The 57,671-nt window shown below is 56.6% G+C and carries 50 protein-coding genes, 1 other RNA gene and 1 pseudogene (2 of these 52 cut by a window edge); 14 read left to right on the top strand and 38 right to left on the bottom strand.

The features are described from left to right. A protein-coding gene (locus DEU53_RS18245) for a penicillin-binding transpeptidase domain-containing protein (RefSeq protein WP_101761978.1) crosses the window boundary here: on the bottom strand, positions 1 to 1,666 show its 5' portion. 65 nt of this gene lie to the left of the window's left edge; 1,666 of the gene's 1,731 nt are visible here — the first part of the coding sequence; it begins with the start codon at positions 1,664 to 1,666; the stop codon falls past the left edge of the window. Positions 1,667 to 1,939: 273 nt separating this feature from the next. Beyond that, complete coding sequence (locus tag DEU53_RS18250) at positions 1,940 to 4,201, bottom strand: molybdopterin-dependent oxidoreductase (RefSeq protein WP_110867978.1); 2,262 nt, start codon at positions 4,199 to 4,201, stop codon at positions 1,940 to 1,942. A gap of 196 nt (positions 4,202 to 4,397) precedes the next feature. Between DEU53_RS18250 and galR the strand changes: the two genes are divergently transcribed. After that, positions 4,398 to 5,399 carry an HTH-type transcriptional regulator GalR gene (galR, locus tag DEU53_RS18255; protein ID WP_036649453.1) on the top strand — a complete coding sequence of 334 codons (1,002 nt, stop codon included), beginning with the start codon at positions 4,398 to 4,400 and terminating at the stop codon, positions 5,397 to 5,399. Positions 5,400 to 5,550: 151 nt separating this feature from the next. On the opposite strand, the gene DEU53_RS18260 is transcribed toward galR, so the two are convergent. Continuing rightward, the gene (locus DEU53_RS18260) at positions 5,551 to 6,000 is read right to left on the bottom strand and encodes a GNAT family N-acetyltransferase (RefSeq protein ID WP_110867979.1); all 450 of its coding nucleotides are present in this window, start codon (positions 5,998 to 6,000) and stop codon (positions 5,551 to 5,553) included. Next, positions 6,000 to 7,253 carry a diaminopimelate decarboxylase gene (gene lysA, locus DEU53_RS18265; RefSeq protein WP_110867980.1) on the bottom strand — a complete coding sequence of 418 codons (1,254 nt, stop codon included), beginning with the start codon at positions 7,251 to 7,253 and terminating at the stop codon, positions 6,000 to 6,002. Before lysA ends, DEU53_RS18260 begins: the two co-directional genes overlap by 1 nt. Positions 7,254 to 7,363: 110 nt before the next feature. Between lysA and DEU53_RS18270 the strand changes: the two genes are divergently transcribed. Further along, positions 7,364 to 8,284, top strand: coding sequence for a LysR family transcriptional regulator (locus DEU53_RS18270; protein ID WP_110867981.1), 921 nt, complete (start codon positions 7,364 to 7,366; stop codon positions 8,282 to 8,284). On the opposite strand, the gene DEU53_RS18275 is transcribed toward DEU53_RS18270, so the two are convergent. Then, a complete protein-coding gene (locus tag DEU53_RS18275; RefSeq protein ID WP_101761973.1) occupies positions 8,281 to 9,444 on the bottom strand; it encodes an MFS transporter in 1,164 nt (387 codons plus the stop codon). The genes DEU53_RS18270 and DEU53_RS18275 overlap by 4 nt on opposite strands. Positions 9,445 to 9,806: 362 nt before the next feature. Between DEU53_RS18275 and DEU53_RS18280 the strand changes: the two genes are divergently transcribed. Beyond that, positions 9,807 to 10,433: a hypothetical protein gene (locus DEU53_RS18280; protein WP_101761972.1), complete on the top strand. Its 627-nt coding sequence runs from the start codon at positions 9,807 to 9,809 to the stop codon at positions 10,431 to 10,433. Positions 10,434 to 10,669: 236 nt separating this feature from the next. Here DEU53_RS18280 and DEU53_RS18290 read toward each other — a convergent pair whose 3' ends face one another. The 9 genes from DEU53_RS18290 to prfB form a co-directional block, all read right to left on the bottom strand. Beyond that, positions 10,670 to 11,341, bottom strand: coding sequence for a DUF1989 domain-containing protein (locus DEU53_RS18290; RefSeq protein ID WP_110867982.1), 672 nt, complete (start codon positions 11,339 to 11,341; stop codon positions 10,670 to 10,672). 13 nt (positions 11,342 to 11,354) lie between these two features. After that, positions 11,355 to 12,020, bottom strand: coding sequence for an amino acid ABC transporter permease (locus tag DEU53_RS18295; RefSeq protein ID WP_110867983.1), 666 nt, complete (start codon positions 12,018 to 12,020; stop codon positions 11,355 to 11,357). After that, on the bottom strand, positions 12,020 to 12,670 hold the full coding sequence (locus tag DEU53_RS18300; protein WP_008108217.1) for an amino acid ABC transporter permease: 651 nt from the start codon (positions 12,668 to 12,670) through the stop codon (positions 12,020 to 12,022). Before DEU53_RS18300 ends, DEU53_RS18295 begins: the two co-directional genes overlap by 1 nt. A gap of 3 nt (positions 12,671 to 12,673) precedes the next feature. Next, positions 12,674 to 13,321: an urea carboxylase-associated family protein gene (locus DEU53_RS18305; RefSeq protein WP_101761968.1), complete on the bottom strand. Its 648-nt coding sequence runs from the start codon at positions 13,319 to 13,321 to the stop codon at positions 12,674 to 12,676. Beyond that, positions 13,305 to 13,937, bottom strand: coding sequence for a DUF1989 domain-containing protein (locus DEU53_RS18310; RefSeq protein ID WP_101762022.1), 633 nt, complete (start codon positions 13,935 to 13,937; stop codon positions 13,305 to 13,307). Before DEU53_RS18310 ends, DEU53_RS18305 begins: the two co-directional genes overlap by 17 nt. A 2-nt stretch (positions 13,938 to 13,939) precedes the next feature. Next, positions 13,940 to 14,776: a transporter substrate-binding domain-containing protein gene (locus tag DEU53_RS18315; RefSeq protein ID WP_110867984.1), complete on the bottom strand. Its 837-nt coding sequence runs from the start codon at positions 14,774 to 14,776 to the stop codon at positions 13,940 to 13,942. Positions 14,777 to 15,038: 262 nt separating this feature from the next. Next, entirely contained in the window at positions 15,039 to 15,890 is an 852-nt protein-coding gene (locus DEU53_RS18320; RefSeq protein ID WP_101762021.1) for a MurR/RpiR family transcriptional regulator, read from the bottom strand. A 249-nt stretch (positions 15,891 to 16,139) separates the two neighbouring features. Continuing rightward, complete coding sequence (gene lysS, locus DEU53_RS18325; protein WP_101761966.1) at positions 16,140 to 17,660, bottom strand: lysine--tRNA ligase; 1,521 nt, start codon at positions 17,658 to 17,660, stop codon at positions 16,140 to 16,142. 9 nt (positions 17,661 to 17,669) lie between these two features. After that, positions 17,670 to 18,768, bottom strand: a protein-coding gene (prfB, locus tag DEU53_RS18330; protein WP_110867985.1) for a peptide chain release factor 2 whose coding sequence is annotated in 2 segments (ribosomal slippage) — positions 17,670 to 18,692 and positions 18,694 to 18,768 — 1,098 coding nt in all. Because the reading frame shifts where the segments join, the coding sequence is not laid out codon by codon here. A gap of 602 nt (positions 18,769 to 19,370) precedes the next feature. Between prfB and DEU53_RS23210 the strand changes: the two are divergent. Continuing rightward, positions 19,371 to 20,330 (top strand): annotated as a pseudogene (locus DEU53_RS23210) (S8 family serine peptidase); the annotation flags it as partial. A gap of 633 nt (positions 20,331 to 20,963) precedes the next feature. Then, entirely contained in the window at positions 20,964 to 22,082 is a 1,119-nt protein-coding gene (locus tag DEU53_RS23215; RefSeq protein WP_233501813.1) for an autotransporter domain-containing protein, read from the top strand. Between the two features lie 95 nt (positions 22,083 to 22,177). Here DEU53_RS23215 and recJ read toward each other — a convergent pair whose 3' ends face one another. From recJ to xerD, 3 genes are read right to left on the bottom strand one after another with little or no spacing between them, the layout of a single operon-like run. After that, positions 22,178 to 23,905 carry a single-stranded-DNA-specific exonuclease RecJ gene (recJ, locus tag DEU53_RS18340; protein ID WP_101761963.1) on the bottom strand — a complete coding sequence of 576 codons (1,728 nt, stop codon included), beginning with the start codon at positions 23,903 to 23,905 and terminating at the stop codon, positions 22,178 to 22,180. Positions 23,906 to 23,911: 6 nt separating this feature from the next. Then, entirely contained in the window at positions 23,912 to 24,625 is a 714-nt protein-coding gene (dsbC, locus tag DEU53_RS18345) for a bifunctional protein-disulfide isomerase/oxidoreductase DsbC (RefSeq protein WP_101761962.1), read from the bottom strand. A gap of 22 nt (positions 24,626 to 24,647) precedes the next feature. Continuing rightward, positions 24,648 to 25,541 carry a site-specific tyrosine recombinase XerD gene (xerD, locus tag DEU53_RS18350; protein ID WP_008108233.1) on the bottom strand — a complete coding sequence of 298 codons (894 nt, stop codon included), beginning with the start codon at positions 25,539 to 25,541 and terminating at the stop codon, positions 24,648 to 24,650. Between the two features lie 100 nt (positions 25,542 to 25,641). On the opposite strand from xerD, the gene fldB reads away from it, so the two are divergent. Next, positions 25,642 to 26,160 (top strand): flavodoxin FldB, encoded by a 519-nt coding sequence (gene fldB, locus DEU53_RS18355; protein ID WP_110867986.1) that lies wholly within the window; start codon positions 25,642 to 25,644, stop codon positions 26,158 to 26,160. On the opposite strand, the gene DEU53_RS18360 is transcribed toward fldB, so the two are convergent. Beyond that, the gene (locus DEU53_RS18360; RefSeq protein ID WP_233501811.1) at positions 26,157 to 26,516 is read right to left on the bottom strand and encodes a protein YgfX; all 360 of its coding nucleotides are present in this window, start codon (positions 26,514 to 26,516) and stop codon (positions 26,157 to 26,159) included. The genes fldB and DEU53_RS18360 overlap by 4 nt on opposite strands. A gap of 34 nt (positions 26,517 to 26,550) precedes the next feature. Further along, a complete protein-coding gene (gene sdhE, locus DEU53_RS18365; protein ID WP_101761958.1) occupies positions 26,551 to 26,817 on the bottom strand; it encodes an FAD assembly factor SdhE in 267 nt (88 codons plus the stop codon). Between the two features lie 218 nt (positions 26,818 to 27,035). Here sdhE and ygfZ point away from each other — a divergent pair, with 218 nt between their 5' ends. Continuing rightward, complete coding sequence (ygfZ, locus tag DEU53_RS18370) at positions 27,036 to 28,019, top strand: tRNA-modifying protein YgfZ (protein ID WP_101761957.1); 984 nt, start codon at positions 27,036 to 27,038, stop codon at positions 28,017 to 28,019. Positions 28,020 to 28,079: 60 nt separating this feature from the next. On the opposite strand, the gene DEU53_RS18375 is transcribed toward ygfZ, so the two are convergent. From DEU53_RS18375 to DEU53_RS18415, 9 genes are all read right to left on the bottom strand, one after another. Then, positions 28,080 to 28,733, bottom strand: a complete 654-nt coding sequence (locus tag DEU53_RS18375) for a hemolysin III family protein (protein WP_110867988.1) — start codon at positions 28,731 to 28,733, stop codon at positions 28,080 to 28,082. Between the two features lie 207 nt (positions 28,734 to 28,940). Continuing rightward, positions 28,941 to 29,684 carry an SDR family oxidoreductase gene (locus DEU53_RS18380; RefSeq protein WP_110867989.1) on the bottom strand — a complete coding sequence of 248 codons (744 nt, stop codon included), beginning with the start codon at positions 29,682 to 29,684 and terminating at the stop codon, positions 28,941 to 28,943. A gap of 185 nt (positions 29,685 to 29,869) precedes the next feature. Then, positions 29,870 to 32,743, bottom strand: a complete 2,874-nt coding sequence (gene gcvP / locus DEU53_RS18385; protein ID WP_110867990.1) for an aminomethyl-transferring glycine dehydrogenase — start codon at positions 32,741 to 32,743, stop codon at positions 29,870 to 29,872. A gap of 99 nt (positions 32,744 to 32,842) precedes the next feature. After that, positions 32,843 to 33,229 (bottom strand): glycine cleavage system protein GcvH, encoded by a 387-nt coding sequence (gcvH, locus tag DEU53_RS18390; protein WP_110867991.1) that lies wholly within the window; start codon positions 33,227 to 33,229, stop codon positions 32,843 to 32,845. A 23-nt stretch (positions 33,230 to 33,252) separates the two neighbouring features. Continuing rightward, positions 33,253 to 34,350, bottom strand: a complete 1,098-nt coding sequence (gene gcvT, locus DEU53_RS18395) for a glycine cleavage system aminomethyltransferase GcvT (RefSeq protein ID WP_110867992.1) — start codon at positions 34,348 to 34,350, stop codon at positions 33,253 to 33,255. A gap of 422 nt (positions 34,351 to 34,772) precedes the next feature. Beyond that, a complete protein-coding gene (ubiI, locus tag DEU53_RS18400; protein WP_101761951.1) occupies positions 34,773 to 35,975 on the bottom strand; it encodes an FAD-dependent 2-octaprenylphenol hydroxylase in 1,203 nt (400 codons plus the stop codon). Positions 35,976 to 35,995: 20 nt separating this feature from the next. Further along, entirely contained in the window at positions 35,996 to 37,174 is a 1,179-nt protein-coding gene (ubiH, locus tag DEU53_RS18405) for a 2-octaprenyl-6-methoxyphenyl hydroxylase (RefSeq protein ID WP_110867993.1), read from the bottom strand. Next, positions 37,171 to 38,493, bottom strand: a complete 1,323-nt coding sequence (gene pepP / locus DEU53_RS18410) for a Xaa-Pro aminopeptidase (RefSeq protein ID WP_110867994.1) — start codon at positions 38,491 to 38,493, stop codon at positions 37,171 to 37,173. Before pepP ends, ubiH begins: the two co-directional genes overlap by 4 nt. Before the next feature lie 50 nt (positions 38,494 to 38,543). Further along, positions 38,544 to 39,125 (bottom strand): YecA family protein, encoded by a 582-nt coding sequence (locus DEU53_RS18415; RefSeq protein ID WP_101761948.1) that lies wholly within the window; start codon positions 39,123 to 39,125, stop codon positions 38,544 to 38,546. Positions 39,126 to 39,295: 170 nt separating this feature from the next. Between DEU53_RS18415 and zapA the strand changes: the two genes are divergently transcribed. The 3 genes from zapA (at position 39,296) to DEU53_RS18430 (ending at position 40,525) form a co-directional block, all read left to right on the top strand. Then, entirely contained in the window at positions 39,296 to 39,625 is a 330-nt protein-coding gene (gene zapA, locus DEU53_RS18420) for a cell division protein ZapA (RefSeq protein WP_007890288.1), read from the top strand. Between the two features lie 39 nt (positions 39,626 to 39,664). Further along, a non-coding RNA gene (gene ssrS / locus DEU53_RS18425) (6S RNA) lies at positions 39,665 to 39,848 on the top strand. A gap of 80 nt (positions 39,849 to 39,928) precedes the next feature. Continuing rightward, positions 39,929 to 40,525, top strand: a complete 597-nt coding sequence (locus DEU53_RS18430) for a 5-formyltetrahydrofolate cyclo-ligase (protein WP_110867995.1) — start codon at positions 39,929 to 39,931, stop codon at positions 40,523 to 40,525. Positions 40,526 to 40,563: 38 nt separating this feature from the next. On the opposite strand, the gene serA is transcribed toward DEU53_RS18430, so the two are convergent. Both serA and rpiA read right to left on the bottom strand, forming a co-directional pair. Next, entirely contained in the window at positions 40,564 to 41,802 is a 1,239-nt protein-coding gene (gene serA, locus DEU53_RS18435) for a phosphoglycerate dehydrogenase (RefSeq protein ID WP_110867996.1), read from the bottom strand. A gap of 279 nt (positions 41,803 to 42,081) precedes the next feature. Further along, complete coding sequence (gene rpiA / locus DEU53_RS18440; protein WP_110867997.1) at positions 42,082 to 42,741, bottom strand: ribose-5-phosphate isomerase RpiA; 660 nt, start codon at positions 42,739 to 42,741, stop codon at positions 42,082 to 42,084. A gap of 182 nt (positions 42,742 to 42,923) precedes the next feature. Here rpiA and DEU53_RS18445 point away from each other — a divergent pair, with 182 nt between their 5' ends. Further along, positions 42,924 to 43,829, top strand: coding sequence for a LysR family transcriptional regulator ArgP (locus DEU53_RS18445; protein WP_007890292.1), 906 nt, complete (start codon positions 42,924 to 42,926; stop codon positions 43,827 to 43,829). Positions 43,830 to 43,867: 38 nt separating this feature from the next. Here the strand turns inward: DEU53_RS18445 and DEU53_RS18450 are convergent, their stop codons facing one another. Beyond that, positions 43,868 to 44,596, bottom strand: a complete 729-nt coding sequence (locus DEU53_RS18450) for an oxidative stress defense protein (protein WP_101761944.1) — start codon at positions 44,594 to 44,596, stop codon at positions 43,868 to 43,870. Positions 44,597 to 44,813: 217 nt separating this feature from the next. On the opposite strand from DEU53_RS18450, the gene DEU53_RS18455 reads away from it, so the two are divergent. Beyond that, positions 44,814 to 46,121 carry an MFS transporter gene (locus DEU53_RS18455; RefSeq protein ID WP_110867998.1) on the top strand — a complete coding sequence of 436 codons (1,308 nt, stop codon included), beginning with the start codon at positions 44,814 to 44,816 and terminating at the stop codon, positions 46,119 to 46,121. Here DEU53_RS18455 and DEU53_RS18460 read toward each other — a convergent pair. After that, entirely contained in the window at positions 46,108 to 46,806 is a 699-nt protein-coding gene (locus DEU53_RS18460; RefSeq protein WP_101761942.1) for a transcriptional regulator, read from the bottom strand. The two genes, DEU53_RS18455 and DEU53_RS18460, sit on opposite strands and share 14 nt — an antisense overlap. A 57-nt stretch (positions 46,807 to 46,863) precedes the next feature. Between DEU53_RS18460 and DEU53_RS18465 the strand changes: the two genes are divergently transcribed. After that, positions 46,864 to 49,122 carry an FAD-dependent oxidoreductase gene (locus DEU53_RS18465; protein ID WP_370445573.1) on the top strand — a complete coding sequence of 753 codons (2,259 nt, stop codon included), beginning with the start codon at positions 46,864 to 46,866 and terminating at the stop codon, positions 49,120 to 49,122. Here the strand turns inward: DEU53_RS18465 and argO are convergent. The 6 genes from argO to tkt form a co-directional block, all read right to left on the bottom strand. Then, positions 49,119 to 49,742 carry an arginine exporter ArgO gene (gene argO, locus DEU53_RS18470; protein WP_110868000.1) on the bottom strand — a complete coding sequence of 208 codons (624 nt, stop codon included), beginning with the start codon at positions 49,740 to 49,742 and terminating at the stop codon, positions 49,119 to 49,121. The two genes, DEU53_RS18465 and argO, sit on opposite strands and share 4 nt — an antisense overlap. Before the next feature lie 127 nt (positions 49,743 to 49,869). Further along, a complete protein-coding gene (gene mscS, locus DEU53_RS18475) occupies positions 49,870 to 50,745 on the bottom strand; it encodes a small-conductance mechanosensitive channel MscS (RefSeq protein ID WP_101761939.1) in 876 nt (291 codons plus the stop codon). Between the two features lie 188 nt (positions 50,746 to 50,933). After that, positions 50,934 to 52,013, bottom strand: coding sequence for a class II fructose-bisphosphate aldolase (gene fbaA, locus DEU53_RS18480; RefSeq protein WP_110868001.1), 1,080 nt, complete (start codon positions 52,011 to 52,013; stop codon positions 50,934 to 50,936). A gap of 104 nt (positions 52,014 to 52,117) precedes the next feature. Next, positions 52,118 to 53,281 (bottom strand): phosphoglycerate kinase, encoded by a 1,164-nt coding sequence (gene pgk / locus DEU53_RS18485; protein ID WP_101761937.1) that lies wholly within the window; start codon positions 53,279 to 53,281, stop codon positions 52,118 to 52,120. A 51-nt stretch (positions 53,282 to 53,332) separates the two neighbouring features. Further along, on the bottom strand, positions 53,333 to 54,352 hold the full coding sequence (gene epd / locus DEU53_RS18490; RefSeq protein ID WP_110868002.1) for an erythrose-4-phosphate dehydrogenase: 1,020 nt from the start codon (positions 54,350 to 54,352) through the stop codon (positions 53,333 to 53,335). A gap of 343 nt (positions 54,353 to 54,695) precedes the next feature. Further along, positions 54,696 to 56,687, bottom strand: a complete 1,992-nt coding sequence (tkt, locus tag DEU53_RS18495; protein ID WP_110868003.1) for a transketolase — start codon at positions 56,685 to 56,687, stop codon at positions 54,696 to 54,698. Positions 56,688 to 56,960: 273 nt separating this feature from the next. On the opposite strand from tkt, the gene DEU53_RS18500 reads away from it, so the two are divergent. Continuing rightward, positions 56,961 to 57,671, top strand: the 5' portion of a protein-coding gene (locus DEU53_RS18500; RefSeq protein WP_101761934.1) for a M48 family metallopeptidase. 42 nt of this gene lie beyond the right edge of the window; the window shows 711 of its 753 coding nt (coding positions 1–711); it begins with the start codon at positions 56,961 to 56,963; the stop codon falls past the right edge of the window.

Genomic DNA, 57,671 nt, shown 5'->3' on the forward strand with positions numbered 1-57,671 from the left:
CCGGGCCCATGATGTTGCCGAAGATCGGTGCTGCCACCGAGCCACCAAAGTGATCGCCCGCGGTGGGATGGTTGATCATTACCACCAGCGCCACTTCCGGATGGCTGGCGGGCGCGATGCCGGCGGTGTAGTTGATATAACCGCCATCGTACTTACCGCTGGTGCCCATCTTCTCTGCGGTACCGGTTTTGGTCGCCAGACGATAACCCGGCACCGCCGCTCTTACCCCGGTCCCGCCCGGCAGTACGTCGCTCTCCAGCATATGCACCACGGTTTGCACCACCTGCGGATTCGCCACCTGTTTGCCTAACACCGGCGGCGTCACTTTGGTGATCGACAGTGGACGATAAACGCCGTACGAACCAAGCGTGGCGTATTCACGCGCAATCTGCAGCGGCGTGACGCGCAGGCCGTAGCCAAAGGCAAAGGTGGCGCGTTCGATATCGGCCCAGCGCTCGCGGTGCAGCGGGAAGTACCCCACGCTCTCACCGGTCAATCCCAGCCCGGTAGGTTTACCCAAGCCAAATGCCTGATAGGTATTAACCAGCGCTTCAGCGGGCATCGCCAGCGCAATGTGCGAGACGCCGATGTCACTCGATTTCTGCAAAATGCCGGTCATGGTGAGGCGCGGCCAGTGACCAACGTCGCGAATTAAGTGGCCGTTGACGCTGTAAGGCGTGGTATCGATCACCGAATCGGCGCGCACCAGATGGCGCTCCAGCCCTTCCATCACCACCAGCGGTTTCACCGTGGAGCCGGGTTCGTAACTGTCGTTGATCGCCGAGTTACGCATCTGCGCCGGCGTGGCATTTTCATAGTTGTTCGGGTTGAACGACGGATAAGAGGCCATCGCCAGAATTTCGCCGGTATCGATTTTCACCAATACCGCCGCGCCCGAATCCGCTTTGTTAAGCAGCACGCCGTCGCGCAGTTTACTGTAGAGCGTGAATTGGTCGAACTTGTCGATACTGAGCTGCACGGTTGGCGGCTGCTGTGGCGGCTGGTAATCGATCATCGCAATGATGTTGCCTTCACCATCCTGACGATAAACTTCTTTGCCCGGATCGCCCTGCAGCACATGGTCGAAGCCCTTCTCGATGCCGTTCAGGCCGTTGCTGTCGGCCCCTACAATGCCAATCAGTGGCGCAGCTGCTTCACTCATCGGATAGAAACGGCTGTCGTTATACACCGAGCTGATACCTTTGAGTTTCAGCTCGGCGATATCTTTGGCGATGCCGAGTTCGATTTTGCGGCCCAGATAGAGGAAGCGTTTTTTCGGGTTGGCGGTGATGGCCGCGCGCAGATCTTCCGGACGCTGATTGAGCGCGGCCGCCAGATAAGCCCATTTGGCGCTGGTGAAATCGGGATTTGCCTCCAGCACGCGCATTGGATCGGCGATGATGTCACGTGCCGGAACGCTCAGCGCTAACGCCTGGCCGTCGCGATCCAGCAAGGTGCCACGGTTAGTTGGCAACGTTACGGTACGCAGCGAGCGCTGATCGGCTTCGTGCTCCAGCATCGGATGCTTGATCAGCTGCAGGTCACCAACGCAAATCAGCAACAGCACCAAACAGCAGAAAACGCCAAGGCAGATCAGGCGAAAACGAAACGGGTTAAAGGGCGCTTTTATCTGGTCTTTTCCCAGAAATTTTTTTATTTGAGGCATGGCAATCCGCTGCTGTAAGTGAATCTGAAGCTTATTGCTTGCAGTTATAAAGAAACGTAAAGCGAGTTGACAGGAAAACTGTGTTTCGATTCGTTAAGCAAAAAAAAACCTGCGCATCTGCGCAGGTCGGTGTAATCAAGAAAACTTTTTGATGTTCACCCATCAATACCTCTGGGACCCTGACTGTAGCAAGGTGGCACGCTGGGAAACCATCGCCTAAACGCAACAGTTACCGGCAAAATGTAACCAGCGATGAGATTATTCGTTGCCCATTCACATCAGATGTTTTTTGATTTCCACCAGGCAACTCATGGCGTTAGGACCCTGCGTTAACGACGAGGTGCCGATATCCAATGTCAGGACATTCGGGTTGCCGGCGCGATCCCACGGCTGCCAGGCGCGACCAAAGCCAGGATCGAACCAGGCGCCGGTGGCGATGATCACCACGCCCGGCGTTACACCGTCGGTCAGGCGCACACCGGCCAGCATGCGCCCGCGCGCATTGCTCACCTCAATCTCATCGCCATCCTGAATATCACGCGTTGCCGCATCCTGCGGATGCATATATAGCGTCTCATGTCCGGCGGTTTTGTTGCCTTGCACCGTGGCAGTGGCGTCCATCTGGCTGTGCAGACGATCGGATGGTTGAATCGAGATCATATGCAGCGGGAACTGTGCGCTGAGCGGCGCGCCCAGCCACTCTTGCGGCTCGCGCCACTCGGGATGTCCGGCGAAATCCTCCAGCTGATAATCGGCGATGGTCTGGCTGAACAGCTCAATCTTGCCGCTGGCGGTTTGAATTGGATGCGTTTCTGGGTTAGCGCGGAAATCATCCATAAACACGAACGGCTTGCCGCCTTCGGGAATCTCGACAAACCCGCGCTCCCAGAATTCCCCGAACTCCGGGAACGGAATATCGCGGCGCGCATGCGCTACCGCGCACTGCTGATACAGATGCTCAATCCACTGCATCTCATTGCGCCCTTCGGTGAACACATCACGATAGCCGAGGCGATCGGCGATATCAGCGAAGATGTCGAAATCATTGCGCGCCTGATGCTGCGGCTTGATCGCCTGATGCATCGCCAGCACGAAGCGATCGCGCGACGATCCGCCGATGTCGTTACGCTCCAGCGTGGTGGTGGCGGGCAACACGATATCCGCCATCTGCGCCGCCGGCGTCCAGACGATATCCTGCACAATCACGGTATCCGGGCGTTGCCAGCCTTCCACCAGACGATTGAGCTGCTGATGATGATGGAACGGATTGCCGCCCGCCCAGTGCACCAAATGGATATCCGGATAGTGCTGGGTTTCACCCTGGAATGCGTACGGCTGGCCGGGATTGAGCAGCATGTCGCTGATGCGCGCCACTGGAATCGACAAATTGCCCGGATTCGGGCCGGTGCTCATCATGGGTGCCGGGCCATCCTGACGCGGATTGCCGACGCTGTTCATCGAGCCATGACCAAAGGAGAAACCGCCGCCCGGCAAGCCCGGCTGACCGAGCATTGACGACAGCGCAATCATCATCCAGTACGGCTGCTCGCCGCGATGGGCGCGCTGTACCGAATAGGAGCAGGTAATAAAGCTGCGTTTGCCGATCAGCTGCTGCGCCAGCAAAGCAATGCGCGCCGCCGGAATGCCGGTAATGCTGCTGGCCCACTCAGGCGTTTTGGCGATGCCATCACTTTCACCGAGCAGATAGCCGCGCAGCTGCGGCCAGCCGGTACAGTGGCTGGCGAGAAAGCTTTCATCCAGCGCGTTACGCCTGGTGATTTCAAAACCCAGCGCCAGCATCAGCGCCACGTCGGTGTTCGGGCGAATCGGAATCCACTCGGCATTGACGAACGCCGGGCAGTCATCGCGCATTGGGCTGATGTTAATGATTGGCGTGCCTTTGGCGCTGAGCTGCTCCAGCGCCGGTTTCAGGCTGTGCTGCCCTGCGCCGCCGGACGCCACCTGCGCGTTTTTCAGCGCCAGGCCGCCGAAGGCGATAAAGATGTCGGCGTGCTGCACCACTTCCGGCCAGTCGGTGACGCGGCCGGTGAGCGGCATGTAGGTGCCAATCACGTACGGCAGGAAGAACTGAGCCGCGCCCCAGCTGTAGTTACCTTGCTGATCGACGCCGCCGCCGCCCTGAAAATAGAAGCGACGAATCAGCGTGCGCGCGTGGTTGACGCGTCCCGCCGATGACCAGCCGTAAGAGCCGTTGAAAATGCCCGCTGCGCCGTAGCGATCGCGCACGCGGCGATTCTCTTCCGCCACTAAATCCAGCGCGGTATCCCAATCTACCGCCACGAAGTCTTCCCGACCGCGTAAGGTGCGATCGCTGTTCTCGCGCGACTTCAACCATGAACGGCGCACCATCGGCTGGCGAATACGCTTATCCGAATAGACCAGTTCAGGAATGGTGTTGAGCATCGGCGAGGGATCGGCATCGGCGAAGAAGGGTTCACAGCCAATCAGGCGATCGTTTTCGGTGACGGCAGTGAATGCGCCCCAGTGCGCCAGGTGTGGCACGCGAGTTTTCATGGTTTTTGGTCCGGCAGGCAGGTGTGATTATGTCTGGCAGCATAACATGAGCCTGTAACCGAGCTAAAGCGCGGCTGTGAGCGCCTGATTTTCCGTGCTTTTGCGACAGCGCTGGCATTCTGCCGGGTTGCTACAGGGTGGGTTTTCCGTAACACTGGTGGCATGTGTAAACGTTTTCCCGGATGTCGATAATCGCATGGCTACCATTAAGGATGTTGCCCGTATGGCTGGGGTGTCGGTTGCGACCGTCTCCCGCGTCATCAATAATTCGCCCAAAGCCAGCGAGAGTTCTCGCCTCGCCGTTACGGCGGCAATGGAGCAGTTGCAGTATCACCCGAACGCCAACGCACGCGCCCTGGCGCAGCAATCCACCGAAACCCTGGGTTTAGTGGTGGGCGATGTTTCTGATCCGTTTTTTGGCGCGATGGTCAAAGCGGTGGATGAAGTTGCGGGCCAGACCGGCAACTTTTTGCTGATTGGTAACGGTTACCACAATGAGCAAAAAGAGCGTCAGGCGATTGAGCAACTGATGCGCCATCGCTGCGCCGCCTTAGTGGTACACGCTAAGAAAATCCCCGACGACGATTTAGAGATGCTGATGAAGCAGGTGCCGGGCATGGTGCTGCTGAATCGCCTGCTGAAAGGCTTTGAACATCGCTGCATCGCGCTGGATGACCGCTACGGCGCCTGGCTGGCAACGCGTCATCTGATTCAGCAAGGCCATACGCAAATCGCCTTTATCTGCTCCACGCACACCATTTCCGATGCCGAAGATCGTCTGCAAGGCTATTACGACGCGCTGAAAGAGCACGGTTTGCCGTGTAACGACCGTTTGGTGGCGTGGGGCGAACCAGACGAAGTGGGCGGCGAGCAGGCGATGACCGAATTGATGGGACGCGGCAAGCAGTTCACGGCGGTGGCCTGTTACAACGATTCGATGGCCGCCGGTGCGCTGGCGGTGCTGAGTGATAACGGCATTCGCGTGCCGGAAGAGATGTCGCTGATTGGCTTCGATGATGTGCTGGTGTCGCGCTATGTGCGTCCGCGTTTGACGACGGTGCGTTATCCGATTGTCACGATGGCGCAACAGGCGGCGCAACTGGCGCTGGCGTTAGCCAATGGCAGCGAGATGCCGGAAGTGACCAATATGTTTAGCCCCACGCTGGTAAGACGGCATTCGGTGAGTGGGCCGGGTTAAATCCTGGTGCGCGCTTTCCCTCACCCTAACCCTCTCCCGCAAGCGGGAGAGGGAATGATTAGGTGGAGTGGACCTCGGATTTACAGCTTGCTCGGGCGGCTCCTTCTCCCGCTTGCGGGAGAAGGCTGGGATGAGGGACAACGCGCACCCATCACAAATCCCGCGAATACACCTTCACCCGCACATCCGGGAACTCCAGCGCGTCGCACTGATACTGCCAGCCAAAACGTTCGTAATAGCCGCCAAAGGTAGACCATAACCACAGCTTGTCATGACCGCGCCGCTGCGCGAAATCGATCACATGCTGCTGCAGCGCTTTGCTCAATCCCTTGCCGCGCGCGGACTCCTCAACAAACAGCGCCGCCACCCACGGCGTGAGATCCTGACGGCTAATCAAATCGCAGCGCCAGAATCCCACCGTGCCGAGCGGTATGTCGCCGTCGAGCGCCACAAAGGTCACCGGAAAGTCGGCGCCGTTGAGGCTGCTGCGCACAATGCTGTGGTAAAACTCACGCGACGTACCGTCACCAAACGCCTGCCATAGCCAGTCGGTGATCTGCGTGGCGTGATGCGGCACCTCGCTAAGCGCGACGATCTTCATCAAATCAGCTCCAGCGCCAGCAGTTCCTGAATGGTCTGCGCACGACGAATTTCACGCGCCGCGCCATTCTCGAACAGCACTTCCGGAATCAGTGGACGGCTGTTGTAGTTCGACGACATCGACGCGCCGTATGCGCCGGTATCGTGGAACACCAGATAATCGCCGACCTGCGCCACAGGCAGCGCACGGGTTTCTACTTTGCCACCTTCCAACTGCGTGAACACGTCGCCCGATTCACACAGCGGACCGGCCACTACGCTCTCCACGGTGGCGTCGCCCAGCGCGCGGCCATCGACCGGCAGCAGAGAAATGTGGTGATAGCTGCCGTACATCGACGGACGCATCAAATCGCTGAAACCGGCATCGACCAGCACAAAGTGACGGCTGCCCATCTCTTTTACCGCGCGAACCTGTGACACCAGCACGCCCGATTCAGCAACCAGGAAGCGACCTGGCTCGATCTCCAGTTTCACCGGGTGACCGAGGTGCGCAGCGATACGCTCGCGCGCGTCGTTCCACAAGCCGTAATAGTGCTGGGTATCAATGGCTTCTTCGTCAAAACGATACGGAATCGACAAACCGCCACCGGCAGAAATCGCTTCCAAATCCTGCCCAAATGCCACCACCTGATCGACCATCGCGTCACACACCTGCTGCAGATGGCCATAATCCACGCCGGAACCGATGTGCATATGCAGGCCGACCAGACGCAGGCCATGCTGCTGAATCGCCGCCAGCGCCAGCGGCAGATCGCTGTGCCAGATGCCGTGTTTACTGTTCTCACCGCCGGTGTTGGTTTTCTGGCTGTGACCGTGACCAAAACCCGGATTGATGCGCAGCCACACCGCGTGGCCCGGTGACAGCTCGCCCAGTTGATGCAGCATATCCACCGAACCGGCATTGACCGGCACTTTCAGCTCGGCGATACGCGTCAGGGTTGGCTGATCAAACACATCGGCGGTGAAGACGATATCTTCGCCGCCCGGCTGATAACCGGCGGCAATAGCACGCTCGATTTCACCCAGCGACACCGAATCGACTTTGACACCCGCCGCACGCATCAGACGCAAAATGTGGATGTTGGAGCAGGCTTTTTGCGCAAAACGCACCACGTCGAAGGCGCCGAGCTGCGCAATGCGCTGCTGAATAATCGCCGCATCATAAGCCCAGAATGGGCCGGCATAACGCTGCGCCAGCGGCAGTAAGTTGGCGGCAGTTAACGCGGTTTCGGTGTTATTGAGTGGGCGTGGCATGTCAATTCTCCTGTGTCATTGAGGCTATTTAGCCACAGCGCATCAATTCAGAAAAATATCTGTTTTAGCGACGTCTATACAAATATGATATGGGTTATCTGGAGGAGACAATGGCAAAAATTAACTGGCGACATATCGAAATTTTTCACGCGGTGATGACCAGCGGCAACCTGACGCAGGCGGCGACGCTGCTGCATACCTCGCAGCCCACGGTGAGCCGCGAACTGGCGCGCCTTGAGCAGCAGCTCGGCCTGCAGCTGTTCGAACGGGTGCGCGGCCGCCTGCAGCCGACGGTGCAAGGCTTGCGACTGTACGAAGAGGTGCAGCGCTCGTGGTACGGACTGGATCGCATCATGGATGCCGCCGAAGGATTGCGTCAGTTTCGTCAGGGCGAATTGTCGATTGCCTGCCTGCCGGTGTTTTCGCAGTCGCTGTTGCCGCCGCTGCTACAACCTTTTCTTCAGCGCTATCCACAGGTCAGCCTGAATATCATTCCGCAGGAGTCGCCGCTGCTGGAAGAGTGGCTGTCGGCACAGCGTTATGATCTCGGCCTGACCGAAACCCAACACGCACCGGCGGGCACCGAACGCTTACCGCTGCTGACCTGTGATGAAGTGTGCGTGCTGCCGCCACAGCATCCGCTAAGTCAGCGCGAGGTGCTGACGCCGCAGGATTTCCACGGTGAAAACTACGTCAGCCTGTCGCGCAGCGATAGCTATCGCCAGCTGCTGGATTCGCTGTTTCATGAGCAGAATGTGGAGCGTCGTCTGGTGCTGGAGACGCACAGTGCGGCTTCAGTGTGCGCGATGGTGCGCGCGGGCGTGGGGATTTCAATTGTGAATCCGCTGACGGCGCTGGATTACGCCGACAGCGGTGTGGTGATGCGTCGCTTCAGTATTGCTGTGCCCTTCACCGTTAGCCTGGTGCGGCCGCAGCATCGACCGGCTTCGGCGCTGGTCGATCACTTCTGCGACCACCTGCAACGGCACGTGGCCGCATTTCCACAACGTATTGCCGAGCGGCTGGCTTAAGCGTTGACCGCTTCGCCCTGCCCGCCCGCTTTGCGGAAGGTGATCAGGCAGATCACCAGTCCGACCGCGGCGAGCGCAGCAGCGGCAACCGGCACCGACGTCAGGCCATAACCTTTCTCGATCACCGCGCCACCGACCCACGCGCCGAGCGCATTGCCGACGTTGAAGGCGGAGATATTCAGCGTAGAGACCAGATTCGGCGCATCTTTGCCATGGCGCACCACGTTAATCTGCAAGCCCGGCACGGTGGCGAAGGTCGCCATCGCCCACAGGAACAGCGTGATTTCCGCCAGCCACAGCGCATGGCTGGTCCAGCTGAACAGCAGCGAGAACACCGCAATCAGCACAAAGCTGAGGATCAGGCTGAACGACACTTTCCAGTCGGCCAGCTTGCCGCCGAGGATGTTACCGACGGTCAGCCCCGCGCCAATCAGGAACAGCGTCCAGCTAACACCCCGATCCGAGATACCGGTCACCTGCAGCAGCAACGGGGCAATGTAGCTAAACAGCGCAAACATCGCCGCCGCAAAGAACACCGTCATCAGCAGCGACAGCCACAGTTTGCCGTTGGCCAGCGCGCTGATTTCACTCGCCAGATGCACCGGCTTCTCTTCTTTGTTGGTCGGCAGGCTCACCATCAGCGCGATAAAGGCGAAGATGCCGATGATCGCCACGCCCCAGAAGGTGGCGCGCCAGCCAAACATCTGACCAAACCAGGTGCCGAGCGGCACGCCGAGCACGTTGGCCAGCGTCAAACCGGTGAACATCAGCGCCACGGCAGAAGCTTGTTTACCTGGTGCGACCAGGCTCGCCGCCACCACTGCACCGATGCCGAAGAACGCACCGTGACACAGCGCCGTCACCACACGCGCCAGCATCAGCAGGTTGTAGGTGTAGGCCAATGCACAGAGCACGTTACCGATGATGAAGATGATCATCAGCAGAATCAGAGTACGTTTACGCGGCAGTTTGGCGGTCAGCAACGCCATGATCGGCGCGCCAATAGCGACGCCCAGCGCATAGCCGCTGATCAGCCATCCCGCAGAAGGAATGGTCACTTGCAGATCGCCCGCCACCTCGGGCAGCAATCCCATAATGACGAATTCCGTGGTGCCGATGGCGAACGCACTCAGCGCCAGCGCCAGTAATGCAACAGGCATAACACACTCTCCCAATAATTTTTTGCAGGCGGGCCGCACTGCGAACGCAGTACGGTGACAACAGACGCTTATTAAAATTTGAACTGCGTCACATTGTTATTAAAGCATAGCCCTTCCATGCCAACCACCCTGCGCGCCGCAAGACTATTTTGCGCCCGTAGCAATAATCCCTGCGCGCGAAAATGTCACTGACTAACCATTGAGACAGATGGAGGTTTCCGCGCTACGCTTGAAAAGGATGTGATCGTTATCACAGTGAGTCAGCTTTTGACGCAAAATCAAACAGTAAAGGATGGACGTGCACTGCCGATACCTCAATGGATTGCCCGGTTATGGGGTGTCAAAAATCGAGGGGAAAGCGTATGCGATGGCTCATCGCGCTAACGGTTGGCTGCCTAAGCGGCTGCTCTGTTGGGCATTACGAATACAGCAAAGAAGCAGCAAAACGCGTCGATATGACCGTCACCGGCATTCCAACGGTGCTGGGCATTGGTGCGCTTGGCACCACCATTCCTCTCACGCCCGAATACAGCCTGACGGCGGCCCACGTGGCGAAGTATTCACTCTATCGGGTGAAAGCCTGGCATCCCGAATGCGATATTGCTGTGGTGTACCATAAAAACAGCGAAGCCAATTTGCCGCCGCCGTTCCGCAATAGCCATATCGGCGACGACGTGAATCTGTATGGCTACAGCTTTATTTCCGCGATGCCGGTAGCGTCAAGCGGCAAGAATCTGATCAATACCACGCTGGCGAATGACTGGAACAAAGCCAGCTGTGTGGTGGTGGCGGCCAATGCCGGCGTGGTGAAAGGCATGTCCGGCGGCGCGGTGTATAACGCCAGCGATGATACGCTGGCGGGGGTGATTGTCGGTTACAGCAGCCAGATTGATGACAATAAAAGCGGCAAAACGCTGTTTAAGAATGTGGCGCTGTATGTGCCGTACGCACGGTTTCAGGCGTGGCTGGATGGGGTGGTGAAGTCTTAGGATTGTGCCTGCTGTCCCCCATCCCGGTCGGTGCTGGCTGTCCCCCTCCTCGGTCGGTGCTGGCTGTCGGTGCTGGCTGTCCCCCTCCTCGGTCGGTGCTGGCTATCCCCCTCCTCGGTCCTCCCCCATAAATGGGGGAGGAAGATGCTGCAAAATGTGAGTTCTGAAGCCGCATGTGGCAGCGTCTCCTTCCCCCATTCATGGGGGAAGGCCGGGATGGGGGACAGCGTGCACAGTCAAGCCGGAACCCACGCCCCCTGCAACTGCACCTGCGGGAAACCGCTGGTCAGAATACGCAGTTCGGCATCGCGCGGGGTGTTGTCGCCCTGCCCCTGAATGCTGACGATATCCTGCGGACAGGCGGAAAACGCCACAAAACAGTCCATCTCGGCGCGCAGCACAATATAGTCGCCCGGCTTCGTCACCACCGGCAGCGTCTTCAGCGTGATGCCATCCGGCTGCACCTGAATATTCATAAAGATATTAAACGAGGCCAGATTGCCATGCGGCAGCGTCACGCCCAGCTCACGCATGCCTTCAAACAGATTGTCATGGCAGTTGCGATGCGGTTCGGTGCAGCCGAGCAGCTCATAACGACGCGCATCGCAGGCCGCCATAAAGGTGTCGTGCACGCCTGGCGAGGTATCCGCCACCAGCGTCAAAATCGGATGGCGCTGGCTGGTGATAAAGCTGTCGCCCACTTTGGGATTGAGACGCTGATTCCACACGCGCGTCGCCTCCATACACATATATTCACTCACATCCTCAGCGTTGTACGCCCAGCAATCCACCACCTGCGTGCCGTGCAGGTTAATCACCTGCACCGCTTCACCTCTCTTCAGGCGCACCGCTTTACCGTAGCGTGCCGGGATGGTCACCGCTTCGCGATGCTGAAATTCAGCCGACATGTTGTTCTCCTGATTAATGCTGCATGGCACGACGATAGCGCGTCATGCGAGATTCAAGGCCGCGCGCCAGCCAGTCGATGACGCTGTTGAGCAGCCAGTAACAGAGCGCCACCGTGAGATAGATCTCCAGCGGCGCGTAGGTATCCGAAATCGCCTGTTTGGCGGCGTACATAAACTCCTGCACCGAGACAATCGACAGCAGCGCGGAGTCTTTAATCAAACCGATCATCAGCCCGACCAGCGGCGACAGCATCTGCGGCAGGGTTTGCGGCAGCACCACGTCTCGCAGTTGTTCGCTGCGGCTCAGGCCCAATACGCGGCACGCTTCCCACTGCCCTTGCGGCAGCGCATTAATAGCCGAGCGGATCACCTGCGCAATGTAAGGCGCGTAGTAGAGCGTCAATGCCAGCACGCCCACCACCGGCGACGACAGCGTGATGTCATATTCCGGCAGCACAAAATAGAGCAGATAGATCACCACCAGCAGCGGCAGCGCGAGGGTTAACCCGCTGTAAAGATTGAGCAAACGCAGCCAGAACCGCGATGCCCGCATCAGCAGCACGGCCAATAGCGCGCCCCACAGTAGCGAGCAGAGCGCCGCCACCAGACAAAGCTGCAAGGTGGCGAGCAGGCCGTCACCGAGCGACGGCAGAGAGGTGATAATTGCCTGCCAATCCATTACGCCAACCTCCGCTTCGCTTCTAAACGACGCGCCGCCGCAATTAACGGCATGGCGATCAGCAGATAACCGGCCGCCACCAGCAGCAGCACCTGCGTGGCTTCGTAGGTGCGGGCGATGACGATCTGTCCGGCGTAGGTCAGTTCGGTGAGCGCCACCACCGACGCCAGCGGCGTGGTTTTCAGCAGAATGGTGAATTCATTCACCAGCATCGGCAGACTGGCGCGCATCACTTGGGGATTGATGACGTACCACCACGTCAGCAGGCGGCTCAGACCCAGCGTGCGCGACGCTTCCAGCTGTCCGCGCGTCACCAGGCTGCGATTCACGCGCAGGATTTCCGCCACGTACGCGCCGCTGTTGAGGCCAATGGCAATCACCGCCGCCAGCATCGGCTGACCGCCCAATCCCAGCCGCGGCAAGGTGAAAAACACCACAAACAGCTGCACAATCGCTGGCGTTCCGCGCATCACGCTGACATAGAAACGCCCGATGGCGCGCCAGATCCAGGCACGACGCAGCTGCAGGAAGCAGCCGAGCTGCCCCATCACCACGCTGACTAATGACGCCAGCACGGTGAGCACCAGCGTCATCAGCAGGCCGTGTCCGAGTTCCGGCAGCGCGGCCACTACCTGTTGATCCAGCCCCATGCGTTACTCCGCGTTAAAGTCGTGCAGATTTTCCGCCACCGACAGCAGCAGCGGCGCGGGACGATCATTGCCCTCAATGCCGGTGTTACAGGCGGAGACGATGAACTGCGTGTCCATCACCACGCGACAGGTAATGCTGTCGCCAGCTTGGGTCAGGTTGGTTTCCGGCAGAATCTCGCCTTCTCGCGTCAGCTTGACGTGCATAAACAGATTGATGGGATCCGGCAGCTTCGGCACCACCATGCCCAGACGCGCCAGCTCGCCGCGCAGCGCATCGAGGCAACCTTCGTCCGGATAACCGCGCTCAGCGAGAAACGCCGTGGTGGAGGCCGGCAACAGCAGGTCGTGACGCTTCACGCTGTCTTTGCCCAGCACCATCATCGGACGACGACGGTTGTTCACCAGACGCATGCCGGAACCGAGCAGGTAGCTGTTGCTAAACACCCGCGTGTGATGCACCGACAGCCACACGGCGGGATCGGCCAGGCTAAAGCCAAACAGCGAAGCCACCGCGCCGTCGCCCTGAGCGGTGATGCGCAGTAACTGGCCACGCAGCACGCGAATCGAACCGATGCTGCCCGCTGCAACCTGCACCGGTTCAGCCAGCGTGCGCACGGCGGTTTCCTGATAACTTTCACGCATTAACAGCATGATTCATCTCCTGAGCGTGAAAATGGTCGCTGACCACGATGTCGATTGGCGTCACCTGCAGGCCGTTGCCGGGAATAATGTCCTGCGGGCAGGATGAGACCGCGCAGATCAGATCGCACAGCGCTTCAAAGGTGATGCTATCGCCCGCTTTGCTGTTGGGATCGGTCACTTCCATGCGGCCATCGGCGGTGACCGGGCCGTTCTGAAATAGGTTGAACGGTTCCGGCAGCGAGAAGTAGGTGACGCCAAACGCCTTCATCCCCTCCAGCAGGTTATCGACGCAGTTGCGATGCCCTTCGACACCGAAATCAATGCTGAAACGGGTGCGATCGCAGGCCGGCACATTGGCGTCGTGGATGCCGATACTGTCGGCAAGAATGCGCAGCATCGGGCGGTTTTCACTCGACCACAACGCGTCACCCGGCTTAAAGAACAGCGAGCGCAGCTGCTGACGCGTGTGCACCGGCGACAGCTTCTCGTTCAGGTCATCGGCATTCACCGCGACAAAATCGGCCGCCTGCTGCCCTTCGCTGTCAATCACGGTAATAAACTGGCCCTTGCGCACGCGGAAGGTTTTGCCAAAGCCGGCAGGCACCGTCAGGTTGGACTGGCACATAATTACTCCTGCGGAATGAAGTCGCTGGCGGGCACGGTAAAGGTGGTGCCGAGATATTGCTGCTGCAGTTTGGTCAGTTCGCCGTCTTTCTGCATCGCCAGTATATGGTCGCTAATGGCTTTGTTCAGGCTGCCATCTTCTTTACGTGTCGCCCAACCCATCCACTGCGACGGGCCGACTTCGCCCACCTGCGCCACTTTGCCGGCATATTTTTTTGCTACCGGCGCCAGTACCGAGATGTCGTCATAAACGAAGTCGGCGCGTTTGGTCATCAAGGTGCTGACGGTTTGATCGAGTGAATCGACATTGATGATGGTGATCGGTTTTTTACCCTCCTTCTTCAACTGTTCGTTGAAGCCCTTCAACAGCTGCTCTGGCACGCTGGCGGTTTTCACCGCACCGCGCAGACCCGACAAGCTTTCCGGACTCAGGGTTTTGCCGCTGAAGGTTTTCGCTTCGGCTTCACGCACCAGCACGCCGTTGACGGTTTTGCTGTACGGCACGGTAAACAGCACTTTTTTCGCGCGTTCCGCCGTGACGTTGAGGGATGAACCTTCGGCATTGAAAGAGCCCGAAATCAGCCCCGGCAGAATGCCGCTGAAGGCGGTTTTCTGAAACTCCAGTTTCACACCGAGATCGTTGGCAAAGGATTGCATGATCGCCACGCTGTAACCGGTGATCTCACCTTTGTCATCGGTGTATTCGTAGGGAGGAAAGGTTGGATCGATACCGACGGTAATTTTGCCGCTGCTTTTGATGTCGGCCAGCGTATCGGCTTGTGCCTGCGCCATGGTGCCGACGAAGAGAAGTGCGGCAATCAGCAGTGCTGTTTTTTTCATTATGGTGTTTCCCTGGTGTTGGTGAAATGTCATTTTCTACTGAGCATATTTTGTGCCAGCTTTTTCACTACCATGCAGGGAGACCTGATAAAAACCATATTTTATCGAATAAAATCAAATGGAAACATTTGTTTCTTAATTTTTATTTTTAGTTTCTGTTATTTCACACACGGTAAGACGGGGATAATTGGATGGGTGGGCACTGGACAGAATTGCACCGTTTTGGTGATTTTTCTGGCGCACAATGCGCCAGCAAGGCGCATTATTCCAGTTCGTCGAGGGATTGGTGTAGCGCTTCGATTTGCGCGAGATGATCGTTGCTGGCTTTACCCATTTGCCGGGCCACCAGTGAACAGAGCAGATTACACACGCCAGAGAGCGCGGCGGTGCTGTCGAAAATCAGGCTGCTGTCGGTGTGACAGCGGATTACCCACTGCGCATGGCGCGCCGGTTTGCCGGAAAGCACGTCGGCAATATACAACATCGGCACATTGCGCTCGGCCAGCGCGTTCATCGCCGCCTCCAGCGCGGGCATGCGACGACGCAGACCGACGCAGATCACCACATCCTCGGCGGTCAACGCCGCTACATGTTCCGCCAGCGAATCGCCGGGACGCGGCAGCAGACGCACATCGGAGTGAATATGGATCAGGTCTCGATAGATCAGATGCGCGATGGTTTGGCTGTGGCGCCAGCCCATTACCACCACGCGTCGCGCCTGGCTGATGGCGCTGACCGCCTGCTGCAGCTGTTCGCTGTCCAGCGTGCGATAGCTGTTGACCAGGTTGGCGATCTCTCTTTCCAGATGCTGCTGCATGATGCTCGCCAGCGGCGACGCGCTAGGTGCCGGTTGCAGATAGAGCGGTGAACCGCTGCTTTGCATGTCACGCGCCTGGCGACGTGCGGCTTCATAACTTTCATAGCCGAGATGGCGGAAGAAGCGCGTGGTGGTGGCTTTGGACACGCCCGCGCTGTGTGCCAGTTCGGTGGCGGTGTTCATGGCTAACTGGCCTGGTGCGGCGAGTAGCACATCGGCAAGTCGCTGCTCGTGGCTGGAGAGTTGATCCCAGTGCTGACGAATCCGGCCCTCTAACGTTGCCGCTTTTGCACTCATGGTGATTCCCTGAAAAAGAAAAAAACCATCCTGCACAGAGCGTGCCGGGTTGTCATCAGGAATTTTGTGTTGGGGGGGAATGTGCTGGCTGTCCCCCATCCCGGCCTTCCCCCGCTAGCGGGGGAAGGAGATGCTGCCACATGCAGCTTCAGAACTCACATTTTGCAGCATCTTCCTCCCCCATTTATGGGGGAGGACCGAGGAGGGGGACAGCGAGCACGGACCGGGATGGGGGGCAGCAGCTCCGTACTACTTACCGGTCGGGCGCAGTGCCGGGAACAGGATCACGTCGCGGATGGTGTGGCTGTTGGTGAACAGCATCACCATACGGTCGATACCAATACCCAAACCTGCGGTTGGCGGCAGGCCGTGCTCCAGCGCGGTGACGTAGTCTTCGTCGTAGAACATCGCTTCATCATCGCCAGACTCTTTCGCATTCACCTGCTGCAGGAAACGCTCAGCCTGATCTTCTGCATCGTTGAGCTCTGAGAAGCCGTTACCGATTTCACGGCCGCCGATGAAGAACTCAAAGCGGTCAGTGATTTCCGGGTTCTCGTCGTTACGACGCGCCAGCGGTGATACTTCAGCCGGGTATTCGGTGATGAAGGTTGGCTGAATCAGGTGCGCTTCAGCGGTCTCTTCGAAGATCTCTGTAACGACGCGGCCCAGGCCCCAGCTCTTCTCAACTTTGATGTGCAGTGATTGGGCAATCGCTACCGCTTTATCAAAGTCTTCCAGATCGCTCAGGTCAGTTTCCGGACGGTATTTCTTGATCGCTTCACGCATGGTGAGCTTCTCGAACGGCTTACCGAAATCGAAGCTGTGATCGCCATACGGCACTTCCGTGGTGCCCAGCACATCCTGCGCCAGCGTACGGAACAGGCTTTCGGTCAGTTCGATCAGATCTTTGTAATCCGCATACGCCATATAGAGTTCCATCATGGTGAACTCTGGGTTATGGCGTGGCGAAATCCCTTCGTTACGGAAGTTACGGTTGATCTCGAACACGCGATCAAAACCGCCAACCACCAGACGCTTCAGATACAGCTCTGGCGCAATACGCAGGTACATATCGATATCAAGCGCATTGTGATGGGTGATGAACGGACGCGCAGACGCGCCGCCAGGAATCACCTGCATCATCGGGGTTTCCACTTCCATAAAATCGCGGTTAACCATGAACTGACGAATGCCGGCCATGATTTGTGAGCGAATTTTAAAGGTTTTGCGCGAATCGTCGTTGGAGATCAGATCGAGATAACGCTGACGATAACGGGTTTCCTGATCGGCCAGGCCGTGGAATTTGTCCGGCAGCGGACGCAGCGCTTTGGTCAGCAGACGCAGCTCAGTGATGTGGATCGACAGCTCACCGGTTTTGGTTTTGAACAGCTTACCGCGCGCACCGAGGATATCGCCGAGATCCCACTTCTTGAACTGCTCGTTGTAGACGCCTTCTGGCAAATCGTCGCGTGAGACGTAGATCTGAATCTGGCCGCCGACATCCTGCAGGGTCGCGAATGACGCTTTACCCATGATGCGGCGCGTCATCATACGACCGGCCACGCTCACCTCAACACCCAGCGCTTCCAGCTCTTCATTCTCTTTCGCGTCATAGCTGGCGTGCAGCACATCGGACGTGGTATCGCGGCGGAAATCGTTAGGAAACGCCACGCCTTTTTCACGCAGCGCGCTGAGTTTTTCGCGACGCGCTTTCAGTTCGTTGTTTAACTCAAGGGCGGCATCAGCGCTCTGCGGTTGTTGTTCAGACATGTCGGTTCCTTATAGCCCTGCTTTTAAACTTGCTTCAATAAAACGATCGATATCGCCATCCAGCACCGCTTGGGTGTTGCGGGTTTCTACGCTGGTACGCAGATCCTTGATGCGTGAATCGTCGAGAACATAAGAACGGATCTGGCTGCCCCAGCCGATATCAGATTTGTTATCTTCCGCTGCCTGCTTATCCGCGTTTTTCTTCTGCATCTCATATTCGTACAGCTTGGCGCGTAACTGCTTGAAGGCCTGATCTTTGTTCTTGTGCTGTGAACGGTCGTTTTGGCACTGCACCACAATGTTGGTCGGCAAGTGGGTAATACGCACCGCAGACTCGGTTTTGTTAACATGCTGGCCACCAGCACCGGAGGCGCGGTAAACGTCGATACGCAGATCGGCAGGATTGATATCGATATCGATGTTGTCATCCACTTCCGGGTAGATAAACACCGAACTGAATGAGGTATGACGACGGCCGCCGGAATCGAACGGGCTCTTACGCACCAGGCGATGAACGCCGGTTTCGGTACGCAGCCAGCCAAACGCGTAGTCGCCGATGATTTTAATGGTGGCGGATTTGGTTCCGGCCACTTCACCGTCTGACTCTTCAATAATTTCGGTTTTATAGCCTTTGGCTTCCGCCCAGCGCAGATACATGCGCAGCAGCATGCTGGCCCAATCCTGCGCTTCGGTGCCGCCGGAACCGGCCTGAATATCCATGTAGCAGTCGGCGCTGTCATATTCGCCTGAGAACATACGACGGAATTCCAGTTCGCCCAGCTTCACTTCCAGTGCATCAAGCTCGGCAACCGCTTCGTTGAAAGTCTCTTCGTCGTCAGCTTCCACCGCCAGATCCAGCAGGCCCTGCACATCTTCCAGGCCTTGCGTCATGTGATCTAAGGTTTCCACTACCGCTTCCAGTGAAGCTCGTTCTTTACCCAGCGCTTGCGCGCGCTCAGGTTCGTTCCAGACGTCAGGCTGCTCCAGCTCGGCGTTTACTTCTTCGAGGCGTTCTTTCTTGGCATCGTAGTCAAAGATACCCCCGAAGAACGTCGCTGCGCTCACTGAGGTCCTGGATACGATTTTTGACCGGATTAATTTCAAACATGGCTTTTCAGTCTTTTTTGACGATTCGGTGAAAGGAGATAAAAACTAACGAGCTAGTTTACCCGAAAGTGTGCGCACTTTGTAGCATTGCACGCCGCCTGAGTGAGCGCGCCTCCGCCGTAAGAAAAAAAGTTCTTATCCTTCTGGAAAGCTTTACCCGCTACGCTTTCCCAAACACCCCCGCAAATACCTCGCCTTCAGAACCTTCTTAGGAGTTTTCCTGCAAAAATTAGGCAATTGGCGCCAGATGACGTCATTAAAGATCATGATTTATAACGATAAATCATTAAGAATTGTCTTGTGAGAAATTTCCTGCAAGAAAGCAGACACGTCTCAAATAACGCCATTAAGCAGCTGATATTCAGCCTATCGATTTATTAGCGCCCTTTTATCATTTTGCTCAGTGACTATCCCCCCGATGGACATCACTGACGTCCAGACCGTTTGTCACCACGATCGCCAGGAATGCGCAGCTTCGACAGGGAATGACACAGTAATCAGCGCCCGTAAACGTGAGCGGGCACAACATGTCCTGAGAGACATGAAGGAGTATCGATGTTTATTCCCGGTTTGCGCACTTCACCGCGCCTGCTTGCCTTGTTAATGCCTTTGTTACTTGCCGCCTGCGGTGGTGGTGGCGGCGGAGGTGGCGGAAGCGCGGCAACCTCGCCCACCACCGGCACGCCTGAGACACCCACGCCAGCTCAGCCCAGCGCTTCAGGCAATGCCAGCAAAGTCGGCATTATTGATTCAGGGTTATCGCCCGATCGCAGTGAAATCAATTATGCCAACGTGCAGTTCACCAGCTACGTCGGCGGCGGCAGTAGTTTGAATGATAATCAGGGCATTAACGGTCACGGCACCGTGGTGGCGCTGACGTTATTAGGCCTGTCGCCGGGCAGCACACTGTATGTGGCGCAGGCATCGCAGAACAATATCTTTCAATACGACGATACCGCCCGTGCGGTGAGCGGCCTGCTGAGCCAGGGCGTGCGGGTTTTCAATATGTCGTACGCCTCCAGCGAGCGCTTAACCTCCGCACAGGCGCTATCCGATGCGCAGCCGCACTATTAGGTGCTGGTGCAAAGCATGCGTGAGATTGCAGCGGCTAACGGTTTGGCGGTGGTGATCACCGGCAATGGCGGCACTGCAACACCGTCCCCTAACGCGCAGCTGCCGTTGATTTATCAGGACAGCGCGTTGCAAAAGAATATGCTGGCCGTTACCGGCGTGATGGACAGCACCTCATACGACACGGCGAACCGCGCGGCGTTAACCGGGCCGTTTGATGCCTGTGGTAACGCCGCGGCATGGTGCCTGAGCGCACCGGGATACACCGATTATCGCTTTCATAACGCCGATGGTACCTGGGTAAATGCGCGTAGCTACGGCACCTCGTTTGCCGCGCCGCGCGCCGCTGCGGCCGCTTCGCAAGTGTTGCAGCGCTTTCCGTGGATGAGCGGCTACAACCTGCAGCAAACGTTGCTGACCACCGCCACTTATCGCAGCGATGCTTACGCAGGCGCTGCGGATAGCGCCAACGGGCGGCCTTACAACAACACCTTCGGCTGGGGCGATCTCAACCAGGCGAAAGCGCTCAACGGTCCGGCAATGTTCTGGGCCAATGATTTTCACGCCAGTCTGGATGCGGGTAGCTATGTCTTCTCGAATGCCATCAGCGGCGATCGTGGCCTGATACTCGACGGCGCCAATAATGGCGGCGTGCTGCGGTTAACCGCTAACAACAGTTACCTCGGCCAGACCAGCGTTGCCGCCAATACGTTGCTGATTGAGGGTGCGATTGCTGGCAGTGCCAACGTCAGCGGCAGCGGCACTTTAGGTGGCAGCGGTGTGATTGGCGGCAGCTTACTCAATCAGGGAACGGTCAACGGCGGTTTGCAGGTGCAAGGCGATTACCAGCAACGCAGTAATGGCGTGCTCAATATCGCGTTAAACAGCCCGCTGCGTGTAGCAGGCCACTCTACGCTGGACGGCACGCTGAACCTCGCGCCACCCTCATCAACTTATGTGGTGAAACAGCAGGAAACGCTGCTGACCAGCGATGCGGGTGTTAGCGGCCAGTTCAGTCAGGTCAATACTGGCGTGTTTCTTGATGGTTCGGTCAGCTACAACGCTAACAGCGTCACTGGCCAACTGACGCGTAAAAATACCGCAGCAGTAGCGGCAGCGCTGGGCATGAACAGCGCCAGCACTCAGCAAACGGCCGCGAATCTGGAGCAGGCGTTTAGCGTAGCGGACAGCTGGCAGCAACAGGGTTCACTGAGCAGTGCGCAGCAGTCAGCGCTGGGCGCAGCAGGAGCGTTTCAGTCGCTGGCAGATGCCCGCAGTGCGCAGGCCGCCATCAATTCACTTTCCGGTCAGGCGCACGCTTCCAGCAACGCGGTACTGTTTAACGCGCTGGATTATCAAAGCCGCCTGTTGAGTAACCGTATCGCCGATGCCAGCGCTGACAATCGTTACGGTTTCTGGCTGGAGAGCGGTCAACTGCGCGGTTCACTGGATCAAGCGGGCTACCTCGGCACCAATTACCGCAACACGCTTACCGCACTGGGCGTGGATAGCGATTTGGGTATTTCTGGTCTGCGCGTGGGCGTGGCCTGGACGCAGAATCAGATCGACTCCACCTACGACCAAACTGGCGGCACCAGCCGTAATCGCCTGCAAGGCGCGATGCTGTATGGCCGCTACGATTTGACGCCAGCATGGTATCTGCAGGGCAATCTCAGCTATCAACATGGTCGCGATGAGTTAAAGCGTCTGGTGTTGCTGGATGAAGCTTCGCCGGTGTCATCGACCACCAGCAGCAACAGCTGGCAGGCGGCGCTGCAAAGCGGCTATCGCTGGACAATTGAGGAGAATTATCGCCTCGAACCCTATCTCGGCTGGCGTGAAACGGGGCTGGATACCGGTGCGTTTGAGGATAAGGGCAGCGCGTTTGGTCTAAGCGGCGACGGCGACAGCTATCGACGCAGCGTCGGTTATAGCGGTTTGAGTATCAGCGCACGGCAGGATTGGTCGGCTGGATTGTGGAGCATGCTGAGTCTTTATGGCGAATACCAGTACGCATTCAACAATCCGTCGATGGATGTCAGGGCGCGCTGGGGCGGATTTGGCGATGACCAGAACCGTTTCACGATTCCCGGCATGCAGCTCGATCGCCGTTCGCAGTGGTTAGGTGTGCGGTTGGATGTGGCGCAGACGTCACGCGCGCGCCTGTTCCTGCGCGCCGATCAGCACTTCGCCGATCGCGGTGACGAAAAAGTGCTGCGCGGCGGTGTGGATGTGAGTTTCTGATAAACGTTTAACAGGTCAACTGAGCGCGATAGATCGCGCCGCTACGGATACGTGCACAGGTAGCGGCGCGATGCATTGCGCGTTTTGGTAGTGAACTACAGCGGCCAAAGGTGATCGATGATCAATTGCACCGAACGATTGCCGCGGTATTCGTTGATATCCAGCTTATAGGCCAGCTGCACCTGACGCACGCTGCTGTCTGGCCACAGCGTGGTATCCACGTTGAAGGCAATCCCATCCAACAGCGGGCCGCCGCCGAGCGGCTCGACCATCACTTTCAAATGACGCTCGCCCACTAACCGCTGTTGTAACAGCTTGAACTTGCCATCGAACACGGGTTCCGGGAATGCCTGGCCCCACGGACCGGCCTCGCGCAGCATTTCGGCAGTATGCAGGGTAAACTCCTGCGCATGCAGTTCGCCGTCCGACCAAATCACGCCCTGCAACGCTTCGCCATCCAGCCACTCATCAATCAACGCGGCAAATCGCGCACGGAACTCCTCGTACTTCGCGGTTTCCAGTGACAATCCGGCCGCCATGGCGTGACCACCAAATTTGATCATTAAGCCAGGGAAAAGCGTGTCGAGACGCTCCAGCGCATCGCGCAGATGCAAACCCGCAATTGAGCGGCCCGAACCTTTCAGCGTGCCGTCTCCGGCGGGAGCGAAGGCGATCACCGGGCGATGGAAGCGCTCTTTCAGGCGCGACGCCAGAATCCCCACCACGCCCTGATGCCACTCGGGATGGTAGAACGCCAGTCCAAGCGGCAGATCGGTATGCTGACGCTCCAGCTCATCGCACAGCGCCAGCGCTTCGCTCTTCATGCCCTGCTCAATCTCTTTGCGCGTCTGATTCAGCGCATCGAGTTCATTCGCCAGCATGCGCGCCTGGGAAATATCTTCGGTGAGCAACAGCGCCACGCCGACCGACATATCATCCAGACGACCGGCAGCATTCAGGCGCGGACCCACGGCAAAACCGAGATCGCTGGCGGCGAGTTGGCGCGCATCGCGGTTGGCAATCTCCAGCAGCGCGCGAATCCCGGCACGGCATTTGCCCGCGCGAATACGGCTCAAACCTTGCCACACCAGAATGCGGTTGTTGGCATCCAGCGGCACCACATCGGCCACGGTGCCCAGCGCCACCAGATCCAGCAGCTCCGCCAGATTTGGCTCGGCTCGGCTCTCACTAAACCAGTTTTGCTGACGCAGGTGCGCACGCAGCGCCAGCATCAGATAGAAGGCCACGCCAACACCCGCCAGCGAACGTGAGGGGAATTCGCTGTCGTTGAGGTTCGGATTAACAATCGCTTCGGCGGCGGGCAAGGTTTCGCCCGGCAAGTGGTGATCGGTAACCAGCACCGGAATGCCGTGCTGATGCGCGGTATCCACTCCGGCATGTGATGAGATGCCGTTATCGACGGTGAGGATCATCTCCGCACCGCGCGCTTTAGCCTGCTCGACCACTTCCGGACTCAAACCGTAGCCATCTTCGAAACGGTTTGGCACCAGATAATCCACATTACCGCCGAGGCTGCGCAGCGCCAGCACGGTTAACGCGGTGCTGGTGGCGCCATCGGCATCGAAATCGCCCACCACCACGATACGTTTGCCCGCCAGCAGCATCTGATGCAGCAACGTCACGGCGGCTTCGATGCCGCCCAGCGTTTGCCACGGCAGCAGGTGTTTAGCGCCGCGTTCCAGTTCCAGCGCCTCTTTCACGCCACGTTGCAGATACAAGCGGCGCAGCAAAGGGGGCAAATCAGCGGGTAAGCTGGCTTCGGTCTCGGCTTCGCGCCGACGCAATTCAACTGAATGAATCACTGTGCGTTAACCGCCACGCTTCTGGCCGTCAAGCACCTGCTTCAGCTCTTGCGGTCCCTGATAGCCAGGAATCATCATGCCGCTATCCGTGAGAATGGCTGGCGTACCCTGAATGCCAAACAGGATGCCGAGTTTGTACTGCTGCTCGATATTGATTTTGCAGGTCGCTGGCGCATCCATCTGCGGTGCATCGCCTTTCATTGCTGCATCGAAAGCTTTGTTACGATCGGCGCTGCACCAGATGGCGCGCATGGCTTTTTCTACCTGACCATTCAGACCTTCACGCGGGAAGGCCAGATAGCGCACGGTGATGCCGAGCGCATTGTAGTCGGCCATCTGCTCATGCAGCTTGCGGCAGTAGCCGCAGGTGATGTCGGTGAACACGGTGATGACGTGCTGCTCTTTCGGCGCTTTATAGACAATCATGTCTGGCGCCAGCGCAGTAACTTTTTTGTCCAGCAGCTGGTTGGTAACGTTGATCGGCTGGGTGCCGCTGACATCATACAGCGGGCCCTGAATCATGTGCTTGCCGTCTTCGGAGACGTAAAGCACGCCGCTTTCGGTCAGCACCGTTTTAATACCCGGCAGCGGGGACGGCTGGATTTCAGCCTGCTGCAATCCCAGTTTTTTCAGCGTTTGCTGAATAGCGTTGTCATCGGCATGCGCCAATCCAGTGAATGCACTGACCAGCAGAGCCAGCATCGTTAGCTGCTTTTTCATCTTAAATCCTTGTTACCGCATCTCAAGCGCGCGGATGATGCTGTTGATGTAACAGACGCAGGCGCTCAGTGGCGACGTGCGTATAAATTTGGGTGGTCGAGAGGTCGCTGTGGCCCAGCAACATCTGTACGACGCGTAAATCGGCGCCGTGGTTCAGTAAATGTGTGGCAAATGCGTGGCGCAGCACGTGCGGCGACAGCTTTTCGCTATCGATACCGGCAAGGGTCGCATAGTGTTTAATGCGATGCCAGAAGGTCTGCCGCGTCATTTGCTGTGCGCGCTGGCTGGGAAACATCACGTCCAGTGTTTGCCCGTTGAGCAGCCACGGCCGACCATGTTCCATATAGTATTCAATCCAGTAAACCGCTTCTTCACCTAACGGCACAAGACGCTCTTTGTTGCCTTTACCGATTACGCGCACCACGCCCTGACGCAGGCTGATATCGCTGATGGTCAAACCCACCAGCTCCGTTACGCGTAAACCGGTAGCGTACAGCAGCTCCAGCATCGCCTTGTCGCGCAGTTCGAGCGGCACATCAATGCTCGGTGCCTGCAGCAAGCGTTCGACCTGGTTTTCACTGAGATCTTTCGGCAGACGCTGCGGCAGTTTCGGTGCCGACAGCAGCGCGCTGGGATCGTCGCTGCGCACTTTTTCCCGATAGAGATATTGGCACAAGCGGCGAATGGCGCTGAGGGTGCGCGCCGAGCTGGTGGCTTTGTAGCCGCCCTCAACGCGTTCGGCAAGAAACTGCTGCAAATCAAGCGCTTCAAGCGTTAATAGCGTGCGATCGTGGTGATGCAGCCAGCCGGTGAGCGTTTGGAGATCCTGCCGGTAAGAGGCGAGCGTATTCTGCGCCAGATTACGCTCAATCCAAAGCGCATCCAGAAACTGTTCGATCAGATCGCTGTCCTGCACTGTACTCTCCGCCCGTGTGAAATCGTGCTCATTATGCCTGAAAGTAGCCTGCTTCTGGTACAATTGCCCCCGAGTCAGGTTCAGACAGAGCATTAATTGCATGAATATCGGTTTGTTTTATGGTTCGAGCACCTGTTACACCGAGATGACGGCGGAAAAGATTCGCGACTTTATCGGTGAAGAATTAGTCACGCTGCACAATTTGAAAGATGACGATCCGTCGCTGATGGAGCAGTACGATTTGCTGATCCTCGGCATTCCGACGTGGGATTTTGGTGAGTTACAGGAAGATTGGGAAGCGATTTGGCCGCAGATTCCGGCGCTGAATTTGCGCGGAAAAATCGTGGCGCTGTACGGCATGGGCGATCAGGCCGAATACGCCGAATGGTTCCTTGATGCGCTGGGCATGCTGCACGAACTGCTGCAGCCGATGGGCGTGCAGTTTGTGGGTTACTGGCCGCTGGAAGGCTATGAGTTCACCAGCAAAAAACCGCTAACCGCCGATGGCACGCAGTTTGTCGGTTTGGCGCTCGACGATGTTAACCAGTTCGAACAGAGCGATGAGCGCATTGAGCAGTGGTGCGAACAGATTCTGACGGAAACCGCAGCGCTGCTTTAAGGCAGCGTTTGACCATCCCTTAGAAAACAGCAGGCGCGCAGCGTGCGCCATTCACCGGGCGGCAGGTTGTCATGCATTAACCACAGCCGCCAGCGTTTTCCCTGCTGATTACGCAGCACCAGCAAAACGCCATACGGCAACCAATCCGCCTTACGTTCCGCTCGCCAGCGCACGCCGCGCCACAGCCAATTGCCCTTCACGTCCAGCACCAAATGACCTACGCGCTGAACCAAACGGCGCTCGTTACGCCAGCACTCCGCCAGCAGCAGCACTAACACCGGCGCTTTGCTCCACGCCCACGCGTCAGGCCACTCCAGCGCCAGCAGCAAACCGGTGCACAGTAGAGAAAGCGTCACATTCAGTGCGCGCGCACTGCGTGACGCTCGCAGATCACATTGCCACCGGACCGCGTTCACGGTTGCGCTGCTGAATCAGTTTCACCATACGTTTGAACTCGGGATCAACCGGTTCACCGTGATTCATCAACCAGTTGAACAGATCGGGATCGTCACTCTTTAGTAGCGCAATAAAAACCTGCTTATCGGTGTCGTTCAGCGAATCATATTCAAATTTGAAAAACGGCATGATAGCCATATCCAGCTCCAGCATGCCGCGACGGCATGCCCATTGGACGCGGGCTTTGTCGTTAATTTCCATGTCTCAGGTTCCATGACTAAAAACAGTGGGGCTCAGTGTACCTGCTTTTTTTTCTCGCTGCAGGCGCTGTGCTTAACCCTGTGCAATACCTCGGCGTTACATCCCCCAGTTTGCAATGGGTATCACGCGATTTGTGCGCCATATTCAGTAAACAGGTTGCAAAGCCGCACTGCTCTTTTACCATTGCTACCTATTACCTCATTAATCAGGAAAGAGACATGTCGATTTTTACCCTTCCACCTCGCCAGCCTGCTGCATCGTCACGCCTGCCTTTAACCCTGATTTCGCTCGACGAATGGGCGCTGGTTAAGGTGCAAGGCAACGACAGCACGTCTTATCTGCAAGGTCAGCTGACGCTGGATGTCGCGGCGATGGGCGAGACGCAGCATCGTCCCGCCGCGCACTGCGATGCCAAAGGCAAAATGTGGAGCAACATTCGTCTGTTCCATCGCAGCGAAGGTTACGCTTACGTGGTGCGTCGCAACCTGCGTGAGCAGCAGCTTACCGAACTGAAGAAATACGCGGTGTTCGCCAAAGTCACCATCGTGGCTGACGATGAAGCGGTGCTGCTCGGCGTTGCCGGTTTCCAGGCGCGCGCCGCGCTGGCAGGCGTATTCAGCACACTGCCGGATGCGGAAACGCCGGTAGTACAGCAAGGTGAGAGCACGCTTTTGTGGTTTGATCAGCCAGCCGAACGTTTCCTGCTGGTGACCACGCCAGAACAGGCGAATGCGTTGAAAGAGAAACTGGCGGGAGAAGCGCAGTTCAACGACAGCCTGCAATGGCTGGCGCTGGATATCGAAGCCGGCATTCCGGTGATTGAAAGCGCCACCAGCGCGCAGTTGATTCCACAAGCCACTAACCTACAGGCGCTGGATGCCATCAGCTTCAAAAAAGGGTGTTACACCGGCCAGGAAATGGTGGCACGCGCCAAATTCCGCGGTGCGAACAAACGCGCACTCTATTGGCTGGCAGGTAAAGCCAGCAAAGTGCCGGAGGTTGGCGGTTCGATGGAGCTGCAGATGGGCGATAAATGGCGTCGCACCGGCACCGTATTGAGCGGCGTGCAGCTGGATGACGGCAGCGTTTGGGTGCAGGTGGTGATGAATAATGATTTGGAGCCGGATAGCGTATTGCGCGTGGAAGGCGACGAAAGTGGCAAATTGACCATTCAGCCGCTGCCGTATTCATTAACCGAATAATTGCGGGCCGGGTCCGTACTAAACACGTAAGGTCGCCATTTTCGGCGACCTGGATTGAGCTTACATCACGTAAAAATAAATCGCGCAGAAGTGCAACACGCTGCCGCCGAGCACAAAACCGTGCCAGATGGCGTGACTGTAAGGAATACGGCGCGAGACGTAGAATATCACTCCTAGCGAATAGACAATGCCACCGGCAGCCAGCAGCCAAATCCCGCCCGGCGACAGTTTGATCGCCAGCTGATAAATCACCACCAGCGACAACCATCCCATACCGAGATAGGTCACCAGCGACAGCGCTTCAAAGCGGTGGGCAAAGGCGATTTTAAACAGAATACCGGCCAGCGCCAGGCTCCAGATCACCACCATTAAGCCTTGTGCCAGCGGCGAATTGAGCCCCACCAGCAAGAACGGCGTATAAGTGCCAGCAATCAACAGATAAATGGCGCAGTGGTCAAATTTCTTCAGCCAGTATTTGGCTTTTTGATGGGGAATGGCGTGATACAGCGTTGAGGCGAGATAGAGCAAAATGATGCTGCCGCCGTACAGGCTGTAACTGGTGATCGCGGTAACGTTAGCTTGGGATTCAACGGCTTGCGTCAACATCAACACCAGGCCAATGATGCCGAAAATGCAGCCGATTCCGTGGCTGATACTATTGGCGATCTCTTCGGCCAATGAGTAGCCCTGGGCAATAACTGGGGTTTGAACCATGAGGGGATTCCTGAACAACGGAAAAAGCGAGTGTGCTATTTCTGAGCAACCAGAGTAACCGGGATAATTTTCAGAGTACACATGTACGCTAAAATAAATCTGTGAGTGGGTGTGACAGGCGAGGGGTTGAATGAGTCGGTCGCCATGCAAGGCGACACTCCGCACGGATACTGTTTTATGGGGTCGGTATTGATACCGGCTTGGTGATTATCGTCCGCCAGCCGCATCGATAAAGGTGCCCGTCACATAAGACGCGGCATCGCTCGCTAGCCAGACAATTGCTGCAGCAATCTCTTCTGCCTGGCCGCCGCGTCCCATTGGCAATGCGCTCGCCAGGCGATCGACCCGACCCGGCTCGCCGCCATCGGCGTGCATGTCGGTATAAATAAGGCCAGGACGCACGCTGTTGACGCGAATGCCTTGCGATGCCACTTCCAGCGACAGCCCTTTAGTCAGCGTATCCATCGCCCCTTTTGAAGCGGCGTAATCCACATATTCGCCTGGCGCACCGAGACGTGACGCAGCGGATGACACATTGACGATGGCGCCCCCTTTGCCGCCATGATGCGTGCCCATGCGTTTTACCGCCTCACGACAGCAGATGAACGTGCCGGTAACGTTGGTGGCGAACACGCGCTGAATACGTTCGGCATCCAGATCTTCCACCCGACATTGGGTAAACAAAATACCGGCATTATTCACCAGCACTCGCAGCACGCCCTCTTGCTGGTCCAATTCGGCAAACATACGTATGACCTGCGCTTCATCACCAATATCGGCCTGCAGCGCAAACGCACTGCCGCCCTGCGCTTCAATCTCTGCCACCACGCTTGCCGCTTCGGCTGCACGCTGACGATAGTTGATCGCCACGCGATAACCCGCCTGCGCCAGCGATAGTGCGGTTGCGCGTCCAATGCCGCGACTACCGCCGGTAATCAAAGCCAGATCCATTTTTGCCTCCACAAAAAAGGGCCGAACAATCGGCCCTTTCATAAATATCACCCGCTACTTTAGCCTAAATAATTTGAGATACAGCAAGGCGGCAAGTTCATTCATCCCCGGGAGCTTACATCAGTAAGTGACCGGGGTGAATGAGCGCAGCCAACGCCGCTGTGGCTCAAAGTATGACGGCTAAATTATTGGTATTCGCTCATTGGTACACACGAACAGAAGACATTGCGATCGCCAAATACATCATCCAGACGTTTCACCGTCGGCCAGTATTTATTGGCGCTACCGGCCGGGAATACGGCCAGCTCACGGGTATACGGATGCGCCCAGTCGCCGACGATTTCTGTCTGCGTGTGCGGTGCGTTCACCAGCGGATTATCTTCCAGCGGCCATTCGCCATCGGCAACGCGATCGATTTCCATGCGAATAGCCAGCATCGCATCAATAAAGCGATCCAGCTCGATTTTGCTTTCCGATTCCGTGGGTTCAACCATCAGCGTACCCGCAACCGGGAATGACATCGTTGGCGCGTGGAAACCGTAATCGATCAGACGCTTAGCAATATCCAGCTCGCTGATACCGGTCTGCTCTTTCAGCGGACGAATGTCGAGAATACATTCGTGCGCCACGCGGCCATCGCGGCCGGCATACAGAATCGGATAGGCCGATTGCAGACGGCTGGCAATGTAGTTGGCGTTCAGGATCGCCACCGAACTCGCTTGCTTCAGACCTTCTGCGCCCATCATACGGATATACATCCAGCTGATTGGCAGAATCGATGCGCTACCAAACGGTGCGGCAGAAACCGCGCCTTGCTGTGTCAGCACGCCATCAATTTGCACCACGCTGTGACCTGGCACGAACGGTGCAAGATGCGCTTTCACGCCGATTGGGCCCATACCCGGACCGCCACCGCCGTGCGGGATACAGAAGGTTTTGTGCAGGTTAAGGTGCGATACATCCGCGCCGATGTAACCTGGCGTGGTGATACCGACCTGCGCATTCATGTTGGCGCCGTCGAGATACACCTGGCCGCCGTGCTGATGCACGATCTGGCACACCTCGCGGATGGTTTCTTCATAAACGCCGTGTGTTGACGGATAGGTCACCATGATGCACGACAGCTGATCACCCACCTGCGCGGCTTTCTCACGCAGATCACCAAGATCGATGTTGCCTTGTTTATCACACGCCACCACCACAACTGACATGCCCGCCATCTGCGCCGATGCCGGATTGGTGCCGTGCGCCGAGCTCGGGATCAGGCAAACATTACGGCCGCCTTCGTTACGACTTTCGTGATAACGACGAATCGCCAGCAGGCCGGCGTATTCGCCCTGCGCACCCGAGTTGGGCTGCATGCACAGCGCATCGTAGCCGGTCAACTGCACCAGCCATTGCGACAGCTGGCCAATCATCTGCAGATAACCCGACGCCTGCTCAGCCGGGCAGAACGGATGCAGTTCGGCAAATTCCGGCCAGGTGATCGGAATCATCTCCGCCGCGGCGTTAAGTTTCATGGTGCACGAACCGAGTGGGATCATCGCCTGGTTCAGCGCCAGATCCTTTTTCTCAAGGCTGTGCATGTAGCGCATCATCTCAGTTTCGCTGTGATGACGATTGAACACCGGGTGCGTCAGGAAGGCGCTTTCACGCACCTGACCAGCCGGAATCGCACTGTTTTCCGCAGCAACGGCGGCATCCAACGCATCAATGTCCTGACCGTGCGCATCGCCCAACAGAATGGCGAACAGCGCCAGCACATCTTCACGGGCGGTGGTTTCATCCAGCGTAATGCCAACCGCATTGTGGATATCGCTGCGCAGGTTGACGCCGAAGCTCTGCGCGCGGCTCAGCACCGCCGCTTTATCGGCCACTTCAACCGTCAGCGTATCGAACCAGCTGTTGTGGCGCAGCTTGAGGCCACCGTTTTGCAGGCCCGCGGCCAGAATGCTGGTCAGACGGTGAATACGTGAGGCAATGCGTTTCAGGCCAACCGGACCGTGATACACCGCGTAGAGACCGGCGATATTCGCCAGCAGCACCTGCGATGTACAGATGTTGGAGTTGGCTTTCTCACGACGAATATGTTGCTCGCGGGTTTGCATCGCCATACGCAGCGCGGTGTTCCCGGCGGCATCGCGCGATACACCAATAATGCGACCAGGCATCGAGCGTTTGTGCTCGTCGCGGCTGGCGAAGAACGCGGCGTGTGGTCCGCCGTAACCCATCGGCACGCCGAAACGCTGGGCAGAACCAAAGACGATATCTGCGCCCTGCTTGCCTGGCGCCTCTAGCTGCACCAGCGCCATGAAATCTGCGGCTACGCTCACCACCACTTTGCGGCTTTTCAGCTCGGCAATTAGTGAGCGGTAATCGTGCACTTCACCATGCGTACCCACCTGTTGCAGCAACACGCCGAACAGATCATCGTGATCCAGCGCCTTGTCAGCACGATCAATAATCAGTTCAAAACCAAAGGTTTCTGCGCGGGTGCGCACCACATCCAGCGTCTGTGGATGGATGTCATCGGCGATGAAGAATTTGGTGGCGGTTTTCAGTTTGCTAACGCGCCTGGCCATCGCCATTGCTTCGGCAGCAGCGGTCGCTTCGTCCAACAGTGACGCGGAAGCGATGTCCAGACCGGTCAGATCCAGCGTCAGAGTTTGGAAGTTGAGCAGCGCCTCAAGACGGCCCTGCGACACTTCTGGCTGATACGGCGTATACGCGGTGTACCAGCCTGGATTTTCCAGCATATTTCGCAGGATGACGGGCGGTGTGATCACCGCGCTGTAGCCCATGCCGATCCAGGATTTATAGCGTTGGTTCTGACTGGCAATGGCTTTCAGCTCTGCCAGCGCTTGCTGCTCGGTCGCCGCAATGCCTACTGCAGGCGGGCCTGGCAGTTGGATGTCGGCAGGCACAATAGAACTGATCAATGAGGAGAGCGAACTGGCACCAATCGCTTCCAGCATTAAGGCCTGTTGTTCCGGCGTAGGACCGATGTGGCGCTCAATGAAAGCACCGTTGTGTTCAAGCTGGCTGAGAGTCTGGGTCATTTGCAGTAAATCCTGAATCGGGCTGGGTTACAAAAATGGCGTTAAATCAGGCAGATAAAAAAGAAGGCGACGCAGCGCGCCACCTTCTGCCACTACCGGTTACTCGTCGATTGCGGCTTTATAGGCATCGGCATCCAGCATCGCGTCGAGTTCTGATTCGTCGCTGGCTTTGATGCGGAACAGCCAACCATCGGCGTACGGCGCGCTGTTCACCAGCTCTGGCGAATCGCCCAGATTGTCGTTCACCGCAACAATCTCACCGCTCAGTGGCGCGTAGATGTCTGAAGCCGCTTTCACCGACTCCGCAACGGCGCAGTCATCTCCGGCCGCGAAGGTGGCACCGACGTCTGGCAGATCGACAAACACCATATCGCCCAGCAGTTCCTGTGCGTGTTCGGTGATACCCACAGTGAAGGTGCCGTCGGCTTCTTTACGGACCCATTCGTGGCTATCGCGGTATTTCAATTCATTTGGCACATTGCTCATTGGCCATTTCTCCTGAAAAAAAATTACTGGGCAACCGGCTTACCGGCGCGAACAAAAATCGGTTTGGTGACTTTCACTGGCATTTCACGGTTGCGGATTTCCACAATCGCCTGCTCACCAATGCCGGCTGGCACACGCGCCAGCGCGATGCTGTAACCCAGGGTTGGTGAGAAGGAACCACTGGTAATAATACCTTGCTGCGGCTGACCTTGTTGATCGGTGAAGCGCACCGTTAACCCGTTACGCAGCACCCCTTTTTCGGTCATCACCAGGCCAACCAGCTGTTCGGTGCCGTGCTCGCGCTGCGCTTGCAGAGCATCACGGCCAATGAAATCGCGATCGGCAGGTTCCCAACTGATGGTCCAGCCCATATTGGCGGCGAGCGGCGAAACGCCCTCATCCATCTCCTGACCGTACAGGTTCATGCCCGCTTCCAGACGCAGCGTGTCACGCGCACCGAGTCCAGCCGGTTTAACGCCTGCGGCCAACAGCTGCTGCCAGAAAGCGGCGGCTTCAGTCGCTGGCATGGCAATCTCATAACCCGCTTCGCCGGTGTAGCCGGTGGTAGCGATAAACAGGTTTTCGGCCTGCACGCCAAAGAAGGGTTTCATGCCGGCAACGGCATCACGCTGAGCGGCGCTCAACAGCGTTTGTGCTTTCTGCTGCGCGTTTGGACCTTGCACCGCAATCAGCGCCAGATCGTCACGTTCGGTCAGCTCAACGCCAAACGGCTGCGCATGCTGTTTAATCCAGGCTAAATCTTTCTCTCGCGTAGCGGAGTTCACCACCAGACGGAAGAAATCTTCGCTCATAAAGTAAACAATCAAATCATCAATGACGCCAGCAGAGGCATTCAACATGCCGGTATACAGGGCTTTGCCCGGCTGGGTCAGCTTGGCGACATCGTTTGCCAGCAGATAGCGCAGGAATTCGCGGGTGCGTGCGCCGTGCAGATCGACGATGGTCATGTGGGAAACATCAAACATGCCGGCATCGTTACGCACCGCGTGATGCTCATCCATTTGCGAGCCGTAATGCAGCGGCATCATCCAGCCGTGGAAGTCCACCATGCGTGCACCGCTTGCCTGATGCTGTTCGAATAGAGGCGTTTGCTGAGTCATAACCATCCTGTGAAGACAAGTGAGTGTGACGCGCCTGCGTCGCCTAATGAGGCTGACGCAAACGTTCTCTTTGTGCTGAAGTTATCACCTAATGTGGCAATTAACCATGAGGAAAACGAGGGCGAAACACTACCACCTTTCATCAAATCATCGAACAGCGCCCAGCATAAATCACTGCATTATTGTGATTAGCCTCGCACAAAATACGACTAAATTACTTTCATGCAGCAAATTGAGGGAATACACGCCACAGGATTAAGAAATGGTCCGGCATGCGCAGGGCTATGACATGAATTAATCTAATGCGAATTAAGGCGTCAAATTAGAATAAATCAAACGAGGCGCGATTGCGGTGCATCACTGCATCATTGGGGTGCAGCAAAGAAAAACGGCGCCCAATTGGGCGCCGTCAGCTGAGATGATTAGCGTATCCATCTGGGTAGATCGTTAAGCCCCATCGCCTGTTTCAGCATCAGCGGTTTAACGCCAGGTAACGTGTCGGCGAGTTTGAGGCCAACATCACGCAGCAGCTTTTTCGCGGGATGGGTGCCAGCAAACAGCTCGCGGAAACCCTGCATCCCCGCCAGCATCATCGCCGCACTGTGCTTGCGGCTGCGCTCATAGCGACGCAGATAGAGATGCTGACCAATGTCTTTGCCTTCCTGATGCAATCGACGAATTTCACCAATTAATTCAGCCGCATCCATAAAGCCGAGATTTACGCCCTGCCCGGCCAGCGGATGGATGGTGTGGGCGGCATCGCCGACCAGCGCCAAACGGTGCGCGGCAAAGTTACGCGCATAACGTGCCGTCAACGGGAAGGTTTTACGTTCACTCTCGACCTGACACAAGCCAAGACGCATATCAAACGCCACCGACAGCTGCTGATTAAATAGCGCTTCCGGCATTGATTGCAAGCGTGCCGCTTCCTGTGGCGCGAGCGACCAGACGATCGAGCATAAGTGTGGATCCTGCATCGGCAGGAACGCCAGAATACCGTCGCCGTGAAACACCTGACGCGCAATCGCATCATGCGGCATATCGGTGCGGATGTTCGCCACCAGCGCGTGATGCTCGTAATCCCAGAAAGTCAGCGGGATATCCGCTTTATCGCGCAGCCACGAATTGGCGCCGTCGGCCGCCACCAGCAAACGTGCGCTCATCATGCTGCCATCCTGCAACGTAATGAAGGCTTCGTTGTCGCCAAACGCCACTTGCTGCAGCTGCGCCGGGGCAAACAGCGTAATATCGCTGCTCTGACTGGCACGCTGCCACAACGCGCTATGGATCACTTCGTTTTCAATAATATGGCCAAGATGCGATAAACCCTGCTGCTCATCATCAAAGCTGATTGAGCCAAAGCTGTCCTGATCCCACACTTCCATGCCGTGATAGGCGCTGGCGCGCAGCGCCAGGATGCTCGACCAGACATCGAGCTTTTGCAGCAGACGTTCACTGGCAGCGTTGATGGCGGAGACGCGAATCGACGCATTGGCCGCCGGATCAAACTGTGGCTCGGGTGCTTTTTCCAGCACGGCAACGCGTAAGCCGCTGCCTTGAAGTCCGCAGGCGACGGCCAAACCCACCATGCCGCCTCCGGCAATTGCCACATCAAAAGTTTGCATTGCTGCCCCTTAATTCGTGCTTAACGCTTAACCCAGCCGAGCGTGCGCGCGGCAAGTGGATTTCGTAGCCAAGGCAGATGGTCCATCGCCACCAGCCCAAGATTTCGTCCTGCTACCAACGGCGCATAGCGGTTAGCAAACAGTCGGACTAAACCGTCAGTGACGCCAACAGTGGCGGCACGATCGGGCTGACGTCGCGCGGCAAAATGCTGTAATACCGCGAAACTGCCGGGATCTTGCTGCTGACGATATGCGCCTGCCAGCGTTTCCGCCAGCGACATCACGTCGCGCAGACCCAGGTTGAAGCCTTGTCCGGCAATGGGATGCAGCGTTTGCGCCGCGTTGCCCACCAGCGCCAGACGATGTGTCACCTGACGTTCAGCGGTTTGCAGCGCCAGCGGATAATGCTCGCGTTGACCGGTATGCGTGAAGCGCCCCAGACGCCAGCCGAATGCGCGCTGCAGTGCTTGCAGGAAGGTCGCATCGTCCCACTGCTTAATCGTTGCTTGCGCCTCAAGCGGGTGGCACCACACCAGCGACATGCGGTTGCCGGACATCGGCAACAGCGCCAGCGGGCCGTATTCGGTAAAGCGCTCAAAGGCGCGGCCCTGATGCGGCAACTGCGTCGACACGTTGGCGATAACCGCCAACTGCTGATAATCGTCGCGCTGCCAGGTGATACCGCAGGACGCGCCTAAAGGTGAACGCGAACCGTCGGCGGCCACCAGTAATGCGCCTGCCAGCTGTTCGCCGTTGTTCAACATCACCTGCACATTATCCGCCGTACGCGCTACCGAAGTTACATGATCCGGGCAGCGCAGCGTGACGCCTGGCGCTTTCTGCAGGCGTTGAAACAGCCGCTGGCCGACATCAAACAGTTCAACCACCTGACCGAGCGCAGGCACCTGATGATCTTGCGCTTTAAGCGAAACGAAGCCGGTATGACCGCGATCGGAAACGTGAATATCGGTGATGGGCGTGGCGCAATCGGCCAGCGAGCGCCACAGATCGATATCCGCTAACTGCTGACAGGTGCCAGCCGCCAGGGCAATCGCGCGTCCATCGAAACCGGGATGCGCGCGGCTGTCGGGCTGGCTGCGCTCAATCAGGGTAACCGGCAGTTGGCCTTGCGTCAGATGTGAAATCGCCAGCGCCAGAGTCGCACCGGTCATGCCGCCGCCGGCAATCAAAATGCTCATGCGTGACGTGCCGCCGCCATCAAGGCTTCAATCGCGTCAGCGTCTTTGACTACGCTGTCGGTGAGATTTTCGTTGCCGTCGGCGGTGATGACGATGTCATCTTCGATGCGAATGCCAATGCCGCGATATTGTGGCGGTACTTTGGCATCTGGCGCGATATACAAGCCAGGCTCAACCGTCAGCACCATGCCCGGCTCTAGCACGCGGTCGCGGCTTGGCGTGCCATAATGGCCGACATCGTGCACATCCAGCCCCAGCCAGTGACTCAAACCGTGCATGAAGAACGGACGATGCGCCTGCTCTTCAAACAGCGTATCGATGTTACCATCCAGAATGCCGAGATCGACCAGGCCGGTAATCATTATGCGCACCACCTCGTCGTTAACGTCATGGATGCTGATGCCCGGACGGAACATCGACAACGCTTTGTAGAGCGAAGCCAGCACGATGTCGTAGATGGCGCGCTGCGGCTCGCTGAAGGTGCCGTTGACCGGGAAGGTGCGGGTGATATCGCCCGCGTAGCCGTGGAATTCACAGCCTGCGTCAATCAGCACTAAGTCGCCATCGCGCATTTCCGATTCGTTTTCGGTGTAGTGCAGAATACAGCCGTTTTCGCCCGAACCGACAATGGTGTTGTACGAGGGGAAACGCGCGCCGTGGCGATTGAATTCGTGATGAATTTCGCCTTCCAGCTGATATTCGAACATGCCCGGACGACAGGCTTGCATCGCTCGCGTGTGCGCCAGCGCGCTGATTTTTCCGGCGCGGCGCAGAATCTCAATCTCTTCTGCGCTTTTGAACAGGCGCATGTCGTGCACCCACGGACGCCAGTCGGTAACTGTGTCGGGCGCGCTAAGGTTTTGACGGAAGCCGCGACGCAGTTTGTCCAGCGCGCTGAACACCAGCCGATCGGCTTCTGCGTATTCGCCCTGCGCGTGGTAAACCACATCTAGGCCGTTGAGCAGTTGATGCAGCTGCTCGCCGAGGTCATCCCACGGCAAAGCGCGATCGACACCCAGTTTCGCCGGTGCGGCATCCTGGCCAAGGCGGCGACCAAACCAGATTTCGGCCGTCAGGTCACGCACGCGATTGAACAGCACACTGTGATTGTGCTTATCATCACTTTTGATTAAGACCAGCAGCGCCTGCGGTTCATTAAAACCGGTGAAGTACCAGAAGTCGCTGTTTTGACGAAAGCTGTATTCGGTGTCGTTGCTGCGCGTCACTTCAGGTGCAGCAAAAATTAACGCCGCACTGCCTGGCGCCATGCGGGCAATCAGCGCCTGACGACGTTGTTGAAACGTATCCAAGGTAATCATGTTTGCACTCCCTGTTGAAGACGGGCCACAACGCACCCGCATTGACGCGCTTAATGTAGCGTAGGTTTCTGTACTTCTGGTGCCGTTGGCTGATGCGGACGCGTGAAGGTGTCATGGCACAGCAGAGCGGCAACGCGCACGTACTCAATCACCTCTTCGAGTGACTGCTCCAGCTCTTCCTGATCTTCATCTTCGTCATAGCCAAGTTGTGCGATGGTGCGCAGATCGTCAATCGCTTCGCCAGTTTCGCCGGTCACTTTCTCCAGCTTCGGCTGCGTGACACCCAAACCGAGCAGGAAGTGGTTTACCCAACCGGCCAGCGCATCCGCGCGATCGAATACCGTGATGTCATCATCTTCCGGCAACATCAGCTGGAACATAAAACCTTCGTCTTCCAACGTGGTCGCCAGGCTTTCATGCAGCGCCTGCAGCGGCTGAGACAGGCTCTGCGAAAATGCCATGCCTTCGTTGGTGAGATCGTGAACCATGGTTTTCCAGCTGGTATCCTGATTGCCGCCGCACAGAATCCCGGAAAGGAGACCATGCATTTCGGCTGGCGTCATGCCCACGCCCTGCTGTGAAAGGGCCGCGGCCAGCGCGTTGTAACTCGGCGTTGCGTTCTGTAAAGACATAAGCTTTGGTCGTCGTTGGCAGAATAAGTTCGTGTTATGCTACCACCAGGTGCCTCTGGGTTTCCAGAAAAGGGGTTGTAACTTATAACTCGGGTATATATAGTTTCGCACCTCCCAACCCATTGACCGGTAAGGGAGATGCGATCGAAGTAATCAGTTAGGATGGTGGCATGTCTGCACAACCAGTAGATATTCAAATTTTTGGTCGTTCGTTAAGAGTGAATTGCCCGCCTGAACAGCAAGATGCGCTGAATCTGGCCGCAGAGGATCTCAATCAACGGTTGCAAGATTTAAAAGTTCGCACTAGAGTCACCAATACAGAGCAACTGGTGTTCATCGCCGCGTTAAACATCTGCCACGAGTTGGCACAAGAGAAAGGTAAGACGCGCGACTATGCAGCAAACATGGAACAACGTATCCGCATGCTGCAGCAGACCATTGAACAAGCGTTAGTAGAGCAAGGTCGCATAACTGACCGCCAGGGCCCTAATTTTGAATAAAGCTTCATGGTCCTCATGCTAGAGTGACGGTGAAGTAAATTTTCTCTGAGATGTTTGCAAGCGGGCCAGTCCCCTGAGCCGATATTTCATACCAACAGAATGTGACGCTCCACAATTTGTGCGCATGCTCGGTCCGTCCGAGAAGCCTAATAGTTGTGACGGCATGTTCACCTTGAACCAAGGGTTCAAGGGTTACAGCCTGCGGCGGCATCTCGGAGATCTCCATTTAGTAGCAAGTCTGTTTCCCCGGTTCGCATGATATAATCGCTTTTAAGAAGCGATTATTCCGGGGATTTAGATATCATGCCAGCGCCCTCCCTTCTCGACCGTCAAGACATCCGTCAGCATGTGCGCCATTTGCGCCGTAATCTCACGTCTGAGCAACAGGAACAAGCCGCCGATCAGTTGGCTGAACACGCCATTAACATTGCACCGATCGCTAATGCCCAACGCATTGCGCTGTTTTTATCTGTCGATGGAGAGATCAACACCCGCCCACTGATCGCCAAACTTTGGCAGCAAAAAAAGCAGGTTTATTTACCGGTGCTTCATCCCTTCTCGCCGGGCAATCTGCTGTTTATCCGTTACACGCCAGAAACGCCACTCGCGCCAAATAAACTTCACATCCCGGAACCGCCGCTGGATATCACGCAACTGGCCACGTTGGATCAGCTGGATGTGATGCTGGTGCCGCTGGTGGCGTTTGACTATGCTGGCCAACGTTTGGGAATGGGTGGCGGATTCTACGATCGCACGCTGCAAAACTGGCAGCAGCATGGTTTTCTTCCGCTGGGCATCGCACATGATTGTCAGCGCGTAGAAGCATTGCCGGTTGCCGCCTGGGATGTGCCGCTCCCCGCGATACTGACGCCATCGAAACTGTGGCAGTGGGAAGCGTGAGCAGGAAAAACAAAGGGCGCCAATGGCGCCCTGTTTAATCAGTACAGCAAACGGGCGCGGATGGTGCCCGGAATCGCCTTCATCGCCTGCAGCGCTTTATCCGCTGCATCCTGCTCAGCATCAATATCGATCACCACGTAGCCCATAATTGGCGTGGTTTGCAGATACTGCGCGGCGATGTTGATGCCCTGCTCGGCAAAAATCTGGTTGATAGCGGTCAGCACACCCGGACGGTTTTCATGGATGTGCAGCAGACGGCTAGCACTTGCCGCATGCATCGGCAGTGAGACTTCCGGGAAGTTAACCGCAGACAGCGTAGAACCGTTGTCGGAGTATTTCGCCAGCTTGCCAGCCACTTCGATACCGATGTTTTCCTGCGCTTCCTGCGTTGAACCACCAATGTGCGGCGTCAGGATCACGTTATCGAACTCGCACAGCGGTGAGTTAAACGGATCGCTGTTAGTCGCAGGCTCGACCGGGAAGACGTCGATAGCGGCACCGGACAGATGTTTATTCGCCAGGGCATCACACAGCGCCGGAATATCGATCACGGTACCGCGCGCGGCGTTGATCAGCAGCGCACCCGGCTTCATCAGCGCCAGCTCTTCCGCGCCAATCATGTTCTGAGTGGATGGCGTTTCAGGAACGTGCAGGCTGACCACGTCGCTCATGTTGAGCAGATCGGAGAGATGACGCACCTGAGTGGCGTTACCCAGCGGCAGCTTGCTTTCGATATCGTAGAAGAACACGTGCATACCGAGGCTTTCTGCCAGTACACCCAGCTGCATGCCGATGTGGCCGTAACCGATGATGCCCAGTTTCTTGCCGCGAGCTTCAAACGAACCGTTGGCGACTTTATTCCAGATGCCACGGTGCGCTTTGGCGTTGGCTTCCGGAATGCCACGCAGCATCAGCAGCATTTCGCCAATCACCAGCTCTGCAACAGAACGGGTGTTGGAGAACGGCGCGTTGAACACCGGCACACCGCGTTTCGCCGCTGCAGCGAGATCAACCTGGTTAGTACCGATACAGAAGCAGCCGACTGCTACCAGCTTTTCTGCGGCAGCAAAGATCTCTTCAGTCAGTTGGGTACGGGAACGGATACCAATGAAGTGCGCATCGCGGATGGAGGATTTCAGCGACTCCGCATCCAGCGCCCCTTTGTGAAACTCGATGTTGGTGTAGCCTGCTGCACGCAGGTTTTCCAGCGCACTCTGGTGAACGCCTTCCACCAGCAGGAACTTAATCTTGTCTTTTTCCAGTGATACCTTTGCCATTTCCCGACCCTATTCAGAATTCAATGAGGACTACCATAAGGTAGCCTTCTGTCAAAATATCAAAAATTTCGTGCGCAGCAATACAAACGATTGCCTGGGAGCCAGCACGCGCCCACGCGGAGACAGCACAATGCCGTACAAAATCGTGACATCCTTAATGGACGAAGTACGAACTTACTGCTGATGAATCTTTTGTGACATAAGTCACTAAATTTCAGCCTGGTGAGAAAAGATGTTTTGCGGATGGAAATAACCGGCGCATTACGCGCGCCGGACAGATCATTTTACGATGGTTTTCACGCCTTCTGCGGTACCAATCAGTGCGACATCCGCACCACGTCCCGCAAACAGGCCAACGGTCACTACGCCTGGCAGCGCATTGATGGTTTTTTCCAGCTCAATGGGATCGAGAATACGCAGATTATGCACGTCGAGAATAATGTTGCCGTTGTCGGTAATGACGTTCTGGCGATACTCCGGCAAGCCACCGAGTTTGACCAGTTCACGCGCCACATACGAACGCGCCATCGGAATCACTTCAACCGGCAGCGGGAAATGGCCCAGCACATCAACTTCTTTCGATGCATCGGCAATGCAGACAAATTTCTTCGCCACCGCCGCAACGATTTTCTCACGCGTCAGCGCTGCGCCACCGCCTTTGATCATCTGCATCTGCGGATTGATCTCATCGGCGCCATCAACGTACACCGACAGTTCATCAATTTCGTTGAGATCGAAGATGTGAATGCCCAGCGCTTTCAATTTCTCCGTTGAGGCTTCCGAGCTGGAAACCGCACCTTCAATCTGATTCTTCATGGTGCCGAGTGCATCAATAAAATGCGCTGCTGTCGATCCCGTGCCTACGCCGACAATGGTGCCGGGTTCTACGTACTGCAGGGCTGCCCAACCTACCGCTTTTTTCAGTTCATCCTGGGTCATGGTATGTTTAAAACCTGTGCGACATCGAAGTGCGCGTAGTATAAAACAAGGCGCTGTAAAAAAGCGCGACTGTTAGACAGCCGAATTAACGCTTTGGAAGCCAGCCCGCAAAAAATGCGCCGCAGCACAATTTGACAGTTTTATGGCATAGTAATGTCCACCCTGAACGAGAGAGAACAACAATGAAACGCCCGGATTATCGAACGCTTCAGGCGCTGGATGCTGTGATTCGCGAGCGCGGCTTTGAGCGTGCGGCACAAAAACTCTGCATTACCCAATCGGCGGTTTCGCAGCGTATTAAACAGCTGGAAAATTTATTTGGTCAGCCGCTGCTGGTGCGCACCGTGCCGCCGCGTCCGACCGAGCAGGGACAAAAGTTACTGGCGTTGTTGCATCAGGTTGAACTGCTGGAAGAGGAGTGGCTGGGTGATGATAACGGTGGAACCACGCCGCTGTTGCTGTCGCTGGCGGTCAACGCCGACAGCCTGGCCACCTGGCTGCTGCCCGCGCTGAAAGACGTGCTGGCCGATTCGCCAGTGCGCCTGAATTTGCAGGTAGAAGATGAAACCCGCACGCAGGAACGTCTACGTCGCGGTGAAGTGGTCGGCGCGGTGAGTATTCAGCCGCAGCCGCTGCCAAGCTGTCTGGTGGATCAACTGGGTGCGCTCGATTATCTGTTCTGCGCCTCACCTGATTTTGCTGCTCGCTATTTCCCGAACGGCGTAACACGCTCTGCGCTGCTGAAAGCGCCGGCGGTGGCATTTGATCATCTGGACGATATGCATCAGGCGTTTTTACAGCAGAACTTTGACCTGTCGCCGGGCAGCGTGCCTTGCCACATCGTTAACTCGTCAGAAGCCTTTGTGCAGCTGGCGCGTCAGGGTTCGGTGTGCTGTATGATTCCGCATCTGCAGATTGAGCGCGAGTTAGCGCAAGGTGAACTGGTGGATTTGACGCCAGGCCTGTATCAGCGTCGTATGCTGTACTGGCACCGGTTTGCGCCGGAAAGTCGTTTGATGCGCAGCGTGACCGACGCGCTGATTGCGCACGGACATCGCGTGCTGCGTCAGGATGTGTTGCCAGCGTAAAGATCAGGTCGCCCTTCATGGCGACCTGATATCAAACCTTACGGCGTGTTTGGTTTGATTTCAAAGACGACATCTACCTGGTCGTCAAAGTGAATGCTCTGCTGCTCGTAAGTTTGCTGCGCGGTGGTATCAGCTTGTACTGCGGCGGCCTTATACATGCGCGCCATCGGCATCGGTTGATAGTTCGCCACGTGATAGCGGATGCTGTAAACCGAACCTAACTTAGCGTTAAACCCTTCTGCCAGCGCGTTAGCCTGCTGCGTAGCATTAGCGATGGCTACTTTACGCGCCTTCTCTTTGTAGCTGTCCGGATTCGCCACACCTAACTCGACCGAACGAATTTCATTCAGGCCAGATTTTAACGCGCCATCCAACAGCTCGTTGAGTTTGTCCAGCTGGCGCAGCGTTACCTGTACCTGACGCTCGGCACGATAGCCTTTCAGTACCGACTTACCTTCTTTGGTGTAATCGTACTCTGGCTGCGTGCTGAGGTTTGCCGCATCAATATCTTTTTTCTCGATACCGTTCTTTTGCAGGAAATCGAAATATTGCGCCACGCGATCATCAGCTTGTTTCTTCGCTTCTGCCGCGTCTTTCGACGAAACATTCACCACAATCGCGAGCGTCGCGAGATCTGGCGTGGCATCAACGCTTGCCTGTCCAGAAGTCACCACATGCGGTCCATTTGGCAATTCGCCTGCCTGAACTAAACCGGACAGTGCGCCCGTGCTCATTACGGCGGCCAGCGCCAGTGCTTTCAGTTTCACGAAAGTCCTCCTTGAGGGATTCAATTTGCAGGTCGCCATTATGGCTAAACCCAAAACACATTAACATGTGTGCTTATCTGATTAGTAAACGGCTCAAAAGTTCGAGCAATCTCCTTTTTAACGTAGCCGCGATCGCAAATTTAGCTGTACGGATTCGCCAATAAAACACTTATTCGTTTCTATTAAAGAAACACCTCTGAGTTCGGGAGAGTTGCCAATGACAGAACAGCCACTTAGCCAAACCGTTGCCAGCGCTCGCGCGGGACGCACGCGCTTTCTGATGCTCGGTCTGGTGTTTATTAACATCATTATCAACTATATGGATCGCACTAACCTGTCGGTTGCCGCTACGGCAATGGCTGGCGAATTGCGCTTCTCGCCCATGGAGATGGGATTGATCTTTTCCGCCTTTGGCTGGATCTACGCTGCGCTACAGATCCCCGGCGGCTTCCTCATCGATCGTCTTGGCGCGCGCGTCGTTTATGGCGTCGGTTTATTTGCCTGGTCGCTGATCACCGCGCTGCACGCGCTTGCTAACAGCTTTGGCGCGCTATTTGGTCTGCGGCTCGGCGTCGGTGCTTTTGAAGCGCCGGTGATGCCCTCGAACAACCGGGTGATCTCCAGCTGGTTTCCGGTGCAAGAGCGCGCCAGTGCCATCGGCATTTACTCCTCAGCGCAGTTTGTCGGCCTGGCGTGTATGACGCCGCTGCTGTTTCATCTGCAGGATGCTTTTGGCTGGCGCGGACTGTTTTTGATCACCGGACTTGCGGGGATGATTTGGGCGCTGGTGTGGTATTGGCTCTACCGCGAGCCGAATCAGCATCAAGGCGTGTCAAAAGCTGAGCTCAGCTATTTGCGTGACAACGGTGCGCTGCTGGAGAGTCGACAAAATTCGCAGCAGCCCATAGCGCGCTGGGGCGATTTGGCGCAGATGTTCCGCAGTCGTAAATTGGTCGGCATCTACATTGGCCAGTTCACAATTTCCGCCACCTTCTGGTTCTTCCTCACCTGGTTCCCGACGTATCTGGTGGAGTATCGTCACATGGGCTTCATCAAAAGCGGCTACGTTGCTTCGGTGCCCTACTTCGCCGCCTTCTGCGGCGTGCTGCTGGCCGGATTTGCCTCAGATCGCATGATACGTCGCGGTATCTCCGCCAGCGTGGCGCGCAAGCTACCGGTGATTCTCGGCCTGTTCCTGACGCTGTTTATCCTTGGCGCCAATTACACCAACGATTCCACGCTGATTATTCTGTTTATGTCGCTGGCGTTTTTCGGCAACGGCCTGGCGACCATTACCTGGGTGTTTGTCACGGCGTTGGCGCCGCGCCACTTGATTGGTCTGGCGGGCGGCGTATTTAACTTTACCGGTGCGCTGTCATCCATCGTGGTGCCGATTGCCATTGGTGCGTTAATCGACGGCGATAACTTCGCGCCAGCCCTGGCATTTATCGCCGTGCTGGCCGCGATTGGCATCTGCAGTTACCTGTTTATTGTCGGGAAAATCGATCATGTTAGCGCGGGGTGAACACGGTTTGCGCCAGCGATTGCAATTGTTGCAGGCGCTGCGCGAGGTGCGCCTCATCGTCCTGCCAGATTTTGGCGAACGCCAATGCCGCGCGATTGTGATCAATCGGCTGCGCCATGCTGATTTCGCCATCATCGCGGTGCCAGATCAGGTAACCCTCAGCACGCTTACGCGCCAGCAGCGGCGCGATTTGCAGCCACTGTTCTTCGCTAAAACGCGGGCGCAGCGCCTCGTCACTTTCCGCCGCCAGCAACGACACGCCAATCACCGATTGCCACGCGGGCAGCATACGGAAACCGGCCAGCGCCTGGCTGGCGTTGATGCGTTCACCGGGTTCCGAGTGCCAGATATAGATCACCTGATCCTCCCACAGCACGCCCAGCGCCACCACGATATCGCGCGGCGCGTGGCGTTCCAGCTGCGGCAACGCCTGCGCGAACAGCGAAGATCCGCGAATCGCCTGTGCCGCCAGCGCGTGAATACCGGGGCCAGGCAGATAGCGTCGATGCTCATCCTGCGTCGTCAGTCCAATCGACGCCATGGTCATCAGCAGTCGATTCACACGCGTGCTGTTCATCCCCATCTGGCGCGCCAGTTCACGGCAACCCACGGCCTTATCACTGGACACCAGATATTGCAGACAGCGAATACCGTCAATCAGGCTTTGGTTCGGTTGAGAAGACATAGATCACCTGCGGCGGGCAAACTCCAATCTTAGCCTTAGAGTCAGAGGAATGAAATGATGCAGACTTTCTCTACGCAAAATGAGCGCCACTTTCCGCAACAACGACTACAAGCGGAGTTATTGATCGTCGGCGGTGGACTGGCGGGCGTGTGTGCCGCGCTGGCCGCCGCACGCGATGGCCTTGATGTGGTGCTGATTCAGGATCGCCCGGTGCTGGGCGGCAACGCCTCCAGCGAAGTGCGCTTGTGGGCCAACGGTGCGACCTCACACATGGGCAATAACAATCGCTGGGCGCGCGAAGGCGGCATCATGGGCGAGATCATGGAGGAGAACCTGTGGCGCAATAAAGAGGGCAATCCGGTACTGTTCGATATGGTGCTGCTGGACATCGTACAGGCGCAGCCCGGCCTGACTTTGCTGCTCAATACGGTGGTGACCGATATCGAAAAATCTGGCCGCCGTTTGCTGTCAGTGCAGGCGTTCAATGCCATTAATCAAACGCATTATCAGGTTTCGGCTACACAATTTATCGATGCCAGCGGCGATGGCGTATTGGGCTATCTGGCCGGTGCGACGCATCGCGTGGGCGCGGAATCGGTGGAGGAGTTTGGCGAGAAGATGGCGCCGGGCGAGAATTTCGGCCACAAGCTCGGTCATTCCATTTACTTCTACACCAAGCGCACGGCACAACCGGTACGCTTCATTGCGCCCTCTTTCGCACTGAAAGAGATCACCGCCATTCCGCGCTATAAACGGCTGAGTTCAGAGCTGAACGGCTGCGATTTATGGTGGCTGGAATGGGGCGGACGGCTCGATACCGTGCATGAGAGCGAAACCATCAAGTGGGAACTGTGGAAAATTGTCTGGGGCGTGTGGGATTACATCAAAAACTCCGGTGAATTTCCCGATGCCGATAACCTCACCATCGAATGGGTTGGCCTGATTCCCGGCAAGCGCGAGAGCCGGCGTTTTCTCGGCGAGACGATGCTGTGCCAGCAGGACATCATCGAACAACGCGACCACTACGATGCAGTGGCATATGGCGGCTGGTCGATTGATCTGCATCCGGCCGACGGCGTCTACAGCGAACACGATGGATGTCGTCAGTTCCACAGCAAAGGGACTTACACCATTCCCTTCCGCGCGCTCTACAGCCAGTCGCTGGACAATCTGCTGCTCACCGGCCGACTGATCTCCGCTACGCACGTCGCCTTTGGCAGCGCACGCGTCATGTGCACCTGCGGCGTGCTGGGCGAAGTGGTGGGCCGCGCGGCGGCGCTGTGCCAGCAACAGCAGATCACGCCCGCCGAACTGGCGCAGCCTGAGCGCGTTGGGCAACTGCAGCAGCATCTGCTGCGTCAGGGTGCGTTTATCCCGCGACATCCGTTGGCCAACCCAGCGCGCCAGGCGTATGTCACGGTGAGCAGCACCTTAGAGTTGCGCGCCCTGCCCGCCGATGCCGGTTGGCAGCCGCTGCAATCTCGCTGTGCGTTGCTGCTGCCGCTCAAAGCGGGCGAACGCTTGCCGGCAATCAGCGTGCAGCTGCGTGCCGCCAACGCGCAGAAATTACAGGTATCGCTGCTCACCAGCGCTAATCCGGCCAATACCTGTGGCGACTGCCAACTGAGCACGCAAAGTATCACGGTTACTGAGCAAGGCACTTATCGACTGAGCTTTGATTATCGCGCCGAATGCGATCGCTATGTATTTATCGCCTTTGAGGAGAACGCTGCGATTGAGGTTGCATTAACCAGCCAGCGTTTGCCGGGCGTGATGATGGTGTTCAACAGTCTCAATCCGCGCGTGGCGAAACGCACACGCCAGATTAACGATGGCGATTACGGCGTTGATGAGTTTGATTTCTGGCTGCCGCGCCGGGCTCCACAGCAAATCCTGCTGGCCTTTGCGCTGGAAACGCCGCTGCAGCTTTGGCACCGCGACTATCTGCTCAACGGCAAGCTGCGCCCGGAACAGCACACTAACTGCTGGGTGCCGGCGCAGGATGACACGCATCCCAACGTCAGCTGGCATTGGAATGAACCGCAGCAGGCGAAACACATTACCTTGCTGTTTGACAACGACTTCGACCATGCGATGGAAACGGTGCAAATGGGCCACGCACAGGCTGTGACACCGCACTGCACCACACATTATCGCGTATGGCTGGATGAGATGCTTTTGGCAGACGTGACGGAAAATCATCACTCGCTGTGTCATCACGCGGTGCCAGAAGGCGTGATTTTTAGCCAGATTCGACTGGAGTTGCTCGCCAGTGCGGGCGCGCTGCCCGCACTGTACGGATTACATCTGCATTAGAGTGCAGCAATGCCCTGACGCGCCAGCTGAATGGCGATAAACCACATCACGCCGCCGACCAGCAAATTGATAATGCGCTGCGCCCGCACGGTGCGCAGCCGCGGCGACAGCCACGCGGCCAGCAGCGCCAGGCCGAAGAACCAGATAATTGAGGCACTCACGGTGCCAAATGCAAACCAACGACGCGCGTCTTCAGACGGAAGCTGGCTACCGAGGCTGCCGAGCACCACAAAGGTGTCGAGATAGACGTGCGGATTGAGCCAGGTCACCGCCAGAATAGTAGCGATGATGCGCCAGCGCCCTTGCTTTATCTCCGCATCAGATGCCAGCGACACATCACCTTGCCATGCAGCGCGCAGCGCGCCCCAACCGTACCACAGCAAAAACGCCACGCCCGCCCAAGTGATCAGCATCAGTAAGAGAGGCGATTGATTCAGCAACGCGCTGCCGCCAAAAATCCCACCACAGATCAGCGCAATATCGCTAAGGGTACATAGCGATGCGGTCATCAGGTGGTAATGGCGCTTAATGCCCTGATTCATCACAAAAGCATTTTGCGGGCCTAACGGCAAAATCAGCGCAGCACCAAGGGCAAGCCCTTGTAAATAAACAGATAACACGGAAATACCTTAATTACTGGGGAGGTGCGATGCAGTATAGTGACGCGAAGATATTAGAGGAAATTGAAATATTTAATAGGCTATTAGCATGAGTAATAAAAAAGGCACCCGCAGGTGCCCTTCTCTATTATTCGCTGCGTGCAGGCTGTTGTTGCTCGCTCTTCACCTGATGCAGATGCACATCCATCTGCGGGTAAGGAATGCCGATGCCGTTCGCGTCCAGCGTACGTTTGAAGTTCTTCATCAGATCCCAATAGACGTTTTGCAGATCGCTGCTTTTACTCCAGCAACGCACCACAAAGTTGAGCGATGAAGCCGCCAGTTCATTTAGGCCGATCTGTACGCCGAGGTCTTGCAGTACGCGCTCGTCCGCATCAACCACTTCACGCAACAGGCTAATAACCTGATCGACATCCGCATCGTAAGCCACACCAATAATGAACTCGTTGCGACGGATCGGTTCACGTGAATAGTTAACGATATTGCCGGCGATAATTTTACCGTTGGGTACCACCACGATTTTGCCATCAGCGCTTTTCAGCGTAGTGGAGAAAATCTGCACGTTCTGTACGGTACCCATCACGCCGCCGAGATCGACAAACTCACCGGTTTTGAACGGGCGGAAGGTCACCAACAGCACGCCAGCAGCCAGGTTGGACAGCGAACCTTGCAGCGCCAAACCCACAGCCAAGCCAGCAGCACCCAGCACGGCAATCACAGAGGCGGTTTGTACGCCAACGCGTCCCAGTGCAGCAATGACGGTAAAAGCGATAATTCCGTAGCGCACCATTGCAGAAAGGAAATCTGCCACAGTGGCATCAATATGACGCGCCAGCAGAACGCGGTTAATCGCATTGGAGACGATGCGCGCAATGAACATACCAATGATGATGGTAATAATCGCCGCCACAATATTGACCGCATAGCTCAGGATCAACGCCTGATTACGTATCAGCCATCCACCAGCACTATTAATGCCATCAACGACATGTAAATCTTCCATTTGTTAGCCCTGTTGTTGAGTTTCCCGCGGGAAATTGCCAAAAACTGCCAGATTGACTCCGACACTCCGAATACAAGGGTAAACAAAAATAAGGCGAAGCGCCAAAAATGGCCTGAATTCGTGGGATTTTCTGAATGAGACGCATAAAAAAAGGCCCTTGCGGGCCTTTTTTGTACTGTACGGAAAAATTACAGTACGTCGACAGCGTTAAGCTCTTTGAAAGCCTGCTCCAGGCGAGTCACCATGGAAGCCTGCGCTGAGCGCAGCCATACGCGTGGATCATAATATTTCTTGTTCGGGCTATCCACGCCTTTAGGGTTGCCTAATTGGCCTTGCAGATATGCTTCGTTTTCTTTGTAGAACTTCAGAATACCGTCCCATGTTGCCCACTGGGTATCTGTATCGATGTTCATTTTAATTACGCCGTAACCAATTGATTCTTTGATTTCTTCTGGAGATGAACCTGAACCGCCGTGGAACACGAAATCGAGCGCGTTATGCGGCAAGTTGTGTTTTTTAGTCACGTATTCCTGAGAATCACGCAGGATGGTCGGCGTCAGTTTCACGTTGCCTGGCTTGTACACGCCGTGCACGTTACCGAATGAAGCAGCGATGGTGAAACGTGGGCTGATTTTGCTCAGCTCGGTGTAAGCGTAATCAACGTCTTCTGGCTGAGTGTACAGCGCAGAAGCATCCATGTGGCTGTTGTCCACGCCGTCTTCTTCGCCACCGGTACAACCCAGTTCGATTTCCAGGGTCATATCCAGTTTGGCCATGCGCGCCAGATACTTAGAAGAAATCTCGATGTTCTCTTCCAGTGACTCTTCAGACAGGTCGATCATGTGAGAAGAGAACAGCGGCTTACCGGTTTTCTTGAAGTGCTCTTCACCCGCGTCCAGCAGACCGTCGATCCACGGCAGCAGTTTCTTGGCGCAGTGGTCGGTATGCAGGATTACTGGCACACCGTACTGTTCAGCCATCAGATGCACATGGTATGCACCCGCGATAGCGCCGAAGATAGCCGCGCCCTGCGGCTTGTCGGTTTTGAAACCTTTACCGGCGATGAAGGCAGCACCACCATTGGAGAACTGAACGATGACCGGCGCTTTCACTTTGGCCGCAGCTTCCAATACCGCGTTAATAGAATCCGTGCCGACGCAGTTAACTGCTGGCAGAGCGAATTTGTTCTCTTTCGCTACCTGGAAAATTTTCTGAACGTCGTCACCAGTGACAACGCCGGGTTTTACGAAATCAAAAATTTTAGACATGTTTGTGTCCCGTTTCGTTACCGTTCATCCCCGAAGGGATTGCGATTTGTTTGCCCCATAAAGGGCTAGCCTTCAGGCGACGCCCAAGCGTCGCCCCCAAAGAGTTACTGCTTCGCGCGCTCTTCCAGCATAGCAACTGCTGGCAGTTTTTTACCTTCCACGAACTCGAGGAATGCGCCGCCGCCGGTAGAGATGTAAGAGATCTTATCTTCGATACCGAACAGATCGATTGCAGCCAGCGTATCGCCGCCGCCTGCCACCGAGAATGCATCGCTATCGGCGATAGCATTTGCCACGATTTCGGTACCTTTACGGAAGTTCGGGAACTCAAACACGCCAACCGGACCGTTCCACAGAATGGTTTTCGCGCCTTTAAGAATCGCGGCCATCGCCTGTGCGGTTTCGTCGCCGAAGTCCATAATCTCTTCGTTATCCGCCACTTCGGAAACCTTTTTCACGGTTGCCGGGGCAGTTTCAGAGAATTCCGTGCCTACGCGAGAATCAGTAGGAACCGGGATACCAAACTGATCACGCAGACCTTTTGCCGCTTCGACGAAGTCTGGCTCGTACAGTGATTTACCGACGTTGTTATCGATAGCCACGAAGGTATTCGCGATACCGCCGCCGACAATCACGGTGTCAGCAATCTTCACCAGCGACTGCAGCACATCAAATTTGGTCGACACTTTAGAACCGCCAACCACAGCAACCAGCGGACGCTCTGGATTACTCATCACTTTGCCCAGCGCTTCCAGCTCAGCTGACAGCAGCGGACCGGCACACGCGATTGGGGCAAATTTGCCCACGCCGTGGGTAGAAGCCTGTGCGCGGTGCGCGGTACCGAAGGCATCCATCACGAACACGTCGCACAGTGCGGCATATTTCTTCGACAGCCCTTCTTCGTCTTTTTTCTCGCCTTTGTTAAAGCGCACGTTTTCCAGCACAACCAATTCACCCGCGCCGACTTCAACGCCGTCGAGGTAATCTTTTGCCAGGGTAACGTTGGTGCCGTTCAGTTTATCTTTCAGGTAGTTAACAACCGGCAGCAGGGAAAACTCTTCGTTGTATTCACCTTCGGTCGGACGCCCCAGGTGAGAGGTAACCATCACTTTCGCGCCCTGTTTCAACGCCGCTTCGATGGTAGGCAGAGAAGCACGAATACGTGCATCTGACGTCACTTTCCCTTCTTTCACTGGCACGTTGAGATCGGCACGGATCAGAACGCGTTTACCAGCAAGATCCAGATCGGTCATCTTAATTACAGACATGGTGAACCCTCTCGTTGATTCTCATAAGTTTTGCCAGACGCAGTCCGCGTCTTACCTGAAACCGCTTGCGGCCATTGCTAACGTGGTGTCGATCATGCGGTTAGCAAAGCCCCATTCGTTGTCACACCAAACCAGCGTTTTGATAAGGTGATGACCACTGACCCGCGTTTGCGTGCCATCGACTATGGCACTGTGCGGATCATGGTTAAAATCTACTGAGACTAACGGTAATTCCGTATAGTCAACTATACCACGAAACGCCCCTTCTGACGCGTTTTGCAGCAACGCGTTGACCTCACACGCCTTCACCGCTTCGCGCACCGACACGCTCAGATCAATGGCTGTCACGTTGATGGTGGGCACGCGCACGGCAATCGCCTCAAAGCGATCGTTAAATTTCGGAAAAATACGGGTAATGCCAGCAGCGAGACGCGTATCTACCGGAATGATCGATTGGCTGGCGGCGCGGGTACGACGCAGATCGCTGTGATAGGCGTCGATCACCTGCTGATCGTGCATCGCCGAGTGAATGGTGGTCACGGTGCCCGACTCAATGCCAAAGGCGTCATCCAGCAACTTGATCACCGGAATAATGCAGTTGGTGGTGCAGGATGCGTTGGAGACAATGCGGTCAGTTTGTTTAAGAGCTTGTTCGTTAACACCGAATACGACTGTGGCATCGAGATCGTTGCCGCCCGGATGCGAGAACAACACTTTCTTCGCGCCCGCCGCCAAATGGGCTTCGCCATCAGCGCGGCTACCGTACACCCCGGTACAATCCAGCACGATATCCACATTCAGTTCGCGCCACGGCAGCGCATCAATTTCAGCCTGATGCAGGATGCGAATGGTGTCGTCGCCAACAAACAGTTGATCGCGCTCCTGGCGCACGTCCAAAGCAAAGCGACCGTGGCTGGTATCGTACTTCAGCAGATGCGCCATACCGGCGGCGTCTGCCAGCTCGTTAATGGCGACCACGGTGATCTCAGCCCGGCGACCGGTTTCATACAGGGCACGCAACACATTACGCCCGATACGACCAAAACCATTTATTGCTACGCGAACGGTCATCTCTACCTTCAACCACACCCGAAAAAACGTGCCGATTAGCCTGAGCGTTTCACACCGGTTTGTACAGGGAATTATTGCTTACCCACATGAGTGAGATGCACGATTTCGCTCACAACTGAAACGGTTCAGCTAGAGTAATGCAAGAGAGGAATAACGGGAATGATTGCGATCAAGTGAGTGGCTGAATATTGGATCTACGTCACAAATTTTGCACTGGCGGATTATTACTGCAGGAATAATTGAACCGTTTCAGGTTAGATACGCCTGCATTGCAGGTGTACGCGATGAATCGCGCCGCTACAGGCTGTGCTTAACCGGTAGCGGCGCAATTTACTGCGCAAAGTTACAGAATAGATTTCGCCGTTTTCACCACATTCTCAACGGTGAAGCCAAACTCCCTGAACAGCTGATCCGCAGGCGCCGACTCACCGAAGGTGGTCATACCGACGATCGCGCCGTTCAGGCCGGTGTATTTGAACCAGTAATCCGCGATACCCGCTTCAATCGCCACGCGTGCGGCAACCGCTTTTGGCAGCACGGATTCACGGTACGCCGCGTCCTGCTTGTCGAAGGCGTCGGTGGATGGCATAGACACCACGCGCACCTTGCGGCCTTCCGCCGTCAGCTGATCAAACGCCGCCACCGCCAGTTCCACTTCTGAACCGGTGGCGATCAGGATCAGCTCTGGCGTACCTTCGCTGTCCTTCAGCACGTAACCGCCGCGCGCCACGTTAGCCAGCTGCTCAGCGCTACGATCCTGCTGCGCCAGGTTCTGACGCGAGAAGATCAGCGCCGACGGGCCGTCAACGCGCTCAATCGCGTACTTCCAAGCCACCGCTGACTCAACCTGGTCGCACGGGCGCCACAGGCTCATGTTTGGCGTCACGCGCAGGCTGGCCATCTGCTCAACCGGCTGGTGCGTCGGGCCATCTTCGCCCAGACCAATCGAGTCGTGGGTGTACACCATGATCTGACGGATCTTCATCAGCGCGGCCATGCGTGCGGCGTTGCGCGCGTACTCGACGAACATCAGGAAGGTGGCGGTGTACGGCAGGAAGCCGCCGTGCAGCGCGATACCGTTGGCGATGGCGGTCATACCGAACTCGCGCACGCCGTAATGGATGTAGTTGCCCGCCGCATCTTCATTGATCGGCTTCGAGCCGGACCACATGGTGAGGTTGCTCGGCGCCAGGTCAGCGGAGCCGCCCAGATATTCCGGCAGGATTTTACCGAAGGCTTCGATGGCGTTCTGCGAGGCTTTACGGCTGGCGATTTTCGCCGGACTGGCCTGCAGCTGCTCAATGAACTTCTGCGACTCGCTGGCCCAGTTCGCCGGCAGCTCGTTGTTGACGCGGCGCTTAAACTCGGCAGCCAGCTCCGGATGCGCGGCGGCGTAGGCGGCAAACTTCTGGTCCCACGCGGACTCCTTCGCCTGGCCGGCTTCTTTGGCATCCCACTGCGCGTAGATGTCTGAAGGGATTTCAAACGGACCGTGGTTCCAGCCGAGCTGCTTGCGGGTCAGCGCGATTTCATCGGCACCCAGCGGCGCGCCGTGCGAGTCGTGCGTACCGGCTTTGTTCGGCGAACCAAAACCGATAACGGTTTTGCACATCAGCAGTGAAGGCTTGTCGGAAACCGCTTTGGCTTCTTCCACCGCTTTTTTAATCGCGTCCGCATTGTGACCGTCCACGCCGCGCACTACGTGCCAGCCGTAGGCTTCGAAACGTTTGGCGGTATCGTCGGTGAACCAGCCGTCAACGTGACCGTCGATGGAGATGCCGTTGTCGTCATAGAAAGCAACCAGTTTGCCCAGCTTCAGCGTACCGGCGATGGAGCAGACTTCGTGTGAGATGCCTTCCATCATGCAGCCGTCGCCCATAAACACGTAGGTGTTATGGTCTACGATGTCATGACCCGGACGGTTGAACTGCGCCGCCAGCGTGCGCTCGGCAATGGCAAAACCCACTGCGTTAGCGATGCCCTGACCCAGCGGGCCGGTGGTGGTTTCAACACCTGCGGTGTAGCCATATTCCGGGTGGCCTGGAGTTTTAGAGTGCAGCTGACGGAAGTTCTGCAGCTCGCTCATTGGCAGATCGTAGCCAGTGAGGTGCAGCAGGCTGTAAATCAGCATTGAGCCGTGACCGTTCGACAGCACAAAGCGGTCGCGGTCTGCCCACAGCGGGTTAGTAGGGTTATGGTTCAGGAAGTCACGCCACAGCACTTCGGCAATGTCCGCCATGCCCATTGGGGCACCCGGATGTCCCGAATTGGCTTTCTGTACTGCATCCATACTTAACGCGCGAATGGCGTTGGCAAGCTCTTTACGAGAGGGCATCTTCTACTCCAGGTCGGATTAATGCTCCGCCACGCTTAACTTATTGTAATTAATCAGTTATAAGGCGAAGCGAGAAAAAAGTCGCACATCAATGTACATGAAAATCAGGACAAAAGTACATGCATCTGGGTGCTAAATCACGGGTAACCGTTTGCATTTCCGGGCTTGTCTGCTAGTCATTGAACAACATGCGAGCTATAACCAAAGCGTTTAAACACCTGGGCCAGTTTCAGGTGTTTGTTTTCTTTACCTTGTTACCCAAAGGATGCCGATATGAAAATGAGAGCCACGATTGTTGCTCTGGGAATGGCTTCGCTGCTGAGCGGCTGCGAAGGGTTTGATAACAACGCGCTGCTACAATCGGGTGCGCAGGCTTATCAGGCCTATGCGCTGAACGATACGCAGGTGAAAGAATTGAGCGATCAATCCTGTGCGCAGATGGATAAAGACAATCAGGTTGCGCCCGCTAACAGTGAATACCAGCAGCGCCTGAACAAAATCGCGGCGGCGCTAGGCGACAACATCAACGGCGTGCCTGCCAACTACAAGGTTTATCAGACCAAAGACGTTAACGCCTGGGCGATGGCGAACGGTTGTATCCGCGTCTATAGCGGGTTGATGGATATGATGACCGATAACGAAGTCGAAGGTGTGCTGGGCCATGAAATGGGCCACGTCGCGCTGGGCCATACGCGCAAAGCGATGCAGGTGGCGCTGACGACCACCGCAACGCGCACCGCTGCGGCTTCCGTCGGCGGCGTAATTGGCTCGCTGTCACAATCACAATTGGGTGAAATGGGCGAAAAGCTGGTGAATGCGCAATTCTCGCAAACTCAGGAAACACAAGCCGATGACTACTCGTTCGACCTGCTGAAAAAGCGCGGCATCGATCCGATGGGATTAGCGACCAGCTTTGAGAAGCTAGCGAAACTGGAGCAAGGAAGACAGAGTTCGATGTTTGACTCGCATCCGGATTCGGAAGCC

The organism is Pantoea sp. AG1095 (assembly GCF_003208415.1).
GTDB lineage: Bacteria > Pseudomonadota > Gammaproteobacteria > Enterobacterales > Enterobacteriaceae > Pantoea > Pantoea leporis.

Excerpts from the sequence above, each read along its gene's own strand:
- DEU53_RS18275 (WP_101761973.1), bottom strand. The coding sequence starts at position 9,444 with ATGCCTGTTGCATTACTGGCGCTGGCGCTGAGTGCGTTCGCCATCGGC.
- DEU53_RS18290 (WP_110867982.1), bottom strand. The coding sequence starts at position 11,341 with ATGTCGGCTGAATTTCAGCATCGCGAAGCGGTGACCATCCCGGCACGC.
- DEU53_RS18445 (WP_007890292.1), top strand. The coding sequence starts at position 42,924 with ATGAAACGCCCGGATTATCGAACGCTTCAGGCGCTGGATGCTGTGATT.
- ubiI (WP_101761951.1), bottom strand. The coding sequence starts at position 35,975 with ATGCAAACTTTTGATGTGGCAATTGCCGGAGGCGGCATGGTGGGTTTG.
- DEU53_RS18375 (WP_110867988.1), bottom strand. The coding sequence starts at position 28,733 with ATGGTTCAAACCCCAGTTATTGCCCAGGGCTACTCATTGGCCGAAGAG.
- DEU53_RS18310 (WP_101762022.1), bottom strand. The coding sequence starts at position 13,937 with ATGTGCCAGTCCAACCTGACGGTGCCTGCCGGCTTTGGCAAAACCTTC.
- gcvT (WP_110867992.1), bottom strand. The coding sequence starts at position 34,350 with ATGACTCAGCAAACGCCTCTATTCGAACAGCATCAGGCAAGCGGTGCA.
- fldB (WP_110867986.1), top strand. The coding sequence starts at position 25,642 with ATGAATATCGGTTTGTTTTATGGTTCGAGCACCTGTTACACCGAGATG.
- DEU53_RS18300 (WP_008108217.1), bottom strand. The coding sequence starts at position 12,670 with ATGGGGCTGGATCAACAGGTAGTGGCCGCGCTGCCGGAACTCGGACAC.
- zapA (WP_007890288.1), top strand. The coding sequence starts at position 39,296 with ATGTCTGCACAACCAGTAGATATTCAAATTTTTGGTCGTTCGTTAAGA.
- sdhE (WP_101761958.1), bottom strand. The coding sequence starts at position 26,817 with ATGGAAATTAACGACAAAGCCCGCGTCCAATGGGCATGCCGTCGCGGC.
- DEU53_RS18320 (WP_101762021.1), bottom strand. The coding sequence starts at position 15,890 with ATGAGTGCAAAAGCGGCAACGTTAGAGGGCCGGATTCGTCAGCACTGG.
- lysA (WP_110867980.1), bottom strand. The coding sequence starts at position 7,253 with ATGCCACGCCCACTCAATAACACCGAAACCGCGTTAACTGCCGCCAAC.
- DEU53_RS18270 (WP_110867981.1), top strand. The coding sequence starts at position 7,364 with ATGGCAAAAATTAACTGGCGACATATCGAAATTTTTCACGCGGTGATG.
- ygfZ (WP_101761957.1), top strand. The coding sequence starts at position 27,036 with ATGTCGATTTTTACCCTTCCACCTCGCCAGCCTGCTGCATCGTCACGC.
- gcvH (WP_110867991.1), bottom strand. The coding sequence starts at position 33,229 with ATGAGCAATGTGCCAAATGAATTGAAATACCGCGATAGCCACGAATGG.
- DEU53_RS18455 (WP_110867998.1), top strand. The coding sequence starts at position 44,814 with ATGACAGAACAGCCACTTAGCCAAACCGTTGCCAGCGCTCGCGCGGGA.
- DEU53_RS18415 (WP_101761948.1), bottom strand. The coding sequence starts at position 39,125 with ATGTCTTTACAGAACGCAACGCCGAGTTACAACGCGCTGGCCGCGGCC.
- dsbC (WP_101761962.1), bottom strand. The coding sequence starts at position 24,625 with ATGAAAAAGCAGCTAACGATGCTGGCTCTGCTGGTCAGTGCATTCACT.
- DEU53_RS18430 (WP_110867995.1), top strand. The coding sequence starts at position 39,929 with ATGCCAGCGCCCTCCCTTCTCGACCGTCAAGACATCCGTCAGCATGTG.
- DEU53_RS18380 (WP_110867989.1), bottom strand. The coding sequence starts at position 29,684 with ATGGATCTGGCTTTGATTACCGGCGGTAGTCGCGGCATTGGACGCGCA.
- DEU53_RS18315 (WP_110867984.1), bottom strand. The coding sequence starts at position 14,776 with ATGAAAAAAACAGCACTGCTGATTGCCGCACTTCTCTTCGTCGGCACC.
- pepP (WP_110867994.1), bottom strand. The coding sequence starts at position 38,493 with ATGATTACCTTGGATACGTTTCAACAACGTCGTCAGGCGCTGATTGCC.
- DEU53_RS18305 (WP_101761968.1), bottom strand. The coding sequence starts at position 13,321 with ATGCTGTTAATGCGTGAAAGTTATCAGGAAACCGCCGTGCGCACGCTG.
- gcvP (WP_110867990.1), bottom strand. The coding sequence starts at position 32,743 with ATGACCCAGACTCTCAGCCAGCTTGAACACAACGGTGCTTTCATTGAG.
- DEU53_RS18295 (WP_110867983.1), bottom strand. The coding sequence starts at position 12,020 with ATGGATTGGCAGGCAATTATCACCTCTCTGCCGTCGCTCGGTGACGGC.
- lysS (WP_101761966.1), bottom strand. The coding sequence starts at position 17,660 with ATGTCTGAACAACAACCGCAGAGCGCTGATGCCGCCCTTGAGTTAAAC.
- pgk (WP_101761937.1), bottom strand. The coding sequence starts at position 53,281 with ATGTCTGTAATTAAGATGACCGATCTGGATCTTGCTGGTAAACGCGTT.
- ubiH (WP_110867993.1), bottom strand. The coding sequence starts at position 37,174 with ATGAGCATTTTGATTGCCGGCGGCGGCATGACCGGTGCGACTCTGGCG.
- epd (WP_110868002.1), bottom strand. The coding sequence starts at position 54,352 with ATGACCGTTCGCGTAGCAATAAATGGTTTTGGTCGTATCGGGCGTAAT.
- tkt (WP_110868003.1), bottom strand. The coding sequence starts at position 56,687 with ATGCCCTCTCGTAAAGAGCTTGCCAACGCCATTCGCGCGTTAAGTATG.
- galR (WP_036649453.1), top strand. The coding sequence starts at position 4,398 with ATGGCTACCATTAAGGATGTTGCCCGTATGGCTGGGGTGTCGGTTGCG.
- mscS (WP_101761939.1), bottom strand. The coding sequence starts at position 50,745 with ATGGAAGATTTACATGTCGTTGATGGCATTAATAGTGCTGGTGGATGG.
- rpiA (WP_110867997.1), bottom strand. The coding sequence starts at position 42,741 with ATGACCCAGGATGAACTGAAAAAAGCGGTAGGTTGGGCAGCCCTGCAG.
- DEU53_RS18460 (WP_101761942.1), bottom strand. The coding sequence starts at position 46,806 with ATGTCTTCTCAACCGAACCAAAGCCTGATTGACGGTATTCGCTGTCTG.
- DEU53_RS18280 (WP_101761972.1), top strand. The coding sequence starts at position 9,807 with ATGCGATGGCTCATCGCGCTAACGGTTGGCTGCCTAAGCGGCTGCTCT.
- DEU53_RS18465 (WP_370445573.1), top strand. The coding sequence starts at position 46,864 with ATGCAGACTTTCTCTACGCAAAATGAGCGCCACTTTCCGCAACAACGA.
- fbaA (WP_110868001.1), bottom strand. The coding sequence starts at position 52,013 with ATGTCTAAAATTTTTGATTTCGTAAAACCCGGCGTTGTCACTGGTGAC.
- DEU53_RS18250 (WP_110867978.1), bottom strand. The coding sequence starts at position 4,201 with ATGAAAACTCGCGTGCCACACCTGGCGCACTGGGGCGCATTCACTGCC.
- DEU53_RS23215 (WP_233501813.1), top strand. The coding sequence starts at position 20,964 with ATGAACAGCGCCAGCACTCAGCAAACGGCCGCGAATCTGGAGCAGGCG.
- DEU53_RS18260 (WP_110867979.1), bottom strand. The coding sequence starts at position 6,000 with ATGAAGATCGTCGCGCTTAGCGAGGTGCCGCATCACGCCACGCAGATC.
- serA (WP_110867996.1), bottom strand. The coding sequence starts at position 41,802 with ATGGCAAAGGTATCACTGGAAAAAGACAAGATTAAGTTCCTGCTGGTG.